We start from the raw sequence: 57,671 nt of genomic DNA, 5'->3' as shown, positions 1-57,671 counted from the left end.
TCTTAAGGAAATACATACCAAAGCATGAGCTCATTAACTAAAAAACTATCATTTCTAGATCGTTACCTAACGGTATGGATCTTTGTTGCTATGGCAGTCGGCATCGCCTTGGGTCATTTCATTCCCGGTACAGAAGATTTTATTAATTCTTTCCAAGTCGGCACAACCAATCTTCCAATTGCCATTGGCTTGATATTGATGATGTATCCACCGTTTGCCAAGGTTCGTTACGAAGATTTGCCTGATGTATTTAAGGATAAGCGCATCTTTGGTATCTCGATTTTGATGAATTGGATTATTGCGCCTACTTTAATGTTCTTTTTAGCAATTACTTTTGTTCCTGACCAGCCGGAATATATGGCTGGCCTGATTCTGATTGGTATTGCACCTTGCGTTGCGATGGTCATTATTTGGAATGATTTGGCCAAGGGTTCCGCTGAGTACGCTGCTGGCTTAGTGGCATTTAATGCAATATTTCAGGTGCTGTTTTTTAGTGTCTACGCTTATTTCTTTCTCACAGTGCTGCCGCCATACTTTGGTCTGGCCGGCTCTAATGTAAGTGTAGGTATGGGGCAGATTGCTGAGAGTGTATTTGTTTACTTGGGCATTCCTTGTATTGCTGGAATATTGACCAGGGTGGTAATGCTTAAATTCATGACTAAAGAACATTATCACGAGCAGTTCGTGCCACGTATTGGGAAGGTCACCTTAATTGCATTGCTCTTCACCATCATCGTCATGTTTAGCCTTAAGGGTGGGGTGATCTTGACTCTTCCTTTGGACGTCGTGACTATTGCTGTTCCCTTGTTGATTTTCTTTGTGGCGATGTTCCTCTTGACCTTTTTTATCACTGGCAAGATGGGAATTGATTACAAACGCTGCTGCACCTTATCGTTTACTGCCTCAAGTAATAACTTTGAGTTGGCTATCGCTGTAGCGATTGCAGTATTTGGAATTAACTCAGGAGCAGCATTTGCAGCAGTCATAGGTCCATTGGTGGAGGTGCCCATCATGATTGGCCTGGTTACAGTGGCATTGTGGTTTAAAGAAAGTTTTTTCAAAAAGGATGTGGCTTAAGTGTTTGAGTCTCCGCTTGAATTCCCATCTCTAGTTGAGGATCTCTTTCAGATTCCTGAGCTTGATAGATTGCAAATTCATACAGGCTCACATGCCCCGCGATTTTTGATGTTGTATGGTTCTCTGCGCGATAGGTCTTATAGTCGCCTATTAACCTACGAAGCAGCTAGATTGCTTACAGCTATGGGCGGCGAAGTAAAGATCTACGATCCAACTGGTCTGCCTTTAGTTGACAGTGTTCCCGATACCCACCCCAAGGTAAAAGAGTTGCGTGAATTGGCGTTATGGGCGGAAGGTATGGTTTGGACTTCCCCTGAGCGCCATGGCGCAATGACGGGGTTATTAAAGACTCAGATTGACTGGATTCCGCTTTCTGAAGGTGCTGTTAGGCCAACTCAGGGAAAAACATTGGCTGTGATGCAGGTATGTGGTGGCTCTCAGTCATTTAATGCCGTCAATCAAATGCGAATTCTCGGCAGATGGATGAGGATGATTACGATTCCCAATCAGTCTTCAGTTGCTAAAGCTTTTGCAGAGTTTGACGAGGATGGGCGCATGAAGCCATCCTCCTTCTATGATCGCGTAGTGGATGTAATGGAAGAGTTGTACAAGTTCACATTACTCACTCGTGGTATTAGTGAATACCTAACAGATCGCTATAGCGAGCGAAAAGAGACTGCAGAAGAGTTATCTAAACGCGTAAATCAACGATCAATTTAGTTGGTTAATTTATCAGGCGCGATAAGGCCTTACAAGAGTCTCTAAGCCAAACGCATCATTCGCATGCCTGAGTTCGTCAATAGAAGTTCTAAGCGCCTTAAGTTCCTTGCAAGACAGCTTGCGTAATTTTTTACGATCCATGCCATAGGTATCCACCAGGTAGCGTGCTCTAGATAGGCATATTTGTAGGCGAATCAGCCAATACAGGGCAAAAATTCCTGGTGCAAATAAGAGAAGCAAAATACTCATTTATAAACCCATAAAAAAGGCCGTCACACGGACGGCCTATTGAAGTTAATCCGATGATTAACCTTTGTGCTTATTTAACCAATAAAACAGGTTGCTTAGCTGCATTGCTTACCTTTTGGGCAACAGAGCCCATGATGGCGTCAACAATGCCGCTACGACCTTTTGATCCCATTACCACTAGATCAAATTTCTCTTTATTGGCCAAGGCAATAATTTCATTGGCAACATTGCCGCGCTTAATCACCATGCTGTGTTTTACAGCCGCTGTATCAAGTGCTTTCTGAGCTGCCTTGAGTTCTTTCTCGCTGACTTCGCGAAGATAGTCATCAATTACGCTGTTGGCCACAAATTGCTTGACATGACCCAGGCCGATATCGTCATGGACGCTGATCAGGGTTACTGTGCACTTGCTGCGCAAATCTTTAGCCAACTTTCCAACATACTTGGCCGCATTGAGCGAAGACTTGGAGCCGTCAACTGGTAATAAAATTTTCATTTGTCCCTCTATTTTTGTAGTTAATAAACTGCACCTGCATATGACTAATTTACTATGAAATTCACCATAAATCTACGAATAACCCACTAATCCATTGAGATATTGATTGTGGGCTTATTTCAGAAAAGCGTCATAGAAGGTTTTGATGATGAGAATGGTGACCAGAATGAAGAAGCCTTTACGGATAAAGGAGTTGCCATGCTTGATTGCAATCTTGGTGCCGATTTGACCGCCCACCAGATTGGCGCTGGCCATGAGTAAACCTAGCTTCCAGTCAAAGTAACCTAGATAGAAGAAGACACAGAGTGCGCCTAAATTTGAGGCAATATTGAGGCACTTGGCCGGCGCTGCAGATCGTAAGAAATCAAATCCCAATATGCGGGTATAGAAGAGTTTGTAAAAGGCGCCAGCTCCAGGCCCCAGAAAGCCATCATAAAAGCCAATCATTCCAGCACCAGCAGACGCAATCGCTTTTTGTTTGTGGTGTTGGTGTTTGGGTGCATGAACTAGACCAGCGCTAGATTTGATATTAAAGATGAGTAGTGCCAGCAGCAAAAATGGTAGGGCACCTCTGAGCCATTCAGTTGGTAATTGGGTAACAAGATATGCCCCTGCAACCGAAGCGAAAAAAGCAAACGATGAAGAGATGATGACTAGACCCCAAGGGCTCTTATTGGCTCGGCTGTACTGAATGGCTGAACCAATCGTGCCCACGATCGAACCAAACTTATTAACGGAGAGCAGGGTGGCTGGTGGAAAGCCTGGAAGGGCGGCAAAAAGGGCTGGCACCTGAATCATTCCACCACCACCAATAATGGAGTCAACCAACCCCGCAAATAAAGCGCAGGCCAGCAATAAGCCAAGGTCGAATGTGGAGAGTTCAAGCATGTTGTCTATTTATTTTCTAGTTCTTATGGGTGCTGCTGGCCTATTTTAGAGGGGTTTTTGTTAAGAGTTAGTGTGTTGACAAAGCGTACGTTTTTACGTACCATAGGCCCATTGGAGGAAGTGATGGATGCAATAACTGCAAGTGAGGCGCGGGCCGGTTTGTATCGACTGATTGATCAAGCTGCTGACTCGCATCAGCCGGTATTAATTTCTGGGAAGAGGGCGAATGCGGTCTTGGTTTCAGCTGAAGACTGGAGCGCTATTCAAGAAACTCTTTACCTAATGGCAGTTCCAGGTATGCGTGAATCTATAAAAGATGCCATGACAGAACCTTTGGCTAAATCTAAGCGGACGCTGAAGTGGTGAGTTGGGATTTAGCCTACTCCAAATATGCCCTCAAGGATGCAAAAAAAATATCAGCCGCAGGTTTAAGAGATAAAGCTCAAGCCTTATTGGATATTTTGGAGATAGACCCCTTGCAAAATCCACCCCCTTATGAAAAGCTGGTTGGTGATCTTGCTGAAGCCTACTCGAGGCGTATCAATATTCAACACCGATTAGTTTATGAGATCTTCAAGAAAGAGAAGACGGTGCGCATCTTGAGAATGTGGAGTCACTATGAGTGATTCACAAACTTGGATTCACTGCTTATGAGAGTCAATTCCGAAGGCGTCTCCTCATCTAAGGTGTATTTACCTGCCGGGCAAGAGCACGCTTGTCTGCTGGATTTCTTTATCGCCAATTTCCCGCATATTGATAGAAGTGAGTGGGAAGCTCGTTTTACAGATGGCCTGGTATTTAATCAAGAGGGTGAGGCGCTTGCCGCAGGCGATGCCTATCTTCCCAATACACATTTAATGTATTTCAGGCGCTTGGCCAGAGAGCCGGAAATTCCTTTTGAGGAAAGTATCTTATTCCAGGATGAACATATTCTGGTGGCAGATAAACCCCATTTTTTACCGGTGACACCAAGTGGTCTATACCTGCATCAGACTCTACTCAATCGCCTAAAGAAAAAAACGGGTATTCAAGAGTTGAGTCCCATGCATCGGATTGATCGCGATACAGCGGGTCTAGTACTCTTCTCTATAAATCCCAATCAAAGAGCTCAGTATCAAAATCTCTTTAGGGACCGCGCAGTCAAAAAAGTCTATGAAGCAATCGCACCATACTCAGAAGTGCTCATCCAGAAATTACCGATGACCTACCAAAGCAGGCTGGAAGAATCAGAACACTTTTTACAAATGCAAGAAGTGGATGGTGAGGTTAATGCCGACACATTGATTGAATTACTTGAAGTCAATAGGCCCTGGGCTAAGTACCGCCTCACTCCAGGTAGCGGCAAGAAGCACCAATTGCGTTGTCATCTCAATAGCCTGGGTATTCCCATTCAGCATGACCAGATCTATCCTATCCTGACACCTTATCAAGAGTATGATTTGGACTTTTCCAAACCCCTACAGCTCTTGGCTAAAGAGATTTATTTCAAAGACCCAGTAACGGGGCAGGAGAGATTCTTTACTTCTCAAAGAGTATTAGGTTGATATCCGTATGACTGTAAAAACACCCAAGCGCTTAGCTGTTGCCCCAATGATGGAGTGGACGGATCGTCACTGCCGCTCTTTTCATCGCACGCTTACTAAAGAAGCGGTTCTCTATACCGAGATGGTGACTACCGGCGCTCTTATTCATGGGGATGTGCCACGTCATTTGGATTATTCACAAGATCAGCACCCCGTCGTTCTTCAGTTGGGTGGATCGGAGCCATCTGATTTAGCGAAGGCTGCAGAGTTGGCGCAGCAATGGGGTTACGACGAGATTGACCTCAATTGCGGCTGTCCATCTGAGCGTGTTCAACGCGGTGCTTTCGGTGCCTGTTTAATGGCTGAGCCACAACTCGTTGCTGATTGCGTTAAAGCGATGAAAGCGGCTGTTGATACTCCGATCACCGTAAAGCATCGACTTGGTTTAGACACGATGGATGCCGCCAATTCTGATGCGGATTATCAATTTGCTCTTAACTTCATTCTTGCTGTGGCCGATGCGGGCGCAAGTCTGGTAACTATCCATGCACGCAATGCTGTCCTAAAGGGTTTATCTCCCAAAGAAAATCGTAGCAAACCACCACTTCGTTATGCAGTGGCTGCAAAGCTTCGTTTGGATGCGCAAAAGCAATTTCCTGATCTCAAGGTATTGCTCAATGGCGGTCTGGAAACTAATGAGCAAATTGCAGGCCATTGGGATGACTTTGATGGCTTTATGGTGGGTAGGGCAGCCTATCATTTCCCGGCATTGCTTTTGGGTTGGGATGACATGATCAATACGGACGGCGATGCTGCTGGATACCTCTTTAGTGAGACCGAGTGGCATCGTATTCAGATTGCATTGGTGAAGCAGGTCCAGGCTTGGTTTGATGAATGTCAGGCCAAAGGAAAGCCTTTTTATATCGGCGCATTCACCCGCCATATTCTGGGCTTGGCTCATGGGAGGGCGGGCTCGCGTTACTGGCGCCAGCGCCTTTCTGATCACCATGCCCTGGCTAAAGTTCAAAGCAAGGCTGCTATTTTGGATTTCTTTATCGATGCGAGCTTATGCCTTGGGGATTGGGCTGCCTTTGAGTTTGAAGGCGCCTAAATCAGTAATCTAGGCCATTTTTGACAGGGTTTTGGCTCAAAAGCTATAATCTAAGTCTTCAGTGGCGGACGTAGCTCAGTTGGTAGAGTCCCAGATTGTGATTCTGGTTGTCGCGGGTTCGAGCCCCGTCGTTCGCCCCACCGAATACTGCAGTATCCTAAGGCTCCCTTTGCGGAGCTTTTTTATTTTTCTCGATTTCATCTATGAAAAAATTCGATCTTTTATCTATTCTTTTTGGCTTACTACTTTCTGTGATTGCGCTGTATTTCATGTTACGGCCATCTACTGCGGTTAGCGCCCCCGCATCCACCATTCCTACTATAAAAGTCGGGACTGTATCTTGGGATCAAACCGAGATGACGATTGCCGATGTCAAATCTTTTGCTGATGCCACTGGTTTTGTAAGTCAGGCCGAGAAGAATGGCGGCGGACTTTCTTATGAAGCAGGCTTTGTGAAAAAACCCGGTTGGACATGGAAGACTCCTTATGGCGTTCCTGCAAAATCAAATGAGCCTGCAGTGCATCTAAATCAAGCTGAGGCGGCCTCTGTTTGCCGCTTTTATGTCAAACGTTTGCCTACCGAATCTGAGTGGACTTCAGCCGCTTTTCTGGAGCAAAGAGAAGCTCCTCCAACGGGCTTCACCAAAGGGCAGCGCTACCCATTTCCAGGCGGTAGTAATCCATCGGTATCGCATTGCTTAAGCGGTTGTGGTGACTACAAGGGTGTGGCGCCAGCGGGTGCATTAAACCGCGGTACTGGCCATGTGCCTGTCGGTACCACCAAGCCTGGAGTCAATGGATTGTTCGATATGGGTGGCAATGTTTGGGAATGGACTGCAACTGAGCGTAATGGCGGCTTCATTACTCGCGGTGCTTCTTGGTGGTACGGCCCAGAGAGGCAAAAAGAGACTGATGTGGAGTCTAAGCCTGCCGATATTGGCGTAGTTTATATAGGCTTTCGCTGCGTTAGTTGATCCCATGAAACAATAGGGGATGACCAATCCTGTAGTCGACCCATCCGCCATTGAAATCACTCCTGAATACCAGGACGTAATCGACGCTATCGAGCGTCACGACCCCTATATTTTTGTGAGCGGTAAGGCAGGTACTGGTAAGACAACCTTAATTGGTTACCTGCGTGAGAACATTCCTGGCAACGTAGTAGTAGTGGCGCCAACTGGTGTAGCTGCGTTACAAGTGAAGGGTGTCACTATTCATTCCTTCTTTCGCTTGCCGCCACGCTTGATCTTTCCAGAGGAGGATATCAAGCCCTTAAAAGATAAGCGCCTCTATAAAGATATTCGCCTACTCATTATTGATGAGATCTCGATGGTGCGTGCAGATGTAGTGGATGCGATGGACTTATTCCTTCGTGCCAATGGTCCGCACAAGAGTCAACCCTTTGGCGGTATTCAAGTCATGTTTGTGGGGGACTTGTTTCAGTTGCCTCCAGTAGTTTCTAATGCCGATATGCAGGTGCTCTCTGAGCGCGGTTATGAGGGCCCTTATTTCTTCTGCGCCATGGCCTTGCATCGCAAAGATGTCACAATGGTAGAGCTTTCAAAGATCTTCCGTCAGAAGGATGCGCACTTCGCAGGCCTTCTTAATCAAATCCGTATCAATCAAGATATTGATGAAGCACTCGACACCTTAAATGCCGTTTGTTATGAAACCAAAAAAGAGGCTGATGAGCAAACCATCACCTTAACTACGACTAACGCACGCGCAGATCAAATTAATGGCGCAGGCTTGCGAGCATTAACAACCGATGCCAAGGTCTATACCGGCAATAGCACAGGTAAGTTCAATGTGGATGATCGAAATCTGCCATCACCCAATCACCTCACGCTAAAAGTGGGTGCTAAGGTCATGTTTACCGCGACCGATAGTAACTTCCCTAAGCGTTGGGTCAATGGCACGATTGGAGTGGTGCGCGAGTTGCTACCCAATACCGTCAAAGTGATGGTGCAGAACGGGCCATACTCAAATACAGTTGAAGTGAAAGGTCATCAGTGGGAATCTTATCGCTATGACCATGACATGATGTCCGGAAAGATTTCACCAAACATCATCGGCACCTTTGTACAGATTCCGCTCATGCTAGCTTGGGCTGTCACCATTCATAAGAGTCAGGGCAAGACCCTCGATAAGATCAAAGTCGATTTATCTTCAGGAGCGTTTGCGTCAGGGCAGGTCTATGTAGCCCTCAGCCGCTGTACCTCTATTGAAGGTATCACTCTAGAGCGACCCATACAGCCCAAGGATGTGAGCTGTGATCAAGAGGTGAAGCGTTTTTATCTGAACTGTTTGCCTGGCTAACTGTTTTTAGAAGCCTGCTGCCATTCCATCGCGACGATGGTCACTACCGGCAATATAGGCATCCTGGGTTTCTTCGCCCAATAACGCAATAGCTTGTGCGCTTCCAAAGTCCAGGCTATTTGCTGGCATCACAGCAACTTCATGTCCCATCGCCTTTAAGCCCTCAACTACAGCGACTGGCATGGAAGCCTCAACAGTCAGTTTGCCCACATCATCAATTCTCCAGCGGGGTGCATCTGAGCAGGCTTGTGGATTGAGATACTCATCAACAAAACGCATCACAAACTGAATATGACCTTGTGGCTGCATATTGCCACCCATCACACCAAACGCCATAGCCGGCTGATTTCCCTTGGTTAAGAATGCCGGAATAATGGTGTGGAAAGGGCGCTTACCAGGCGCAACTTGATTGGGGTGACCATCAACCAGGCTAAAGCTCATGCCGCGGTTATGGAATGCAATACCGCCAGGGGCAACAACACCTGAACCAAAGCCTTTAAAGTTCGACTGAATGTAAGAAATCATCATGCCAGATTGATCTGCGGCACAAAGATAAACCGTACCACCAGCATGGGGATCCCCAGCACCATAGCTACCCGCTTGATTGTGATTAATCAGTGCGGCACGACTAGCCAAATAATCTCTATCCAGTAATGCGCTTGTTGGCACCCTCATGGTACTGGCATCAGATACATGAGCGTATGCATCTGCAAAGGCTATGCGCATCGCTTCTACTTGCAGATGAATGCGTTGTGCAGAATTGGCTGGATATTGTTTTACATTGGCTGCTTGCAAAATACCGAGCGCCATCTGAGCGACGATGCCCGAACCATTTGGTGGAATCTCGTGCAGGGTGTAGTCACCATAATCAAATGCCAAAGGCTCAACCCACTCAGTTTGATTATTCGCAAAGTCAGCCATGGTGAAGCAGCCGCCCGTACTTTGGGCAAAATCAACCATGCTCTGCGCTAATTTACCGGTGTAAAAAGATTCACCTTCGGTCTCTGCAATCTCGCGGAGTGTTTTAGCTTGAGCGGGGTAACGCCAAATTTGACCAGCAGTCGGTGCTTTGCCATCAATTAAAAATGACTCGCTAAAACCAGGTTGATTTTTCAGAATCGGAATTGCTTCGCGCCATTGACGCGCGATTACCGGTGAGACTGGAAAGCCATTCTCTGCATAGTCAATTGCGCGCTTAAAGAGTTGTGCAAAAGGTAGCTTGCCAAACTTGCGTGATAACTCAATCCACCCCGAAACCATTCCTGGCACTGTCACTGTATTCCAGCCAATGAGATCCATTGCCGCTTTGCCGGCAAAGTAGTCTGGCGTCCATGCAGCAGGTGCACGCCCAGAGGCATTCATGCCGTGGAGTTTCTTACCATCCCAAACGAGCGCAAATCCATCGCCACCCAAGCCATTCATGGTGGGCTCAACCACAGTCAGTGTGATCGCAGTGGCTAAGGCTGCATCAACTGCGTTGCCACCACTTTGCAAAGCCTCAATGCCGGCTTGTGTAGCTAAGGGTTGCGAACTAGCAACTGCATTCTTGGCGAGGACTGGGGCGCGACCGCCACCAAAAGGAGGGGAAATCAACATAATTTGAAATTCTCTTAATTAAATACGTGATACAAAATTGGAATAGCTACGGCACTAATCACGCCATTCATACCCATCGCAAGACTGGCGTAAGTTCCTGCCTCAGGATGAATACTAAATGCTCGCGAGGTGCCAATACCGTGTGCGCCAATGCCGATTGCAAAGCCACGCTGCCACCACGCCTTCATTCCCAGCGCATTCAGGATAAATGGCGCCAAAATAGCCCCCAGAATCCCGGTAGTCACTGCAAAGATAGCAGTCAAGGTTGGAGATACGCTAATACGCTCAGCAATACCCATGGCGATTGGTGCGGTGACGGATTTGGGATACATGGCGCCAGTAATGCTGGAGTCAGCCCCAAATAATTTGGCAATATTCACCGCGCTAATGATGGATATCAAGCCGCCTGCAAGTAAAGACGCTAGCAAAGGAAGTGACCTACCCTTAAGACTGCTGAGCCCTCTATATATTGGTATTGCCAAAGAGACTGTGGCTGATCCCAATAAGAAGTGAATAAATTGCGCCCCTTCAAAGTAGGTGGAATAGGGCATCTCAATAAATTGAATCATGCTCGCAACCAGAATGATGGCAATGGCTACTGGGTTAGCTAATGGATTCTGCTTGGTGGCTTTATAGATCAGGAGACCAATTTGATAGGCTGCCAAAGTAATGAAGAGGGCAAACAAGGGGCTACCTGATAGATAAACCCAGATCTCGACAATGGAGTGCTTTTCACTCATGACTCAGTACTTTCTGGCTTTGCACTCAGAAAGCGAACAACAATTGCCGTGGTAGCAATTGTCAAAATCACGCTAGCAACTAAGGCGCTCACAATAGCTAGCGCGTTGGCTTTGAGTTGAGGTAAAAATAGCACCACCCCAACTGCTGCTGGTACGAATAAGAGCCCAAGGTACTGGCTAAAGCCATCGGCTACCATCGCGAGATCGCTATTAATACCTTTGCGTAGCACCAGCCAAATGATCAGCAGTACCAAGCCAATAACAGGGCCAGGCAGGGTGGGCAGGGCGAACTTGGATACAAGCTCCCCCAGACTTTGGAATAAAAGAATTTGAACAAGGCCGGAGATCATAGATAAGGCCTCAGAGATTTAACTCAATCAGAGAAGACTACTGAAGTCGCGCCGTTAATCAAAACGCGGTCATGCAGGTAGTAGCGAAGAGCACGTGAAAGTACGGTGCGCTCTAAATCTCGACCTTTGCGAACCAAGTCTTCAGGTGTATCGCCATGGGTGACACGAGTCACGTCTTGTTCAATGATTGGACCTTCATCCAAATCGCTGGTGACAAAGTGCGCTGTAGCTCCAATCAACTTAATACCGCGGGCATGAGCCTGATGGTAAGGCTTGGCACCTTTAAAGCTTGGTAAGAATGAGTGATGAACGTTGATGCAGCGCCCCGATAACTGGGTGGATAAGTCATCCGACAGAATTTGCATGTAGCGCGCCAAAATAACCATGTCTACTTTTGAATTGGCAACAATCTCTAAAAGTTTTGCCTCTTGAGCTGGTTTGGTTTCTGGTGTTACGGGGAGGTGATAAAACGGAATGTCCGCAAAATCAATGCTGGAGTACACCTCACGTGGATGATTGGACACGATTCCGCAAATGATCATTGGAAGTTCGCCAATGCGCCAGCGATAGAGAAGATCTACCAAGCAATGATCTAGCTTAGACGCCATGATCAATACGCGTTTCAAATCCTTCACCGCACGCAAGTCCCAAGTGAGATCAAACCGTTTGGCGATCTCTACAAAACCTGCCTTCAGGGTTTTGCTGTCAGCGCTGCAGCTAAAGCTGACGCGCATAAAGAAGCGCTTAGAGGCTTTGTCATCGAATTGCTGAGCTTCTTCAATATCACCACCCAATTCAAAGATATAGGTTGAGACGGCAGCAACAATGCCTGGTCGATTGGGGCAGGTTAGTGTGAGGTAGTAATTTTCTGTAGTCATGGCTTCAATAGAGGTAAAGATTGCTGAATAAGCGTAATTTTAGACTGCTTATTTGGAAGTGGGCGGGCTATCTGCTGGCCCAAAGTAGGGTTCACTCATATCTTTGATTGTGGGGATGGGGATATCCGAGCAAATAGGCTTTGACCCCAAAGCATTCAGGAAGTTGCAGTCTTGCTTAGTTGCTGCTGAGGCAGCGTGTTCTAAAGGGGATTTTCCGGTGGTTACGGTAGAAATCGCACTCACTGCAGTCGAAGGATTAGCGACTGCAACCGATGCAGCAGCGGTCCCTGCAGAGCTGGCTGCAGTAGTGGCTGAACCGCCTAAAGCCAATAGTGGTGCTGCACAGCCACTCAAATTCAGGCAGATGAGCGCGCCTCCCAGAATGGTGCTGACATAAAAGCAAAAAGCAGACCAGCCCGAAGGGTTTGGTCTGCTTTGGCAGGCATTCAAAGCGATATATTTATTTGCGTTGGCAGACAACGTTGAATACTCCAGCCGTCCAGGATTCATTTACGATAGGCTCAAATTGGCTTTTGGGGGTTTTATTGTCAGAAACAACCTTGCCAGTGCCCTTGTTGCCTGCAAATTCTTTGTACTCAATTGGGCGATAGCTAATTGTTGGGCAGTTGTATTCATTGATGCCAATGATTGAGCTGACAGGTTGTTTAGTTTTTGGATTCATGCCAGGCTTCTTCAGATCGAGCATTGACAAAATTTGTACGTTCTCGCCTGATGCGCTAACCGTATCAAGGTCAACGTAGACCACCATTAATTCATTCGATCCCAATTCTTTCCACTCAGCGAAGCTGCTCGAAAAAGGTAATAAGGAGAGCGCAGTAAAGATAGTGAGTGCGTGTAATTTTTTCATGATTGATGGCGTTGTCGTTAATTGGGTTAAGCCCACACTGGGCCTCTAAGTCTTATTCTAAACTCTCCCGCCTATTTTTCCTTAATATTCAAATCCAGTTGCCGGGTAATCTTTTGAGGTTTCATTTGCAAGGGCAGGTATTCATTCCGAGCCCAAAGGGAGCTCATGTTTCGGTAGAGCTTGTTCTGTACCCAGCCAGATTGCCCGGTTTGGTAGATAAAGAGGGATTGCTCTAAATCGGAGAGATCGTAGAGCGTCCTAAGGCTAGGTGCTTGTTTGGTTTCAAAAGGATTATCAGCCCTGAGCAGTTCAAGTCTACCCACATTGACGCTAAAACTATCTCCAGGAAACGGCTGTGTCAAATTGAAGAGGCTACCCAGCAATGGCACCTTGCTTAAAGGGCGATGCTCTGAAACCGCAATATGGGCATTGCCCCAAGCCCAATTCTTGGGATTGCTACCAAATTGCGCACTCAGTTGCTCTAGTGCTTTATTTAATGCTGCATTTGAAGCATCGGCACAGCTCTCGATCTGTTCAGTTTGAGGATCGTTGCACCAGGGGCTATTTGGATCTTGTAATTGCAATATCAGTGGATGCCTAAAGTTACGTGCCCCATAATTTTCTGTAAATAAATACCCTAAACGCGAAAAAAGTTTTCTTGAAAGCTGATCAGCCCAGGCATTAAATATGAGGGCACCAGTGCTATCGATTTTCATGTCCCCGTCAAAGTTTCTGCTGAGCTCAATAGCTTGTTGCGCCAATGGATGCGTTGATTGGGCTGACTTAAATAACTCCAGTAATGGTGTGGCACCCAAAGAGAGGGTATCTGCTTGCATCGATTTCATGGAGGCGAGATCATGTGTTGATTTACCTTTAATCAACTCCACAATTCGATCGTAGCGGGTTGGCAGATCCCAATCGCCGGTCAGTGGATTTGGATCGTTGTTAGCCAGTACTTTCTGGTTGGCTGTAGCGATCCAGTGGGAGTCTGGATTGCTGCTGCTGGGTAATTGATCAAAGGGGACGTATCCACCCCAGTCATATTGCTTTTCCCAGCCCAGAGCTGGCGCTACCCCATACAAACCATGGTGTAAGGTGCGCTTGGGTGCAACACCAGCAGCCTGAAACGAAATGTTGCCATCCACATCTGCCATCACAACGTTTTGCATAGGCGCATAATTTTTGCGTAGCGCTTGCTTGAACGTATCCAAGTCTTTAGCGTGATTCATTTCTAGCAAGCCAGCAACGGATTGATTTTCAAGGTCTAGCGCAGTCCAGCGTAAAGCCAGAGCAAAGCGATCGGTATCAATGGCTCGCTTGGCGCGTGCATACGATTCAGAAATCACTGGACCATGCCGAGTCTCTTTGACCAAAAAGCGTAGAGGAGGCTCGCCTTTGATGTCGATAATTTCTTGGCGAACTTTGAAGGGGAGTGGGCCCTCTGGTCCTCGATAGATGCCAGGATTTTTCGGATCGAGTTGCTCGATATACAAATCCTGAACATCGGGACCGGTATTTGTAAAGCTCCAAGCAAACTTATCAGTTCTTCCAAGTACCACTGCCGGAATACCGGGCAGGGTTGCGCCAATCACGTTGAGGCCCGGAGCCTCGAGATGAGCCATATACCAAATCGCTGGCGCTGATAAGCCGAGATGCGGGTCGTTGGCCAGCAAGGGCTTGCCAGATGCAGTCAGTTTGCCGCTAAGAGCCCAGTTATTGGATCCAATGCCATCTTTTCCGCCTGGCACTTCATTGATAGCTAATTCAGTTGCGGGTAGCTTCTTCGACTTTTGATCGCGTGCGAGTGGGTTCGGATTAAAAACGTTGATGTCCCGATACATTTTGGCAAAGTCAACATTGCTCACCGGGTCGCCTGGCGTATATGCTGGCATTACTTCCCATACTTGTTTCGTAGTTAAGAATTGTGAGAGCTCAAGGCGTTGCAATTCTTTATGCCAGTTACCACCCAGATCTAGTGCCATCATCAGCATCCACGCTACGCTATCGGTAGGTGACCAATGGCCTGGTTTGGAGCCGGTTAAAAAATATTCCATCGGAAGTGCCCATCCTAGGTGGGCATTTCCAGCATTCACTCCATCCGCATAGGATTGCAGTAATCGCTTGGTAGCGATGGGGTAGCGATCAAACTGTTTTTCAGCGGCATGCTTAATGCCTAGCGTACGAATAAAGCGATCGATTGCTAAGGTTTCTTTTCCAAGAATTTCGGAGAGTCGCCCGCTAGATAGGCGGCGATTAATTTCCATTTGCCAAGAGCGTTCGCTGGCATGTAAATAGCCCAAAGCAAAGAGCGCGTCAGTAGAGGTCTTGGCCTGAATATGGGGGATATCACTTTCATCAAAGGTAATTGCAACTGAGTCCCCGAGGGTTTTAATGATCCGCTTACCAGAGGGGTTGGTTTGGGCTGAGAGCAAATAGAATAGGCTCACTCCAGCAAGCAAGACCAATGCCCCGGATCCCAGCCAAAAGACGGCCTTAAATAGGGTTTTAAGACCTGGACTTGGTGTCGATATTTTCATGGGAATAGTTTAGTGGGTTTGCTCTAGCCTCAGCCTAAGCTTGATGAAAGCAGGCTTCCCATCACCGATAGGTCTCGCATGCTAAAATTTTGCTTGTCTTGATTTATTTAGTACGGCTTTATTGCTCGTGCGAGCCCGAGTGGTGAAATCGGTAGACACAGCAGATTTAAAATCTGCCGACTCAAAAAAGTCGTGCCGGTTCGATTCCGGCCTCGGGCACCAATCGATTGATTTCAGGCATCCTTGAAATACCTCCATATTCTTTTCTTGTTTTCATATTCCGCCCTCTGTTTGGCGGCAGAGCCTCTCGTTTTTACTTGTACCCGTTCAGAAAAGAATTACACCGAGACCTACGAGCTCAAGGTGAGTCCTGGCTCAAAAAATCAGAAGGCAAAAGTATTTGTTGATGATCGGGATTTAGATCAGTCAGATGAGTTGGGTCGGCAAGTAATTAAAAATGTCCTTGTCACTGAACCCACGGTACTCATTTCGATGGAAGCGCACTTTCCACCAGAGAGTTTTGATGGTGTTCAGTATGGGGCTGGTTCAGTAATTACAGCAATCACAATTCATCGCGCCACTGGTCAGCTTAGAAAAGCGGAGACCATTCGGGGTGGAATTCTCTCGGCAACCCTCGGTGAGGGTACGAAGACTTACCAAGAGCAGTGTGCAGTCGCTACAAAACCTTAGTTAGGTTCAGTCACAAATCCAAGCTTCGTTAAGCCAGCCCTGCGTGAAGCTGCCAATACTTGAGCAACATATTCATACTTCACAGACTTATCTGCGCGCAAATTGATTTCCGGCTGCGGCTCTTTTTGAGCGGCTTTTTCTGCATAGCCATCAAATGTCTTTAAATCAATCGGCGTGCTATTCCAGAATATTTGCCCCTGAGCATCAATCGAGAGCTGCACCGATTCTGGCTTTACTTCATTACGTACGCTATTTGCTTTTGGGAGCTCAACCTTCACTGCCTGCTGAATCACCGGCAGCGTGATGATGAAAATAATTAACAGCACCAACATGACGTCCACCATCGGAGTCATGTTGATTTCGGCCATGATGCCGCTTTCTTCTTGATCGTTCTGAAGATTAAAAGACATGATTATTCTCCGGACTTCACGCGGGCACCGGTTACAAAGTAAGCGAGGAGATCATTGCCAAAGCGATTGAGATCAGCGACCAATAATTTGTTGGCACGATTAATCGCATTGAAGCCAAGCACGGCTGGAATCGCTACTGCCAAACCTAGGGCAGTCATGATGAGCGCCTCACCAATCGGGCCGGCAACTTGATCAATCTGCGCACTACCTGAGCTGCTGATTGCGATCAAAGCGTGATAGATGCCCCACACAGTTCCAAATAGGCCAATAAACGGTGCAGTTGCGCCGGTTGAGCCCAGGAAGGTAAGACCCTTTTGAAGTTGCGCAGCAACACCATCAATGCTGTTCTTGAGGCTTCTGGCCATCCATTCAGAGTAATTCAATGTTTGCAGGAGTTCGCGATGATTGGTTGATTGGCTTTGGTGGTGGGTAGAGGCACCGCTCGCAGCCTTAGCAATCTGATAGTAAGGATTGCTTGCGTGGCTAGTGAAAGCACTTAAACCCTGGTCGTATGAAGTGGCACGCCAAAATTGATCGAGCTCAGGTTTCAGTTTGCGCAGATTGCGCAAATCCCAAAAGCGGGATAGCAAGATTACCCAAGTCACAATTGAGCAAATCAAAAGTGCGATTGCCACAAAGCGGGTGATTGCATCGCCCTCGAGCCATAAATTCGCTAAGCCAAATGGTGTGTTCATAATGTTAATTCTTTAAATTAAATTTGATTAAAAGGTTGGTAGAAATTCTTTGGGGCGAACCATTTACTAGAAATGGTTTAAAGCGATAGCGACGACCAATTTCAGTTGCTGCTCGATCTAACCTTGGAAAAGAGCTAGAACGTAATAAAGCAACATCCTCAACACTTCCTGTTTCATCAATAATCAATCGAACCACTACTTCACCTTGCTCTCCCGATCTCTTGGAGAAGGAGGGGTAGTAGGCATCTGCATCTGGCTGATAGACGACGACCAGTTTACCAATGTCAGTCTGAATCGGTGTGCCACTAGATCCCGAAGAGGTGGCAGGCGCAACCGTTGCATTTGGAGCCTGTGAGTCACTTTTGGATTGCTGAGGCGTTGGCGGGGTAGCGGCCTGTTGCTGTGCTTGTGGTGGGCTTGGTGCTTGAGTGGATTTCTCTTCCACTGTTTTCTTCTTCTGCTCTTGCTTTGGCTTAGGTGGAGGTGCAGCTGGAGCAGCTTGTGGCTGTTTAGCAGCTTCAGGACTCACGAGGTTAGCCATCACGCGCGAATCATCAAGGTTGCTGTCATGGTCTGGCTTCATGCCATTCTGAAAGCCAATCAAAAAGAGTAGATGCAGGCCAATAACAATGCCCAGGATGATGCGTTCAGTTTTATTGAACGGCAGACGGGCATTTAATTGACTGAAGAAGGTGCTCATTTGAACGTGCTTACCAATTGAGATTCAATGCTGTGCTCATCCAAATCAGATTGCATGAGTTCTTGGGCCATTTGATGCAAGAGCGATGCATCTTTGCTGCTCATTAATTTAATAGAGCCACATGTGCCAGCAGATAACTCTTTTCCTTGCGCCTCTAGCTTGCGTTTAAGCTGACGCACTACAGCATCACTGGTATCAATCAAATTGATTGAATCCCCGAGTAACTTGCGAATAGCTTTGCGTAAGAAAGGGTAGTGAGTACATCCCAAAACTAGAGTGTCCGCTCCTGCATCTTGAATAGGTTCAAGATGCTCAGCCAATAGCTCCAAAGTTTCTTCGCCATTGGCTTGTCCCGCTTCAATTAGGGGGACTAGACCGGCGCCAGCTTGCTTAATAAATTGACAGTTGGGAAGGGTGGCTAGCAAAGCGCTAAATTTATCGCTCTTTAGTGTGGCTTCGGTAGCGAGAACACCGACTACGCCATTGGTGGACTGCATGGCTGCAGGCTTGATGCCTGGCTCAACACCGATGATGGGGATGCTGCTGAGTTCATCACGAATATCGGCAATGGCTTCAGCAGTTGCGGTATTGCATGCAACTAGAATCGCATCGCATCCTTGAGCTGCTAAATATTGACACAGCTCCATACTGCGTGAAGCAATCCACTCGCTGGATTTTTCTCCATAAGGCGCATTGATGGAGTCGGCTAAATAAATATAGTCATGCTCGGGAAGCTGGCGCAGAGCCTCATCCAAAATGGATAAGCCTCCAACGCCAGAATCAAAAACCCCGATGAGTGCCAAGTAAAGGTCGCTTAACTATGTATTAGTTGTCTTACGCAATCTTGACTGGAATGCCAGCAATCTTCGCTTGCCATTCTTTTGGCCCAGTTTCATGCATAGAGATACCAGCAGAGCTCACAGCTACGGTTACTGGCATATCTTTGACATCGAATTCATAAATAGCTTCCATGCCCAGATCAGCAAATCCAACTACCTTTGCCGTCTGAATTGCTTTAGAGACTAAGTACGCGGCACCACCAACAGCCATGAGGTAAGCAGACTTATGTTTCTTAATTGCTTCAATGGCAATGGGGCCACGTTCTGCTTTACCAATCATGGAGATCAAGCCAGTCTTGGCCAACATCATCTCAGTGAACTTATCCATACGTGTCGATGTAGTTGGGCCTGCTGGACCAACCGCTTCATCACCCACTGGATCCACTGGACCAACGTAATAGATCACGCGATTTTTAAAGCTCACTGGCAATTCTTCGCCTTTGGCAAGCATGTCCTGAATGCGCTTATGTGCAGCGTCACGCCCAGTCAAAATTTTGCCATTCAGGAGTAGTGTTTCGCCTTCTTTCCAGCCGGCTACTTCTTCGGCTGTCAAGGTGTCCAAGTTCACGCGCTTGGATTTTTTAGTGTCTGGAGTCCAAGTCACATCTGGCCAATCGGATAAAGAAGGCTTTTCTAATATCGCTGGGCCATCGCCATGTAAGTGGAAATGTACGTGACGGGTCGCGGCACAGTTTGGAATCATCGCCACTGGCAATGAGGCGGCGTGCGTTGGGTATTCCATGATCTTGATATCTAGAACTGTAGCCAAGCCACCGAGGCCTTGTGCGCCAATACCGAGTTGATTCACCTTCTCGTATAGCTCTAAGCGAAGCTCTTCAGCGCGAGTTTTTGCACCGCGTGCGATCAGCTCTTGAATATCCACAGGGCCCATCAAGGACTCTTTTGCCATCAACATGGCTTTTTCTGGAGTGCCGCCAATGCCAATACCGAGGATGCCAGGAGGGCACCAGCCAGCACCCATTGTTGGAACAGTCTTGAGAACCCAGTCCACGATGGAGTCGGAAGGGTTGAGCATGACCATCTTGGCTTTGTTTTCAGAGCCACCACCTTTAGCTGCACAAATCACCTCTACATCGTCACCCGGAACGATTTCGTAGTGAACAACAGCAGGGGTGTTATCACCCGTGTTTTTACGTTTACCCGCGGGGTCGGTCAGAACTGATGCGCGCAATGGGTTGTCTGGGTTCATATAAGCCCGACGAACCCCTTCATTCACCATCTCGGTCACACTCATCGTGGCATCGCCCCATTGGACATTCATACCAATTTTGAGGAAAACGACAGCAATACCCGTGTCCTGGCACATAGGGCGGTGGCCTTCAGCGCACATGCGGCTATTGGTCAAAATCTGAGCAATCGCATCTTTAGCTGCGGCACCCTGTTCAAGCTCGTAAGCCTTACCCATGGCCGAGATGAAGTCCTTGGGATGGTAGTAAGAAATGAACTGAAATGCGTCTGCAACGCTTTGAATAAGGTCGTTTTGTTTGATATTTGTCATGGTTTTGGGCTTAATTTTGTAAGGTTTCTTCTATTTTAAGGGTTTGCCATAGAGCAAATCTAGCGTGTTTTCACTTATCTTATTAGCTCTTGGGGATGTATTGCCCTAACTCTGCGCTATTTTCGCGGAAAAAGACGACTGATTATTGAATAGAAGGGCTGTGAAGCATGGAACCATTGATGCAAGAAAACCGCGTATTTAACCCGCCTGCAGACTTTGTTAAATCTGCTGCCATTCCTGGAATGGAAGCTTACAACAAGTTGTGTGCGGAAGCTGATAAGGATTATGACGGTTTTTGGGGTCGCCTTGCAAAAGAAAATATTTTCTGGAAAAAGCCTTTTACTAAAGTTCTGGATGAGTCCAAAGCGCCTTTCTACAAATGGTTTGAAGATGGCACAACGAACGCCTCTTACAACTGTTTAGATCGTCAAGTTGAAAATGGTCTTGGCAAAAAGACTGCAATTATTTTTGAAGCCGATGATGGTTCAGTTACCAACGTAACTTACCAAGACTTGCTCGAGCGCGTTTGCAAAATGGCAAATGCACTTCGCAAAATGGGCATTAAGTCCGGTGACAGCGTCATTATTTACATGGCGATGACTATCGAAGGCATTGTTGCTATGCAAGCCTGCGCCCGTATTGGCGCAATTCACTCAGTAGTATTCGGTGGATTTTCTGCTCAAGCTTTGCGTGACCGCATCATTGACGTAGGTGCGGTTGCAGTGATTACCGCTGACGGCCAATTCCGCGGCGGCAAATCTCTGCCATTGAAAGCGATTTGCGATGAGGCTCTTTCTACTGGTGAATGCGCTAAGGTTAAGCATGTCATCGTAAATAGGCGCACTGGCAGTGATGTCACCATGACAGCAGGTCGCGATGTTTGGATGCAAGAGATTGTTGCTAACGAAGCTACTACTTGCGAGCCAGAGTGGGTTAGCGCTGAGCATCCATTATTTATTCTCTACACATCAGGTTCAACAGGTAAGCCAAAGGGTGTACAGCACTCCACTGGTGGTTACCTCTTGTGGGCGATTCTCACAATGAAGTGGACTTTTGACATTAAGCCAAATGATGTGTTCTGGTGTACAGCCGACATCGGTTGGGTAACGGGCCACTCATATATTACTTATGGCCCACTCGCAGTTGGCGCTACTGAGATCGTATTTGAAGGTGTTCCGACTTATCCGAATGCCGGTCGTTTCTGGGACATGATCCAAAAGCACAAAGCGACTATTTTCTACACAGCACCAACAGCAATTCGTTCATTGATCAAAGCATCAAGTAATGATCCAGCAGTGCATCCAAAGAGCTATGACTTATCTTCATTGCGTCTCTTGGGTTCAGTAGGTGAGCCGATTAATCCAGAAGCTTGGATGTGGTACTACGAGAATGTCGGTGGCTCACGTTGCCCAATCGCAGATACCTTCTGGCAAACAGAAACTGGTGGTCATATGATTTCACCATTGCCAGGTGCAACACCAATGATTCCAGGTTCATGCACATTGCCATTGCCAGGTATTCAGGCAGCGATTGTGGATGAAGCTGGTGTAGACGTTCCAAACGGTCAAGGCGGTATCTTGGTTGTAAAACGTCCGTGGCCTTCGATGATTCGCACAATCTGGAACGACCCAGATCGTTTCGTGAAGTCTTACTTCCCAGAAGAGTTGGGCGGCACTTTGTATTTGGCAGGTGACGGCGCAATCCGCAATAAAGACACTGGTTACTTCACAATCACTGGCCGTATTGATGACGTGTTGAACGTTTCTGGTCACCGCATGGGTACGATGGAAATCGAATCTTGCTTAGTTGCTAACCCATTGGTTGCTGAGGCTGCAGTAGTTGGTCGCCCTGACGATATGACTGGTGAAGCAATTTGCGTATTCGTAGTTCTGAAGGGCGGACGCCCAACAGGTGACGAAGCCAAGAAGATTGCGACTGAGTTACGTAACTGGGTTGGTAAAGAGATCGGTCCGATCGCTAAGCCTAAGGACGTTCGTTTCGGTGATAACTTGCCTAAGACCCGTTCCGGCAAGATCATGCGCCGCTTATTGCGTGTGATTGCTAAAGGTGAAGAAGTGACTCAAGATACATCCACTCTTGAAAATCCAGCAATCTTGGATCAACTCAAAGAGTCTGTCTAATTCGCGAATGATGCTTTTAGAGGTAACCCTTCCGGCAAACGTATAATCAAAGGCTGTACGGAAGGGTGGATGAGCGGTTTAAGTCACACGCCTGGAAAGCGTGCGTAGGTTAATAGCCTACCGCGGGTTCGAATCCCGCCTCTTCCGCCAGTAGTTTGAAACCACCTTCGGGTGGTTTTTTCTTTGGTTTTTCCGGATTTTGACCCTAAATCCAGGCTAGCTTCCTCATTATTTATATCCTCAACCCCCTGTTTTTAATCAAATAAAGGGGTTTTTGATCTTTTTGTTGCGTTGCCGCAAATAAATCTTGCAGTGCAACAAAAACTTTTTTACAATGGTGCATCGCAATAAAATTTAAACAAATTACAAAGTTAGGAAAACACCATGTTCCAGAATCAATTAAACGACCAACTCTCACAAGCTCAAGCTAAAGCTGTTGAAAACGCTAAGTACTTGGCTCAAGTTGCTGTTGAAAGCGCTAAAGAATTAGCTGAAATCAACCAAGCTGCTGCTAAAGATGCTTTAGTTGCTGCTCAAGATACAAGCGCACAATTGTTGGCAATTAAAGATGCACAACAGTTGGCAAAATTGGCTCAACCAGAAACTGCCCAAGAAGCTGCTAAGTACGCTGCTGCTTACCAAGCTAAGGTAAACAAGGTTGTACGTAACGGCAATAAAGAAGTTGCTCAAGTAGTTGAGGCTTCTATTGATGACGCACGTGCTGATATGGTTAAGTTTGTTAAAGAAGCTACTAAGACAGCCCCTGCTGGTTCTGAAGCATTTGTATCTGCATTCAAAACTGCATTCGAAACTTCACTCCAACAGTTTGACCAAGTTCGCGCTTCAGCAACTGACGCTTTCGCAAACTTTGAGAAAAGTATCGACGCTGCATTGGCTAACGTTCAAGGCCAATACGCTGTAGCTAAGCCAGCTGCAAAAAGCCGTAAAGCTGCTTAATTCGTTTTAAGCGCTTTACATGAGAAACCGCCTTCGGGCGGTTTTTTCTTTTGGAATCTGGTGTTGTCAGGGTATGGTTATTAGCTCTTAAGCTAATACTCTTATTTTGATCAATATGACAAAATTACTCAAATAAATCTAAGACTTGTAGGAATTTGGTCAGATTCTAATTAATCAAAAAATCAATGCGAGGGTCTTCTGTGGCCGAAAGTAATCAGCAAGGCTGCCTATTTGTAGGCGAAGGGGTTGTTCTAAAGGGAAACTTTGAGGTTCCTGATATTGCTTCTATTTCTGGAACGATCGAGGGCGAGCTTACTGCCAAACAGGTGATTGTTGAATCTACTGGCACCATTCGTGGAAAAGTAACCGGTGAAATGGTTGATATTCGCGGTGAAGTTGTTGAGTATCTCGCCTCCACTCAGTCTTTGATTATTCGCTCTACAGGTAAGGTTAGTGGCGCGATTCATTACTCAGAAATTGAGATTGAAAAGGGTGGTCACATTTATGGTGACTTGCATATCGCCGGATCTTCCCGCAGTTAATCTCAAAGAAGCTTATGTTTTCTAAAAAACCACCAGTCGAGCCTGTAGACGAAGTTGCTTTGGATCAGTCAATAGAGATTTCTGAGCAAGGCGAGGGCGATGCTGACTTCAGCTCTGAGCAAGCAGTCATTGCAACACCGCGAGTTCCTAGCAAGCCTTCCATCATCAGTGAAGGCTTTGAATTTGTAGGCACCATTACCTCTGAAGGTACATTGAATATCGCCGGCGTGGTTAAAGGCAAGATCACTGCTAAATCTGTTTTGGTAGATGTAGAAGGTCTAGTAGAGGGCGAGCTTAACGCCGATCTATTAATGGTTAAAGGTAAAGTGACTGGCGATGTGAAGTGCCAAGATTTAAATGTTGGCCCTAGAGCGCTCGTAGATGGCACCATTGCCTATCAAAATATCCACATTCAACGTGGCGGCAAGGTTGCCGGAAAATTCACTAAGAACTAATTTCGTTCTTAACCCCGATGTTTTTTAAGAAAAAGTATGTAGACGAGTTGCTGCATCCAACTATCGAAGATTTCGATACGATAGTGGGCGCTAGTACCGTTATTCATGGCCGCATTGTGACGGATACCGGTTTGCGTATCGACGGCACCGTCATTGGTGATATTGAGGCGCAGGCCAATGGAAAAATCTCGGTAGCTTTAGGCAAGACCGGCAAGGTCGAAGGTGATATACACGCGTATCGAGTGCTCATTGCTGGTTACGTTGAGGGCAATATTTATGCCTCTGAGCGGGTAGAGCTGCATGCTGGAGCAAAGGTCAATGGCGACGTGACCTATGGTCAGCTTGGCATTGAATCAGGAGCTTCTATTAGCGGTCTCATGATCTCAAAAGCTGGTGAGGACCCTGTTGGTCATTACGACCCTAGCATGTTGGTTCGCAGCGATCTTCCGCTTACCAAAAATAAATAATTGCTTATTGATTGGTTGGCGCTTGGTAGCGGCCGGCTAGAGCTTGAATGGGATTAATCAGCGAATCATTCAGTCTCACTTCGTAATGCAGGTGAGGGCCAGTAGTGCGGCCAGTGGTGCCAACTTCGGCAATCATTTGACCGCGAGTGACGGCTTGACCTTGCTGCACATAAACCTTTCTGGCATGCGCATACTTAGTAACAAATCCATCGATATGCTTAATCTCCACAAAGAGGCCGTAGGCGTAATCATTTCCTGCGCGCATGACAGTGCCACTACCAGCAGCTAAGATCGGTGTGCCTGGGGGCGCGGAAAAATCAATACCGGGATGCTGTGCAAGTCGCTTGGTAATTGGGTCTACGCGAGGACCATAGTTGCTCGAGAGGCCAGTAAGGCCGGTAATTGGAGTTCCTGTTGGGAGTTGGCTGAGCCAGCGATATTGGCGATCCCAATTTTGCTCTAGCCTTTCTACTGCTTTCACTAGACTCTTCCCGCTATCAACCGAAGTGTCTAGGTCTTTAATGAGTGAGCCCTTAGATTTTGGGTTGAACTGAATGGGTAGGTGTGGCCCGCCTTTGCCGCCTTCATCATTGAGTCTAGACCGAATCGGGACAGGGGTTGCTAGCTCGGTGAAACGGTCTTTGATTGTTTGCAGTTTGCCAATTTGATCACTGACTTTGCTAAGTTGGCTTTGTAAAGTTTCCAGTCGTTCTCGGTAAGCGGATTCAATTTCTTCTTTTTCTTGTAGGGTAATTACGCCACCCATTTCCCGTGCGAGATCTGGTTTAAATTGCACTGCAATTCTGAATCCAAAAAAATGGATACCTACACCAATCAAAATAAAAGCGAAGCAGGTAACCGCCGCGATCTTGAATAGACCAAGTCCGGTGATGTTAATTCGTTTGATTTGTGAGGTCGATCCTGAGATCCAGATAATCTGCATATAACGCTTGGTTTAAATCTATTAAGGCAAGCCATTATTTTAATAGTTTTGAGTTAGCCCAAGGGGTTATTCGATGCGCTGGTATACACCCTTAAGCTAATAGCCTGTAGATGAATACCAATTCTAGATAGGCTAGACTGATGTTTGTGGCTGCATTTGGGCAGTCACAGTATTTCCGTCAACCTTCAGTCGCTAGAGAGTGGGTATATATGATTTTTGCAATTCTTTTAATGGATCGCCCTGGTACTGCTGAGTTACGCATACAGGTCCGACCAGAACATCGCGCATATTTAGGCAAGCTCGCAGATAAGATGGCTTTTGCTGGCCCGCTCACATCAGAAGATGGCAAGACAACAGTTGGCAGTTTGTTGGTTATGGATTTTCCAAGCAAGGCAGCTGTGGAAGTCTGGTTAGCGGATGAGCCATTCACGAAGGCGGGCGTCTATGAGAAACCAGTCATCCATGCATTCAATAATGGATGGCAGCAAAAAGTAGGATTTCCGCCAGTAGCGTAAATCCAGTTTCGTATTTTTATTCCAGATTCAAATAACTGCACGCATGATTGCCCCCAAATTCTCCACTCTACGAATCTACTTACTCCGAATGGTTGGGGGCTTTTTTGCGCTTGCTTTTTTATTCTGGGGTGGATGTCATCTTTGGGTGCCGGGCGCTATCAAGAATGCAGTTGAGACTTACGGCAAAAAGATTGGCTACGAAATTACCTACCAAGATCTCAGTATTTCTCCGTTAAGGTTGAGAATTGAGATTGATGGTCTCCGATTGCTTGATAGTCATCAGGGTAGGTTGCTCACACTCAAGAAATCCGTAGTGATGCTGAAATGGTCTCGCCTTATGATTGGTGAGGTGGGGTTCGATGAGATTCTTTTTGATGAACCCAGTGTGTTGCTAGAAAAGCATGAAGCCAAAAGTAAAGCAGCCCTATGGAATTGGCAAGAATTGATTGCTGCGATTACGCGCAATTTACCGCCGCCCGATCCGGCTGAACCCAAAAAGAATGTCAAAATTTCTGTAGATGATTTTAAGATCTCGAATGCTGCTGTAGAGATTTCAGATCCCAGCAAACAACTGCATGAGCAACTGAAGTCACTTTCTATCGAGTTATTTGACATTGCAAACTACGATAAAGAAGGTGATGTGAATGGTGTACGTGGTCAGTACGGAGTAAACCTAGGCGCACTGCGTTTTACCATCCCAGGGATGAGTCAAAAGATCGCCTTTAAGCGTTTTGCTATTAAAGGTACGTTAGATAATCCTGCGCCTGATGCAATCGGAGCCCTGATTAACTTCGAGATTGATGATGGACGCATTCACTCCCGTTGGGACTTGAAGTCGGATAAATCTATTGCCGGGAGAGTTGAGATCGACAAGATTTCAATTGCGCCCTTTATTGGATTACTTCCTGCTAATAAAGAGTTGCAGGCTCAGGGCGGGGTAATACAGTCCGCTGTTGATATCGGCTTCAATGGTGATGAGCTGACTGTATCTGGGGATTTGCATTTGCTAGATCTGGATTTGCTGGAGCAAGGGCAGAAACAATCGCTCGTGAGTTGGAAGTCTGGAGATGTAAATCAATTTAACTATCGGAGCTCACAGCGCGCTGGATCTAGTTTGAGTATTCAGGAGTTATCAGTGAATCAGCCGGTTCTCCGATTTGAGATTGATGAAAAGGGCTTCTCTAATTTTAGGCGCTTATTTTCTAAGCCAAGCGCAGAGACTGCTGATGCAGAGAAGCTAGCTCAGGTAGCAAAAGAAAAATCATCTTTTGCTCTCGACATCAAGACATTGCGATTGCGTGAAGCTGAGATGCAATTTTCTGACTTGGCTATGAAACCCAATTTCAAGGTCAATCTCAGAAAACTGAATGCCAGCTTTGCAAATATCAGCAATCTCCCAGGTCATTCATCTGCTATGACGCTAGATGGTGTGTTGGCCGATTCTGGATCGCTACGAGGCAGGGGTCAGATTGCATTTGACGACCCACGGCGCAATAACGACGTCACACTCAATTTTAAGAATGTGCCGCTGAATGCATTTAATCCTGCTGTCATGACGTTTGCTGGTTACCAAATTGCTAGCGGTCGGGTCAATTTGAATTTGCATTACAGCGCCAAGAATGGCGAACTGAAGGGAAGTAATCAAATCGTCATTAAGAAGATTGAACTTGGCGAAGAAGTGGCGGATTTTCAGGGAAAAAAATTACCACTGGGTTTAGCAATCGCACTGTTAGAAGATTCTGACGATACGATTGACGTGACCATCAATATTGCTGGCAATGTGGATTCACCAGAGTTCAGTGCAAGTGGTTTGGTATGGCAGGCAATTAGTAATGTGCTTACCAATGTTGCTACTGCACCATTTAGAGCCTTAGGCGCACTCTTGGGAATGGGCGCTAATGAAGGTGTGAATGCGGTGCTGGGTGAGGCGGTGTACTTGCCGCCAGATCAAGACCGTTTGGAAAAGTTTGGGGATTTTCTCGCCAAGAAACCGCATGCCACCCTGGAGCTCGCTGGCACTTATGATCCCAACGCAGACAAACTTGCTTTTGCTCGCGCCACCGCAGATATGGCTATTCTGAAAGCGGCTGGAATGAATATCTCTCCTAATGAGCCCATCCCTGCGCCTGATTTCTCGGATACCAAGGTCCAAGCTGGCTTGAAGTCAGCCTACGCACAATCCGTTGGCCGAATCAAATTGGGTCAACGTTTGATTACTTTGCCGGATGGAGCGGAACGCAATGAACAGTTGCACGCAGAGCTGATTGCTAGCATCCCTGTGACGGAAGACGATCTGAGGGGTTTGGCCCAAAATCGGGCTAAGCTGGCGCAAAGCTTGATGGTGAAAAGTAACCCGGGGCTAAACGATCGAATTAGCCTGGGGGAGGTCAAGGCTGTTAGCGCAGGGAAGGAGGGCGTCCCCCTCGAAGTGGAAGTCAGAATCAAGTAGACTTGAGGTATGAATTCAACTAAATTGCGCTCCCTAACTATCCTTGCATCGATTGCTGCGATTGCCCTGACTGGCTGTGGCTCTATCGAGTCAGCCGCCCAAGATGATTGCACTTCCATTGGCTGGCAAATTGGTAGCAAAGGCTATAACGACTGCTTTAAGGCGCGTGTCTATGAGCGTAAGTTGGATTACTCCCTGCCGCCTGGCGACAGACCATCCCCATCAGTTATTTAACCTAGGGTTTACCCTTAATAAATTCACTTGAGCTCCGTCAAGGACTTGAGTGTAGAAATAACCCAAAATCAATCGAGATTTTGGGAATTTCCTATATATAGTGCGGCACTTGGTTGCTCACAAATTCAGGTGTTCTCAAGCAAAGCTTTAAGCATATAAAAACAGCATCATTATTGCGACTAGACATTAGAGACTAATACTATGAATCACCCAAAACCCTCTGGAGAAATCAAGGCTGTTGCAGTCGCAACTGCGGATGATTTAAGGGAAACCATTCGTCGCAAAAGCAAGCTCAAGGGACGTCAAGCAGACGATGCGTCTCTAGCAGAAGTTCGTCAGCTGATTGGCGCTGCACCGCATCGCCGTGATTTGCTGATTGAGAATTTACATAAGCTCAATGATGAGTACCGTGCTTTGCATGATCGTCATTTAGTTGCCCTCGCAAAAGAAATGAATTTGCCGATGGCTGAAGTCTATGAAGTAGCCACTTTCTATCACCACTTTGAAGTGGTGCGTGGTAATGACCCGGTTGCAGATATCACTGTCCGCGTATGTGACGGTATTGCTTGCGAATTAGCGGGTGCACAAAACCTATTAGCAAAGTTGCCAGCCATCTTAGGTAACCCCAATGTCAAAGTAGTAGCTGCACCTTGTGTAGGGCGCTGCGAGCAAGCTCCAGTTGCTGTAGTGCATCAGTACCCCGTGTTGTTTGCGACTACCGATAAAGTAGCTGCTGCTGTCAAAAACAATCTGACAACTCAGCCAATGGCTAAAGATAGCGCGAACTTTGATCCAGCTGCTTTGGCGGAGAAGGGCGTTTCCCCTCGGGGCGAGAATCAAGCGGTTTCACCAGATTATGTTGGCTATGAGTCGTATCGCGCACAAGGTGGTTACGCATTAGCAAAAGAAATTGCAGAGGGTAAGAAAGACGCTGAGAGCATCATCAAGGCTATGGAAAACTCAGGCCTTCGTGGTCTCGGCGGCGCAGGCTTCCCAGCGGGTCGTAAGTGGCGCATTGTGAAGGATCAAGCTGCTCCTAAGTTGATGGCCGTGAACATTGACGAAGGTGAGCCAGGAACATTTAAAGACCGCACTTATTTAGAGCGTGATCCACATCGTTTCTTAGAGGGCTTGCTGATTGCGGCCAATGTTGTTGGCATTGATGCTTGCTACATTTATTTGCGTGATGAGTATCACGGTTGCCGTGAATTGCTCGAAGCAGAGTTAGCCAAGCTCAAAGCCAATCCTCCATTCAAATTACCTTTGATTGAGTTGCGTCGTGGTGCTGGTGCTTACATTTGCGGTGAAGAATCTGCCATGATTGAAAGTATTGAAGGTAAGCGCGGCGAACCCCGTATGCGCCCTCCATACATTGCGCAAGTGGGATTGTTTGGTCGTCCAACGCTGGAGCACAACTTTGAAACTCTTTACTGGGTGCGCGATATTGTTCAGCGCGGTCCAGAATGGTTTAGTTCTTTTGGTCGCCATGATCGCAAAGGCTTGCGTAGTTATAGCGTCAGCGGCCGAGTTAAGAATCCTGGCGTGAAGTTGGCTCCTGCTGGCATTACTATTCAAGAATTAATTGATGAGTATTGTGGTGGCATGCAAGATGGCCATAAGTTCTATGGTTACTTGCCTGGTGGCGCTTCTGGCGGTATCTTGCCTGCGACCATGAATGACATCCCGCTCGACTTTGATACTTTGCAGCCTTACGGTTGCTTCATTGGTTCTGCTGCAGTCATGGTGTTTGGCGATAAAGATAAGGCACGTGACATGGCGCTCAATGTCATGCACTTCTTTGAGCATGAGAGTTGCGGTCAATGTACGCCATGCCGTGTGGGCACCAGCAAAGCTGCCAAGCTGATGCAATCCAAGTCTTGGGATAAAGAAACTCTAGAGGACTTGGCAACGGTGATGGTCGATGCTTCCATCTGCGGTCTAGGTCAAGCTGCACCCAATCCAATTCGCTGTATTGCTAAATATTTCCCAGAAGAAGTTGCTTAATCGGCAACCAATAACCAAGGGAAAAACGAGACAAATATGAACGCACCAGTAAATCCTAAAGAACTTGAATTGCAAACCGTTGAGTTCAAGCTAGACGGTCAAACCATCGTTTCTTACGAAGGTGAGACGATTCTCAAAGCCGCTAAACGACATGGCATTGATATTCCGCATCTGTGTTTCAAGGATGGCTATCGTCCTGACGGTAATTGCCGTGCCTGCGTTGTTGAGATTAATGGTGAGCGCACTTTGGCGCCAAGTTGCTGCCGAAGCGCGACTCCTGGCATGGATGTCAAGGCCAATAGCGAACGCGCATTAAAGAGTCAAAAGCTTGTGCTGGAGATGTTGTTATCAGACATGCCGGACGAGGGCTTTAAGTGGGTAGGAGACAGTAAGGAAGAAGAGCAAAAAAATCAACATGGCGAATTAAGCACCTGGGCAGCACGCATGGATGTGACAGTTCGACCAGAGCTCAAAGCATTACGCCGTGACAAAGTCAGCAATGACGTGTCTCATCCAGCGATGGCGGTGAACTTAGATGCCTGTATTCAATGTAATCGTTGTGTACGCGCTTGCCGTGAGGAGCAGGTCAACGATGTGATCGGCTACGCAATGCGTGGCGCTCATAGCGAAATCGTTTTCGACCTCAATGATCCGATGGGCGATAGTACTTGTGTTGCTTGTGGTGAGTGCGTGCAGGCTTGCCCAACAGGCGCATTAATGCCTAAGGGATTAATCGGTTCACAAACTGTAGATCGCAAAGTGGATTCAGTATGTCCTTTCTGCGGTGTCGGTTGTCAAATTACTTACAACGTTAAAGACGAGAAGATTGTGAGCGTTGAGGGTCGTGATGGCCCAGCTAACCACAACCGCCTTTGCGTTAAAGGTCGCTTTGGTATGGACTACATCCATAATCCACAGCGCTTAACCAAGCCACTGATTCGTAAGGCGGGCGTAGCTAAAGACGAAGCTTTGCTCGAAGGTAAACAAGACTGGTCCAATATCTTCCGCGAAGCAACTTGGGAAGAGGCTTTGGAAGTTGCTGGTGGTGGCTTGAAGAAGCTCAAAGATCAATACGGTAATAAGGTCTTAGCTGGTTTTGGCTCTGCTAAAGGTAGCAATGAAGAGGCTTATCTGTTCCAAAAGCTGGTACGTACAGGTTTCGGTAGTAACAACGTCGACCATTGCACACGTCTTTGCCATGCATCATCCGTTGCTGCGCTATTGGAGGGCGTTGGCTCAGGCGCGGTAAGTAACCAAGTTAACGATGTAGAGCATTCCAGCTTGATTCTGTTGATTGGATCCAATCCAACGGCTAACCATCCTGTTGCGGCTACTTGGTTTAAGAATGCAGCTAAGCGTGGCGCAAAGATTGTTTTATGTGACCCACGTAAAACCGATATCAGCAAGCATGCTTGGCGCACGATGCAGTTCAAGCCGGATACTGATGTGGCCATGCTCAATGCCATGATCTTCACGATTATTGAAGAAGGTCTGGTTGATAAAGACTTCATCAAGAACCGCTCTAATAATTTCGAAGCGCTTAAAGAAAATATCAAGGGCTATAGTCCTGAAGCAATGGCACCAATCTGCGGCATTCCAGCAGAGACTTTGCGTGAAGTTGCTAGAGAATTTGCCACTACGAAGTCAGCAATGATTTTGTGGGGTATGGGCGTGAGTCAGCACGTTCACGGCACGGATAATGCCCGTTGCTTAATTGCCTTGGTCAGTATTACCGGTCAAATTGGTAAGCCGGGATCTGGCTTACATCCGCTACGTGGACAAAACAACGTTCAGGGCGCTAGTGATGCCGGCTTGATTCCGATGATGTTCCCGAACTACCAACGTGTTGACAATCCAGAGGCACATGCGTGGTTTGAGAAATTCTGGGATACCCCATTGGATAAGAAGCCTGGCTACACCGTAGTGGAGATCATGCATAAGATCACCGCGCCGGACAGTGATCCAGATAAGATTCGCGGTATGTATGTTGAGGGTGAGAACCCTGCGATGAGTGACCCTGATTTGAACCATGCACGTCATGCTTTGGCTTCATTGGATCTCTTGGTTGTTCAGGATATCTTCATGACTGAGACAGCCTTGTTGGCGGATGTGGTCTTGCCTGCAAGCGCATGGCCGGAGAAGGTTGGTACTGCAAGCAACACGGATCGTATGGTGCAGATGGGTAAAAAGGCCATTAACCCACCAGGCGATGCAAAACCCGATTTGTGGATCATTCAGCAAATTGCCAAACGCATGGGTCTGAATTGGAATTACCAAGGCCCAGATGATGGTGTTGCAGAAGTCTATGACGAAATGCGTCAAGCAATGCATGCAGCCATTAACGGTATTACTTGGGAGCGTTTAGAGAAAGAATCTAGCGTGACATACCCATGCTTATCTGCTGAAGATCCAGGTCGTCCAATTGTGTTTGATGACAACTTTGCGACACCAGATGGCAAGGTTAAATTGGTGCCCGCTGACATCATTCCTGCAAATGAGCGCCCAGATGCGGAGTATCCATTTGTGTTGATTACAGGTCGCCAGCTAGAGCATTGGCATACCGGCAGTATGACGCGTCGTGCCACCGTGTTGGATGCAATTGAGCCAATGGCTACTGTCTCTATGCATGGCGAAGACATGACTCAGTTAGGCGTTTCTGCTGGCGATGTGATTACTGTTCAATCTCGTCGTGGCGAAGTGGGTATTCATGTGCGTAGAGATGACGGCACACCGCGTGGCGTGATCTTTATTCCGTTTGCTTACTACGAGGCTGCGGCTAACTTAATCACCAACTCTGCCTTAGATCCTTTTGGTAAGATTCCGGAATTTAAGTACTGCGCAGTCAAGCTCGCTAAAGGCGGCCATGCTGCCCCTGTGATGGGCTACGGTACCAATGACCCTAAGAGGCAGAAAGTTACATCGGTTTCGTAAAGGATGGCGCTTCAACCAAACCCCACCCTTAAGGTGGGGTTTTTATTTTGAGGTTTGACCATCTGTACAAGTGTAGATACAATGTAGATACATTTGAAACAAAGAGGGCATCTATGCAAACTATTATTAAAAAGTGGGGCAACAGTCCTGCGTTGCGTCTAAATACTGCTGTCATGAAGTCTGCCCACTTGAATATTGATCAGATTGTTTCGGTTAAGGTGCAGAGAGGTCGAATCGTTATTGAGCCGATTGTTCAGAAGGAATACCAGCTCGATGAATTGCTTGCTGGGATAACTACGAAAAATATTCATCATGAGGATGATTTTGGTGAGCCCGTAGGTAAAGAATTGCTCTGATGGCTAAGACTTATATTCCAAATGCAGGGGATATTGTTTGGTTAGAGTTTGATCCTCAAGCTGGGCATGAGCAAGCGGGGCGACGTCCCGCCGTAGTTTTAACGCCAGAGGCGTATAACAAAAAAACAAATTTGATGATTTGTTGCCCCTTGACTACAAAAATTAAGGGCTATCCATTTGAAGTTCTGGTGGAAATTGATGGCATTCAATCCGCGATTCTTTCTGATCAGGTTAAATCTCTGGACTGGAAAACTCGAAAAGCAAAATATAAGGGTGCAGTCAGTACATTTGCTCTTGCTGAGGTGCGAAGTAAGGCTAAAGCGCTTCTGTCAATAACGTAAATATGTCGCAATTAATTCATTTAAATTTAAGTGGGCATATGCTGACATTGCTTCGCAAGGAGGGCAATCAGCATGCTATTGATCGGCAAGTCAATTTTTGGGTAAGACTGGGTAAGGCATGTATAGACAACCCAGAATTACCAACTAGCTTTGTGGCTGAGTGTTTGGCATCGCTTAGCGAGGTTAAAGATAAGGGATTTATACCTTTTGTCCCTCGAACGACTGATTAATCGAATCAAAAATACCAAGAATCCTATTGCCCTTTAGAATTAACCTTCTATGGCCAGTTCAAAACCCTCAACACCTCAAGCTGATACCAAAGCAGAGCTTCCCGTTCTCATCATTGGTGCAGGCTTAGCTGGTCTAACCGTAGCGCTCCATATGGCCGAATCCCAGCCGGTGATTCTCATGGCCAAGCGTGGCCTTGGTGAGGCAGCAACAGCGTGGGCACAAGGTGGCATTGTGGGGGTGGTGGACAAAGAGCATGACAGTATTGATTCTCATGTGGCTGACACCTTAGATGCAGGCGCAGGCCTCGTGGTGGAGTCAACCGCCCGTTATATTGCCGAAGAAAGTGCTGAAGCTATTCGTTGGTTGGTTGAGCAAGGTGTACCGTTTACCACTGATGAGTCAGGACCAATGGGTTTGCATTTAACACGTGAGGGTGGCCATAGTCACCGTCGCATTGCGCATGCTGCTGATGCCACTGGTAAAGCCATCCATGAGGTTCTTTTGGATAAAGCTAGGGCACATAAAAATATTCAGATCTTGGAGCACTGGATTGCTTTAGATCTGATTACCAATCGCCACTTAGATGCGAAGACGCAGCGTACCAAGCCCAATCGTTGCTATGGTGTATATGCCTTAGATATTAAGAACAATCGCGTAGAAACAATTGAAGCTAAGTCAGTGGTATTGGCCACTGGTGGTGTTGGTAAGGTCTATCGCTACACCAGCAACCCCGATACTGCTACTGGGGATGGCATTGCTATGGCTTGGCGTGCAGGTTGCCGTGTCGGTAATATGGAATTTATTCAATTTCATCCGACATGCTTGTATCACCCCAGTGATCGCACTTTCCTCATTACCGAAGCAATGCGGGGCGAGGGTGGCTTACTCAAGCTGCCAAACGGCACTCGTTTTATGCCTGAGCATGATGAGCGTAATGAGTTGGCTCCCCGAGACATTGTTGCTCGAGCCATCGACTTTGAGATGAAGAAGCACGGCTTAGATTACGTGCATCTAGATGCCACCCATCTGGGTGAAGCATTCATTAAAGAGCATTTCCCGATGATTTTCGCGCGTTGCATGACTCTGGGTCTAGATATCACTAAAGAACCCATACCAGTCGTGCCTGCAGCGCATTACACCTGTGGTGGTGTGGTGACAGATCTCAAAGGAAAAACAGACTTACCAGGCTTATATGCCGTAGGTGAGGCGACTTATACAGGGCTTCATGGCGCGAATCGATTAGCAAGCAACTCCTTATTAGAGTGTGTGGTGATTGGCAAGGCAGCTGCAGTAGATATCTCCTCACTAAAAACACCAGTAATGCCAAAACTTCCGCTATGGGATGAGAGTCAAGTAGAAGATGCTGATGAGCAGGTGGTGATTGCCCATAACTGGGATGAGCTGCGTTCATTAATGTGGAATTACGTTGGTATTGTGAGAACCAATCGACGCTTAGAGCGTGCCCTGCATCGGATTAAGCTCCTTAGATATGAGGTGCAAGAGTATTACGCCAACTTTAAAGTAACTCGTGACTTAATCGAGTTACGCAATCTGCTGGAGTGTGCAGAGTTGATTGTCAGGTCAGCCCTGATGCGCAGAGAGAGCAGGGGCTTGCATTACAGCCGTGATTACCCAGGAACTTGGGCGGTTTCTTATCCGACAATTCTGACGCCTCAGGCTGAAGGCACATCAGAAAATCCTGAGACCTAAAAAATTACAGATCGCCTTTCAATACAGCATCTTTAATATATTTGTTTAGACGAGTTTGCCAGCCTTTACCGCTTGCTCGTAGTTTTTCGAGCACATCGAAGTCCATTCTGAGACTCAACATTTCTTTGGTATTTTTAATGGGCGGCCTGCCAACGCCTCTTTTGATTAGGGTGTCACCAACATAGACGTGCGCATCCTTAAACCATTGCTCATCTAACTCTGGCGCATCATCTGGATCAACCCATTCTTCCTGCGTACTTTTTAATTTCACGTTCATTTGCTCTCCTCAAGCTGATGATTCTTCTTTTGATGCCTCTGTAAGTCCATACGACAACAACTGCTAGGTTATCTAGGTAGCCGAAGCTGAACACCCTAACTTCACCATAATTTTTTCTGTAATCAATTTGATTCAAGTGTGAAGCCTCAAAGATCTCGTTGGCTCTAGCCATATCAAGGCCACGCGTAAATAAAGTGATTTCTCGTTTTGCATCGTCAAATTCAAGCACTAAGTCGCCCTATTAATGTATATACAAAAATAATTAATGTCAATACATAAATTGGTGACTCAAAGGCTGAAATCCCAATGAATGTATGGGATCAGTCTAGAAAAGAAAAACCCCGCGAAATATCAGCAGGGTCTTATATGGATGTCAGTCTTGAGCTGACATGGATGCGCTAATTGCCTACAAAATCCTCATCGAGAAATCTACCGCCTTAATATCTTTAGTCAGTTTTCCAAGAGAAATGCGATCAACGCCAGTAGCAGCAATCGCACGCATTTGATCTAAGTCGATTCCACCAGATGCCTCAAGTAGCGCGCGACCCTTAGTAAAGGCAACGGCTTCCTTCATCTGTTCGGTGGTGAAGTTATCAATCAGAATACTTTTGGCACCAGCATTTAAAGCTTCTTCTAATTCAGAAAAATTCTCCACTTCCACCTGAATATCTACTCCCGAGTTAAGAGCTTGCGCAGCTTTAATGGCGGCAGCAACACCGCCAGCTGCGGCAATGTGATTCTCTTTAATGAGGATGCCATGCCATAAAGCAAGGCGTTGATTTTGGCCGCCGCCAACTAATACGGCGTACTTTTGGGCGCGACGTAAACCAGGAATTGTTTTGCGGGTATCGAGCACCGCACAGCCTTTAGGGTTGGGGCTCACCCCCTGAATTGCATCCACATGCTGACGCGCAATACTGGCAGTCCAAGAGAGGGTTTGCAGGAAGTTAATACAAGGACGCTCTGCAGAAAGGAGGGCGCGTGAATCCGCTTCAATATCGCAGACTTTGGTATCAGGCTTCATCAAATCACCCTCTAAGTAATACCAGGTGACTTTAGCTGTAGGGTCTAATTTTTTGAGGGTGCCTTCAAACCAATCTACTCCACAGAGCACAGCTTCTTGGCGAACAATGAGCTGAGCATGAACCAGCTTGCTGGGAACCAGCATTGCAGTCCAGTCACCCGTGCCAATATCTTCCATCAAAGCATCAGCAATATTGCGTTGACGTGCTTGCTCTAAGGTCTCGTTGTACTCAAACATGAATGAATCGATCTAAATGAAGAGAAAAATCAAAAGGTAAAAATAAACAATTAAGCCGCGCCAATATTCTTAACAAAGCCATGCTGGGCTTTGGCTAAGAGGTCTGGGTGATTTGTAGTGAAGTCGAGCATGCGCTCAATGCAGCCTAGCGCTTCAACACGAATAGGCTCATCAATGAAGATTTCACCGGAAGCGTTCTCCAGGCAATCCAAAATTCCTTGCAAGCCATTCATAGCCATCCAAGGGCAGTGGGCGCAGCTCTTGCAGGTTGCACTATTGCCAGCGGTAGGGGCTTCAATGAGTTTCTTATTGGGCGCTAATTGGCGCATGCGGTGCAAGATGCCGTTATCGGTCGCCACAATATATTCAGTTGCAGAGCCTTCTACTACGGCCTTAATCATGGCAGAGGTAGAGCCCACAACGTCTGCAAGGTCGACCACCGCTTGGGGAGATTCTGGGTGAACCAAAACCATGGCATTGGGATGTGCGGCCATCAACATTTCTAATTCAACGGCTTTAAATTCATCATGAACGATGCAGGCACCATTCCAGAGCAACATATCTGCACCAGTTTGCTCCTGAATATAGCGACCTAAATGACGATCAGGCGCCCAGAGAATTTTCTTGCCCTCAACTTTGAGTTGGTGAACGATCGCTAAAGCGCAAGAGCTCGTTACCATCCAATCAGCTTGTGCTTTAACGGCTGCACTGGTATTGGCATACACCACTACAGTACGATCCGGATGCAAAGCTCTAAATGCAGCAAAGTCCTTAGCATCGCAACCTAAATCAAGTGAGCAGGTTGCCTCGAGATCCGGCATGAAGACACGTTTTTCAGGGCTCAAGATTTTGGCAGACTCGCCCATAAAGCGGACGCCAGCAACAATCAGATTCTTGGCTGAATGATTCTTACCAAAGCGCGCCATCTCTAGAGAGTCAGCGACAAAGCCACCAGTTGATAAAGCCAAATCTTGAATATCGCCATCAACATAGTAGTGGGCAACCAAGGCAGCATCTTTCTCAACCAGTAATTGCTTAATACGATCAATTACAGCTGATTTCTGATCTCCATGGAGTGGAGGTGGCGTCTTAGCCCAGGCTTGGGCCGTGCAGGTCGCGCCAGCAGCATTTTGCTGGGGGTAATCGTAGGCAATAGGTGAATTCATAAGTAATTTTAGCTTGCCAATGGGGCTAACGGGATTCTTCCTGAGGTTAGTGAAATAAGGTTAAAAGCACCCAAATTTCAACCAATCCCTGTGTGCTAGCTTCAGGGTTGGGTTCGATCGACTATAAGTAGTGACACTTTCATTTGAGATCTAAAAAGTGAACTTAGTTTTGCAATACTTTCTCGATGGAAAGTTTGTGCTCATGGCAATAACGAGTGAGCTCACCCAGTGTGTTTAATTGCAATTTATTTTTCAAACTAGCGCGATGCATTTTGACAGTTCTGAGGGTAATGCCTAGCTTTTCTGCAACCTCACTCTGCCTTTCGCCAGCGCCCAGCAAAAGTAAAACTTCAGCTTCTCTTTGGCTAATTGGGACGTCAATGCATGTTTTAGCAGGCTGAATTGCCAGGGATGTCGATTGAAGACTCTGAGATTGCTCAAACAGTTTTTCGATAGCAGAGCTGATCTGTGGCCCAGCAAATGGCTTCAGAATGAAATTCACTGCACCGCCTTGCCAAGCATCAATAATGTCGGCTTGCTGCGCATTACCACTCATAAAAATAATTGGACATTGAATATTCATGAGCTTCAGATTTGCTTGAAGTTCTACCCCATTCATGCCTGGCATCTGGAAGTCTAGAAGTAGGCAAGTTGGTAAATCATCCTCGAATTCAAAGTCATTAATGGCATTTAAAAATGCTTCTGCAGAATCAAATCCGCTGACATCATATTCCTCGGAAAGCCAATTAGATAGGCCTTCGCGGACTGATAACTCATCTTCAACAATGATGATGCGGGCTTTACTCATGATCTATTTATTCGTGATTACTGTGTACTGGTAGCGTTATTTTAAATATAGCCCCACCAGCTGGAGCATTTATTGCAGTGATATCGCCATGATGACTTTCCATGATCTCTTTGCAGAGCCATAGGCCAATTCCAAGACCACCTTCTTTGGTTGTTTTATAAAGCTCAAAGATGGATGGTAGTAGTGCCTCGTTGATACCTGCACCACTATCTTTAATTTCAATAGTGACAAGCTCATTGGCAACAAATAAATCAATCGAGATGGATTTCTCAGTAATTTGATCGGAGTTGAGAGCGTCAATAGCATTATTCAGAACATTGATGATGACTTGTTGTAGCTGAATAGTATCTGCATGCACCGTCGGATTATCCCGATAACTCTTACGAAGAGTAATCTTTTTAGCTTCAAGGCTGGGGCTCACAATTTCCAGAATTTCTTCAATCATTCCCTCAAGCTTGGTGGGAGCGTATTCGATAGTTCTAGAACTAAATAAGCGTCTTAAATTTTTGACCAGCTCTGCTAGTTTGCTTGACTGATGGGAGATCTCATCAAGAGACTTCACCATTTCCGGGTCCTTGCCAGCTCGCGTCAGTGCTCGACGAGCTGTGTCAGCGCGAAGTGCAATCGCGGTGAGGGGTTGACTCAATTGATGAGAGAGTGAGCCTGCAAGTGCGCTAATACCAATTATTCGATTAGATGAAATTAGCCCAGACAGAAGTCGATCTTTTTCTTCAATAATCTTCAAAAGCGGCTCATTCAGGCGGTTTTGAGAGTGGGTTGCGGGGTCGACCCAAGTGATCCTGAGGCCTATGTAAGACATATATCTAAAGGCTCCCATGACTATGTAGATGGAAAAGATAATGACAGCAAGATTGCTCGGCTCAAATCGCAAGGTGACGGGTAAAGGTGCAAAGGATGCAAAAATTCGTACTATCCCATAGCAGACCATACCCAACTCAAACCAAGTAAATATCCTAATGAATTGATTGCTTGCCAATGGTTTTGGAATACTAAATTTACAAATGTAAAAGGTGATGGAAAATAGTGTGGTGTAAAAAACTGACATCACGAGAACAATCGTATGTAAACCCGCTTGATCTCTGATGAGTTCTAGGTAAGCTGCAATGAGCGCCATGAGTAGGAAGGCGGCTAAACTCCATTTTTTATCAACCCTCTTAGATAGCGAAAGTATGCTGAACATGATCCCAACTTCAGCTGATAAGCTGGTGAAGTTAGACAGCCCCATGATGAGTGGGGTGTTGCTAATATATTGAATATTTGTAAGAAATAGAATGACGCAAGTGCTAGCCATGAAAAAGTCAGAAATTAAAAAATAGACAACTGACTCATCCATTCTTTTTCTGAATGCGGCATACAAAAGACCGCTTGATACGATAGTAAAAACAGCGTAAACAAGCGCTAGTGTTGCAAAAGAATTCATGGCTGGATACTTAAAGTTGGCAAGGCTGTCATTTTCTACTTATTTCTCTTGTCCGACTACTTGAAGGCCGGACTTGAAAAATTGCTTAAAAATGCGATTTTAGGGCAAAAAAAGCGGGTTTTTGGGTCAAAACCTGTACCAAAGTACATTATAAAAAACGCGGTATTTTTCTAAAATCGCGTGTATGTGCACGCGCGTTTATATAAATCCAGGTCAAAAGGCCTCAACAGGGCCCTCATCCTCCGTTTTAGGGGGTATGAGGTTTTTACTGCTGATTGGGGTTCTGCTGAATTCCGGCAGCCTTTTTGCTCAGACTTCTGCTGGCCAATTATTGCAGCAAAACCGTGAACTGGAGCCTAGTGTATCCGTTCTGCCGGAGGCGACCCGTAATGTGTCACCCATGGAGTTGAAGCCCAGCACGCCACCTCCAGGTCAAGTCACCTTTGTGGTGAAGCAATTTGAATTCACCGGAAACACCAAGATTCCTACGGCTGAGCTCGATCGTTTATCGGCTGGGCTAGTCAATACGCCAATCACTTTTGATGACCTGACTTTGCTAACCAATGCCATCACTCAGTATTACCGTGAGCGTGGTTGGCTGGTAAGGGCGGTCGTGCCCAAGCAGGACATTACCGCTGGTGTAGTGCGTATTCAGCTGATTGAAGCAAAGTTAGGCGGCATCTCCATCGATAACCGCTCTAAGCGTGTAAGCAACGCACGCGTTGAAGAATGGATTTACGCGCGCATTCCAAGGTCAGCCGATTTATCGCTTGATCAATTGGATTTTGCGTTACTCACTTTGAATGACTTGCCGGATATTTCGGTTACCAGCAGTTTGCAGAGTGGGTCAAAGCCAGGCGATACGATTTTAGTTTTGACTGTAGAAGACAAGCCGCTGTTTAACGGACAGGTGAGTGTTGATAACTACGGTGATGCCAATAGCGGCAAGATCCGTACTTCAGTTTTAGCCAGTGCTAACGGCCCATTGGGCATTGGCGATCAGTTGTCTGCCTATGGCATGTATTCCGAGGGCAATAGCTATGGACGCTTAAGCTTTACTGCTCCGGTTGGTAGTAGTGGTTTGCGCATGGGCGTCAATGGCAGCACCATGGCTTATCGCGTTCTGAATCAAAGCTTCCAAAGTTTGTATGCCAATGGTATTGCGAATACCGGTGGTGTTGAAGCGAGTATGCCGCTCATTCGATCACGTCCGAAAAATTTAGTCACCACCTTCAATTGGAACTACAGTGACTTTAAGAACTGGACTATTGCAGGTGTCAATCAAGATCAAACCTACACAACGAGCGTGGCTCAAATTGGTCTGAACGGTAATCTCTTGGATGATATTTTGGGTGGTGGTATTAACACCGGTCTCTTGAATGTGTCGGGTGGAGATATTTCACGCAACATCAACGGACCTTACAGCACCTACTATGGCGTGGCCGGAAGTTTTGCAAAAGCCCGTTATGGATTTACACGCTTGCAATCCGTGACAGAGGAAGTCATGGCATACGTGTCTATTTCTGGTCAGGTAGCTAGCAAGAACATGGATAGCTCTGAGCAACTCTACTTGGGCGGCCCAATGAATGTGCGTGCCTATGGCTCTGGTCAGGGTTCAGCCACTCAGGGCAATCTCACTACGTTTGAACTGCGCCGCAACTTGCCGTATCAAACTCAAGTTGCTGGCTTCTACGACATCGGTAACGTACAAGCCTGGAAATTTAACAATCCGGCTGTCAGCCAATACAGCAACAACTATGTTCTGCAAGGTGCTGGCCTGAGCTTGTCATGGCTTGGTCCATACAACCTCAGCGTTAAAGGTGTATTTGCAATGCGCACTGGCGGCCTCTCTCCAAGCGTGACTCAATACCTCACTCAAAACGGGGGTCTTAGCTCAAGCCGATTCTGGGTAACAGCGACCTTGCCATTATGAAAACCAAAGCCAAGACCATCACCACTAAAGCGCGCGGTGCAGTGAAACCTGCAGCGAAGGCCGTGAAGAAGCCAGTGGCTAAAGCTACAAGGAAACCTGTAGCGAAGTCAGCTGCGAAAAAGAAACCTGTTGCTAAGCCAATACCTAAGCCTGTAACTAAAAAATTAGCAGCAAATAAAAAAGCAACACCGAAACCCACTTTGAAGACTTCAAAAAAGACAATGACAAAAACAACACCTAAAGCAGCATCAAAAACTACATCAAAAGAAGCATTGAAGCCTACAGTGAAAACAGTATTAGGTGAGCCGACAGTTTCAACAGCGCCATTACAGGCCATTAATGAAGGAGCGCAAATGACACAATCAAACCAAGCTACAGAAGATGCTGGCGCAAGTCAGCCGATTACAGGTCGCGGTGTATTTGCGGTTCGTACTCTCGGTGCAGCAGTTTCTGTTGAAGCTGCATTCTTGGCAGAAGACGGCAATGTATTGCGCTTACCAGCAGTGTTTCCAAATCGTCAGTATGCGATTGAACAAATCGATGAGTTACGCGAGTTAGTCAATCGTCATTTCGATGATCTAGACAAAGCTAGCGCTTAATCATCAACGTCAACATATTGCATAGCGAATAAATAATTTCGGCGAATGAATAGTTCACTCAACCGCATGTTCAAGGTGATCTGGAGTAAAGCCCAGGGCGCATGGGTAGCCGTGAGTGAAATCGTCCGTGCACATGGTAAAGAGCAATCGCTGACTCGTATTACCCGTAAATTTGCTGTTGCTACCGTGATGTCGGGTGGGGCTGCAATTGCTGCGCCGCCGGCACCAAATCAATTGCCAACTGGCGGACAAATTGCCGCTGGTGTGGCATCCATGATGACCAATGGCAATACGATGACGGTGACGCAGTCATCGAATCGTGCCTCGATTAATTGGAATACCTTTGACATTGGTTCACAAGCGACTGTGAACTTTGTGCAACCAAGCGCCAATGCAGTTGCACTCAATCGCGTTAACTCTCCAAACCCAAGCCAGATTTTCGGTAACCTTAATGCCAACGGTCAGGTGTACTTGCTGAACTCTGCTGGTGTGTACTTTGCACCAGGCGCACAAGTGAACGTCGGTGGCATTGTTGCTACCACTCACAGCATGAGTGATGCCGCCTTCATGGCAGGCAGTACCACATTTAATCGCAATGGCAGTACTGGCCAAGTTGTTAACGAAGGTACGATTCAAACGAGCTTGAATGGCTACATCGCCATGCTTGCTCCTGAGGTACGTAACGCAGGTTTGCTAGTAGCGCAATCTGGAACCATTGCATTAGCTGGTGGCGAAGCAATCACTCTGAACTTCGGCCCTGCCAGTAAATTAGAAAGTATTACGGTTACTGATAGCCAAATTAATGTGCTCGTAGAAAACCGTCATGCAATTAAAGCGCCTAATGGTTTAGTGATTCTTTCTGCTCGCGCAGTCAATCAACTCGCTGCTACTGTGATTAACAGCGGCACGATTGAAGCGAAGGGCGTCAGTCAGCAGGGCGGTCGTATTATTCTGGAAGGCAGCACTGTCACTAACACTGGCACGCTAGACGTCAGCAGTGACACAGCTCAAGCTGGCACGATCACCATTAACGGCAAAACTGTTTCTATCTCTGGAAGAGTGATCGCCACTAGTCCAGTACAAGGTGGCTCAGTAAAAGTTCAAGCAACACAAACACTGAACGTCAATGCCAATATTGATGCCAGCAGCGCACAACGTGGCGGACAAGTTCAGATAGCGGGTGCACAAGTTGCAGTTGCAGATGGAACGATCAATACCGATGGTGATACGCAGGGTGGTGAAGTGCAAGTAGTTGCTACGAACGCACAAAGCACCAACCCATTTAGCGATCCATTCAACCCTCCATCATTGCCGCTAACAGCAGCATTGACTGGTTTCACCAGCATCAACTCACGTAGTAGAAGAGGTCAGGGCGGTAACGCCACCATCTTGGGTGACTCGATCACACTCGATGGCAACACTTCAATTAATGTGAGCGGCGCAACAGGCGGCGGTAATGTTCTGGTTGGTGGTGATTGGCAAGGAAGTAACGGCGTATATCAAGCAACAACAGTATTGATGACCCAAAATGTCAGCATTGACGCAAGTGCCACAGAGAGTGGTAATGGCGGTAAGGTAGTGCTGTGGTCTGATATCTACAACACAAATTCCTTAACGCAAGTGAACGGCACGATTCTTGCGGCAGGTGCGGGCACTGGCCTTGGTGGTAATGTTGAAACATCAGGCTACTTACTGGGTGTTAGTGAAACTGCAAAGGTAGTCACTGGCACTGGCGGTAATTGGTTGCTTGACCCTGCTGATGTAACCATAGGCACCAGCGATAATAGTTACACAAACCTCTCAAGTACCTATACGCCTAATAGCGGTGTGCATACAGTCACTATTAGTAACGCTACATTGGCCGCTGCCTTAAATAACGGAAATGTTACGGTAACTACAATCAACAGCGGCACTGCCGGGGGTTATGGCGGAGCAATAACTTTAGCAAATCCCCTTAGCTGGACAGGATCAGGTAATTTAACATTGCTTGCTAATGGCATTATTTATCTTAATTCCAATATTACAGCCTCAGGTAATGGTGCCGGATTCACAGCCAAAGCAAACGTGGCTGTCTACACTGGAAACGGCACTAGCTTTCAAACCAATAACGGTAGCATTGTGCTTTGGTCAAATGCCAATGGGGTTGCTGCCCCATCAGTTCATGCTGCTATTCAAATTGGCGATAACACCACCTTCAATACAAGCGGTAGTGCAAATCAATTAACTGGTGGGGGGAGCATCACTATGGGCGGTGGCACCGGAACAGGTGTCGCTCCTACAGGTGCAGCATCAACTGGAGCCGGAATTGGTGTTGCACTTGGTTATTGGGGGTCATCTTCCACTAATGTCACCATGACTACTGGTGGTGGTAACGTTTCTATCATTGGCTGTACATCGGCAGCTGGATATGTGGGGCTAGCCTGGACAAAGAATGGTTCGATTAACGCAGGCTCTGGTTCAATTTTATTGAGTGGCACCTCAACAAATACCGGCGGCTCTCACGGTGTGGAGATTACCGCATTTGGTGGCTTGGTTAATTTAACGGGTGGCGGTGGTGTTAACGTTACCGGTACAAGCGCCGGAACTGGAAATGGTTATTGGGGATTGTTTTACCGCGGCAATGTCACAGTCAATGGGACTGGAGATATTTATTTTGCTGGCAATACCCCCTCTGGCAGCACGGCTGGAGCGCTTGGATTTTACGGTAACGCATTTGCGACTAGCGGAAACATCACATTTAAAGGTATTGGTAACTTCCTTCAGGTACAGGCTACTGTTGGTCAACTAGCTGGCTCCAATGTTACCTCCAGCTCAAGCAATATTACATATGAAGCTGATAGGTTTTCGGGAATGTCCACCATTGCAAATAGCAGCGGTCTACTAACGATTAAATCAAATTCAAGCAGTTTCTCTGAGACATTTGATTTAACTAATGCGTGGACATTAGGCTCAAGCTTGGGTGGTTTAACTATTGGCAAAACTACTGAGAACAAAGCGGTATTAATTTCTAATACGGTTAATATTGCTGGTCCGATCAATATTGTTGGCAGTCTTGTTGTTGCCTATGCGAACATAACAACAACCGGAAATGGCTCGGGAATTTTATTTAAATCGCTTGGGAACGTACTTGTTGATGCGAACAAGAAGTTGCAAACCAATAATGGCAGCATTACCTTGTGGGCAGACTCAAATGGCGATGGTGGTTTCATTGGTATTCGTGAGGGCGTGGTATTAAATAGTGCAAATGGCAGTACATCGCAGTCAACTGGTGGTGGCGCCATTACCTTGGCGGGTGGTAACGGGACTAATGCATCCGATGGCTATGCATTTGCTCCAAGCACAGAAGGCGCCTGGGGCGATCACGTGCCGGGTGGCGTGCAAATTGGTGCTTGGAATCCAACAGCCACTTACACCAACGACTTCAGATTTTATAGTGGTGGCGGTAATATTCTTATTCAAGGTAAGGCTGCAACTGGCGCCCCAGGTGTTGCTTGGTATGGCGGCCATACATCATCAGTTACTCAATTAATTGATGCAGGTTCTGGCACGATCACAATTAATGGTCGTGGTGAGGGTTCGGGTCACGGTATTGAATTTGGATATTACGGTGCAAACTTAACGCCAACCCTGAGATCAAGCAGTAATGCAACTACAGCGATCTCTATCAGTGGTACGGCCACTAACGGTAGCGCATCTTATGCTGGCTTTCAAGGTAATGTTGACGCTATTGCGAATGGTACCGGTGGCATTAGTCTGAATGGTACTAGTGCTTGCGGTTCATATGCTGCGCTCTCATCAGGCCGCCTATATCTTCACGCTGCAAGTGGAGATATTTCTGTTAACGGTTATGGAGGAGCGGGCCTAAGTATTGGTGGCGATTTCGGAAAAGGCAATCTGTTAGCAAGCTCCAGCAATATTACCTTTACTAGTGACAAGCTGAGTTTTTCAACTTCGACGATCAATACGACTGGTAACTTCAGCATCCTCTCCAATGGTTCTGCCTTTGCAACAGGCCTCTCGTTATCCAACATAGTTTTGAATGCTACGGTTGGCGGGCTAACGGTTGGAAAAATAACAAATACTCAAGATGTAGCCATTCCGGATGCGTTTAATATTTCTGGCCCCATGTCTTTTTATGGAAACAATATTAGCGTTAACGGTAGCTTAACCACGACGGGCGCAACTGGCAATATTTTACTTAAAGCACGTAGCAATATTTTCCAAAGAGCTGATATCAGAACCAACGGTAGCAGCATTGTTTACTGGTCAGATAGCGAGGCTGATAATTATGGCGGTATTTATGTATACGGCTCAAACAGTTCATCCTTACGTAACATCAGCACCAATGGCGGTGGTATTTGGATGGGCGGGGGAAATGGCACAGCTAGTTGGACGCCCTACGTAGGAGCGACAGCCCTTACTGTTGGCAATAGCACGGCCAGTTTTAATGTTGGCAATGATACTGCGCTACGGCTTAATTATGCCAATATCAGCACTGGAAACGGAAGTGTATACGTTGCTGCCACATCCAATCAAACCTCAGGAAGTAGCGGCACTAACTACGGTATAGACATTGTAAGCACAACCATCTCGACAGCTGCTGGCGATATTCAGATTGCCGGAAATCTCAAAGGCAAATACACAAACGGTATGGCGTTACATATCGATGCAGCCTCTACTTTGCAAACTAGTACCGGCAATATCACCCTCACCGGAAATACAAGCGACATCACAAATAGTTCTAGTGGCTGGCGTACTGGTCTTGGTATTGATGGTGGCTTGGTCAAAACTGTTAGTGGAAATATTAGCCTCACCGGAAATGCTAATACGGCATACAGTGCAACAGATTCAGCCGCGCTTTACTTTGTAGGTGGTTCAAGAGTAGTTTCGCAAACTGGTTCAATTAATATTTACGGCAACAACAACGCAAGCGGATACTATGATGACGGTATTCGTATCCAAAATAACAATATCACCATTGGTTATGATGGCACCAATGCCTATAGTGGCGATATTCTGATTCAGAGTGATCGACTCTCTCAGAGAACTTCAACCGCTGGCACCATTAACGTTCGAACAAGTGGTAACTTAAGTATTTTAAGCAACGGATCCAGCTTCAATCGCTTATGGGTTGAAGATAGTAGTCCGGGTTCTGCTATGAACTTTGGCAGTATTTGGAATTTCGGCACAACGCTGAGCAGCTTTACTTTAGGTAAAACTACAAACACCTACAACATCGCTTTAGCGAACAATCTAACAACCGCTGGAAATATTTCCGTTTACGGTGGGAACATTACCCTTAGCGGTAGCTTAAGAAGTACGGGCGCTAACTCGAAAGTATTAATCAAATCTCTCGGAACTATTTCATCTGGCGCTGATAACCTGACATTCCAGACGAACAATGGTTCTATGGTGTTCTGGAGTAATGCTAATAGCACCTCTGGTGGCGGCATTTCTATGACTAATGCCAACCTGACTTTCAATACGGCCAATGGATCTACAAGCCAGGCAACTGGCGGAGGTGATCTCATATTTGGCGGTGGCCCAGCGGTAGATGCAAATGGCAATCCAACTGGTAATGTGACCAGCTCTAGTCATGCAATTGCATTTAATCCAGGCAGCTCCGGTAATACGATCACGAAGATGTATACCGGCGGCGGAAATATAACGCTTAATGCTAAGAGTACCGGTGGATATGGTGTGATGTTTAATCGTGCTACCTTAATTAATGCGGGTAATGGCTCATTAAATATTCAAACAAATGCCACCGGATACGGTATTGAGATGAATGCCTATGGTGGCGCCACTAGCGGAACAAGCATTACCGCGCAAGGCATCACTATTAATGGTAGTTCCAGTGGGTCGGCTGCTGTATACGTTAACAACAACTTTGTGAATTTCAATTCAACTGGATCAGGCGATATCAGCATTACTGGTGTTTCTGCGCCTGCCGCTGGTCACTACGGGGTTGTTTTCGGAGGTTTATCCACAGATATATCGAACATAACCTCCGCCTCTGGCAACATTACATTAAATGGCACGGGAAACTCTACTGCCTTGGCATATTACTCGGGCAACATTAAATCGACGGCTGGTGGGTCAATCTCACTTATCGGCAATTCACCTGCATGGGCAGGTTTCTATCAGCCTTACACTGTTAATATTTCCACAACCACAGGCAATATTGCAATTAGTGCGAATGGATCAGGTGCCTACCATGGCGTTCATCTTGGTGGCGGCAATATTACAGCTACGAGCGGCAATATTTCTATTGTCGGTAGGCAGAATGGCACGAAGCAGGGTGTTTATATTGCTGGTGCAACCAATATTTCAACTACAGCCGGTGGTTCACTAACATTAAATGGCACAGCAGCATCTGATTCAGGTGTCAATTTTGCTGCCGTAACGACTATCACTACAGCTGGTGCTGGAGCTGCCAATATATATGGCACATCAACTTCTTCTTACGGCATCTATAACAGTGCGGCGCTTAATGTCACCACAAATGGTGCTGGTGCTGTCAATATGTGCGGTACTTCTAGTTCTTCTTACGGCATCTTTACTGACGCTGCAGTAAATGTCAACAGCTCGTTGGGGGCTGGCGCAATTAATGTTTGTGCAACATCGAGTACAAGCCTTGCAGCATATATTCATGCTAACTTCAATCTGATTTCTAGTGCTGGCGATATCACCATGAGTGGTGTTACGAATTCAACCAGCAATCAAGGTGTCTACATCTACTCAGGAAATATCACTTCCACGACAGGAAATATTAGCCTGACTGGTAGAACTAATACGGGTTATTCAGGCTTTGACTATGCGCGGGACACTAATAGTAGCGCTAATTCTATTTCTTCTACTACCGGTAATATCACGATTACAGGATCATCCAATGGCAGTGCTACTGGATTTGGCGTTGATCTTTACGGTAGTGTAGCCAGTACCACCGGTAATATTGTGATTACAGGTAATGGTGGTTCTAGTTACTACGGTCTCTACTTATATAAAAACGTCACCTCAACTTCAGGAAATATCACCTTAACAAGTAGGGGTTCAGGCACTTACGGTTTGCTGAGTGATGCTACGAACATCAGCAGTGCAGGCAACATCAGCCTGTTCTCTGAGGCGAGGTTGCGCGTTAATTCGAATATTTATTCCTATGGCGCTGGCAATGCATTGATCATTAAATCCAATAGCTCAATCCATAACGCTAGAACACAAACTATTCAGACTAATAATGGCAGTCTAGTTCTATGGGCGAATGCTAACGGTAGCACCACAGCAGGGCGCGTGCAATTCGATGATGAAGTGATTACGTTAAACACTGCAAATGGTAGTACTTCACAAACCTCTGGCGGCGGAAATATCATCATTGGTGGCGGTACTGCTACTGATGCTAATGGAAATCCAACGGGTGCAGTTGGTGCTAACGGGGATTGGGCTATTACCTTTGGTGGCGGCACTAGCGGCTATGGTCAGCTCTATTCTGGTGGTGGAAACATTAGCATTAAGGGTAATACCTCTAGTGGCAATGCTATTTTGATTGGCCGCACCACCACCATGAATGCCGGTAACGGCGGTATTAATATTGTCGGGTGTGGGACAGCGGCTGGTATCTATTTAAATGTCTGGAATGGCGCCTACAATATCACTGCTGGCGGGGATATCACTCTGAGTGGTACATCTTCTGGCTCTGGTACTTATGACGTTGATTATGCTGGTATTCGTTCTATTTTCGACAGTACCACGCAAGGCGGCACAATACGCTCTACTGGTGGCAATGTTACGTTGACCGGTACGGGATTACAGGCAGGCCTCTACTTTAATTCGAATAACAATATTATTTCTGATGTCGGTAATGTCACGCTAACCGGCACTGCAAATTCTGGTAATCGCGCTATTGTGATGTACGGAAATGTTTTGGCTGGTGGTAGCAATATTAATATCAGTACTACAAATAACAATAAGATTTATTTGGCAGGTACTGTAGGCCAGCTGGCTGGTAGCAACATTACTTCAACCAACGCCAATATTACGATTAGTGGTTCCCAGCTATTTGATGGTCAAACCGCCATTCTGAATACTCAAACGGGTAACATCACCTTGAGAATGAATACGGCGAGCTGGGCCGGTTTAACTATTGGTACTAATGGCAGCATTGCAGTGTTGCCATTGTCAGATTCAGCAGGATTTGGACAAGATTTTTATAATTCGTGGTTTGGGATTAATCCAACAATTAATGGAACCTCCTACACCCCTACACAATTTACTATCGGTAATTCTTTTAATACCTATTCAGTTTATTGGAATGCCGCGAGAACCGTCGGTGGGCCGGTTTCCCTTTATGGCGCTAATGTCGAGGTTAGTGCCAACTTAATTACCAATAACGCAACAACGGGTAACGTTGGTATTTACGGCAACTTAAGCGGCGCAGGCAATATTACTGTTGCCACAGGCCGTGCTATCACCGTCAATCAAAGCGGTGCCTCCACATACAGCGGCTGTATTAGTGGCACGACTGCACAGTTAATAAAAGCCGGTGCCGGAACCCTCAATCTCACAGGTAACAATACTTACTCTGGCGCTACTTCCATTAATGCTGGAACACTGATTATTGGTGGTACAGGATTGTTAGGTGGTGGATCATATGCAGCCAATATTATTAATGCTGGGAATTTCACCTACAACGGAAGCAATGCACAAACTTTGTCTGGTGTCATTAGTGGAACTGGTAATTTAACGCAGAATGGAAGCGGTACTCTAACGCTCACTGGCGAAGACACTTATACCGGCAATACAACAATTAACTCAGGCACCTTGCAGATTGGTAATGGCTCTACCTCTGGCTCAATCACTACAGCAAATCTGGTTAATAACGGCACGCTGACGTTTAATCGCAGTGACTCGATTTCTCAAGCTATGAACATTAGCGGTACTGGTGGCTTGACTAAAGTAGGTGCTAATACATTAACGCTCACCGGCACAAATACTTATTCTGGCGCTACAACGATTAGTTGCGGAACCCTTGCAGTTAGTGGAACCTTGGGAGCTTCAAATTCCTATAGCGGTAATCTGGCTATTGCATCAGGCACAACCTTTATTTGGAATGGTAGTGCAGCAGAAACCCTATCCTGCATAACTGGGGCTGGTACATTTAATGCCTCGGGTAGTAGCGGCACCTTGACAATTAATGGTACACAGCCATTCACGGGTACTTATAACTTTGCGCAATCCGTGAACGTTACCGGCGGTACTAATGCCGGAACCTCAGGTTTAGGTAATGCTGCCGCTATCAATATTAATGATGGCGGTACCGTTAACTTAACCGGGGATAACAACTCATTTATTGGCAGCACAACTTCCACTACTTCAACGCTATTAACCATTAATAGTGGTGGATTATTAACTTCGTCCAATAATGGATCATTCCACTTGGGCCGCATTAATTTAAATGGCGGTACCTTAGCTGGTAATTCCGCTGCTCAATGGGGTGTATACAACCTTGATCAACGAATTAATGTCACTGCGAACTCCTCGATCAGTGCTACTAATGTAACTCTTGGAATGACTGGTGGCGTAGTCTTTAACATCGGTAGCGGAAATACATTAAATGTCACGGGTACGATCGTTAAGGCTACTTCAGCTACTGACACCGGCATTATTTTGTCGGGCGGCGGAACACTTTTATTTAGCGGCGCAAATACTTATGCCGGCGGTACAAACGTAACAGCAGGTACCTTGCAAGTGGGTAATGGCGGTACAACCGGAACTCTTGGTGTTGGAAACCTTGCTGTTAACAATGCAACTCTAGCGTTTAACTATAGCGCTGGTAGTTACACAGTTGGAAATGCAACAAGTAACGCTTACATTACTTTAAATAACGCCACGGTGAATGTGGCTGGCGGCAATGTGACATTGGCGGGCACTTCGACCACTGCTGGTACTAGCGTATCCGCACGGAAGGTGGCTGTTGATCTTTTAGGCACCAATAATTTCACTGCCAATGGAGGCGCCTCATTTAATCTGCTTGGTAACTCCACTGCAGCATGGACAAATTCCATCGTTGTTGAGGATGGTGCCGTTCTCAACGCAAATGGAGCAATTACGCTGACAGCTAACGGCTCTACTGGCACTGTCGGTCATTGGGCGCTTGGCCTATTTGGCAATAGCACGATGAACGCATTGTCAGGCAGCACCTTGCAGGTCAACGTTAATCAGGCAGTGGGCGATTGGGGTATCGCACAGTACGGAACCAATGCGACATTGTCTGCAACAGGTAACGCCACGTTTAATGTCAGCTCGCTAGGCCTTGGTTGGGGAGGTCAGAGTTCCTCTGGTAATACCGCTCCTAGATTAAATGCTGCAAACGGCACAGTCACTATTAATTTAGCTGGCTCACCTTCAAATGGTGGCTTCTATATGAATGGCGCAGGTGTGATGAATGCAAGCGCTACTGGCAACATCATCATTAACGGCAGTAGCACTGCCAACATTGCTCTAGTTGCAGCATCCTCTTTCACAACGGGTGCTGGAAATCTAACAATCAATGCCCCTATATCTCTCGTTGCTAATACGCTTACTTTGACTGGTGGTAGCGGTAATGTCACCCTGGGCGGCATTGTTTCTGGAACCGGTGCGATCATTCAGAACACTACCGGCGTAACAACGCTCAGCGCTGTTAATACATACTCTGGCACAACGACGATTAATTCGGGTGCCTTAAATATTAGTGGTTCTGGTTCCTTGGGTTCTGGTACTTACGCCGGCGCTATTGTCAATAACGGCAGCTTGATTTACAACTCGTCAGCAGCGCAAACCTTGTCAGGAAATATTTCTGGTACGGGTACGCTTACGCAGAATGGCAGCGGCAATTTGACATTGACTGGTACCAATAACAGCTTCGCCACTAATCTGGTGGTTAATGCCGGCAACCTCATTATTGGTGGTGCAGGGCGCTTAGGTAATGGTAGTTATGCAGCCAACATTACTAACAACGGTGCGCTTTATTTCAACAGCTCAGCGAATCAAACGCTTTCAGGAATTATCAGTGGTTCGGGTGGTTTAACGTTGCAAGGAGCTGGTAACTTAACGTTAAGCGGATCTAATTCTTATTTAGGCGTAACTACATTAAACGCGGGCAGCTTGTTAGTTTCAGCGGATGGAAACCTGGGCGGCGCTCCCGGATCGGCAACGCCTGGAAGTATCGTCATGAATGGCGGAGCCCTGCGTACTACTGCTAGCTTCACACTGAATGCCAATCGTGGCATTACATTAGGTTCTAGCAATGGCACCTTCACCATTGATCCAAGCGTAACGCTCAACTATGCTGGTGTGATTGCCGGTACTGGCAATATGACGAAGTCAGGCTCTGGCACTTTAGTGATGTCAGGTAGTAATAGCTACTCTGGCTCAACTAATGTCACTGCAGGTACATTACAAATTGGTGCAGGCGGAACTTTAGGCAGCGTCAATGCAAGCTCTAATATCAATATTAGTACTGGCACAACCCTAGCATTTAACCGTAGTGACAATATCACTGTTGCAAACAATATTTCTGGTGCAGGAGCATTACTCAAGTCTGCAGCAAACACCTTAACTCTGACAGGGTTGCAAACTTATACCGGCAGCACCAATGTAACTTCTGGTGCAATCGTATTTACTAATAACGCAACACCTACAACAAGTGGCTTTACAGGCGCTGGTGCAGTCACTATCCAGCCAGTTGGTAGCGCGTTTACGAATGCTTTCAGTACTACTAACTACACTTACGCCACGACTTTAACGGGCTTAACCATCGGCAATGCTACAAGCGTAGCGAATAAAGATATAACGGTTAACGGTACCGCTATTAATATCAGCGGACCGATTAACTTGTATGGCGGCAACATTACGCTCAATACAAACCTCACAACTACAGCAGCAGGCACGGGTAATATCACCTTAGCAGCCGCTGGAACGATTCTGACGAATACTTCTAGTCTTGCAATTACGACTAATGGCAGCTCTATTTTGTTCGCAGCAGATACAGATAATTCTGGTGCTGGTGCGATTTCACTGGATCGCGTGAGCCTGACCACTAGCGGTGGTGATATCACATTAGGTGGCGGTGCGATTGATGGTAGCGGTTATGCGGTTGGTGCCAATATTGCTCTATTGAATGGTATGACCCCTAACTATCGCGGTGTCTGGCTACATAGCTCATCAATCAATGCGGGCGGCGGAAATATCTCTATACGCGGTAAGGGTGCATCACCTACTGCAGCTGGCTTTTTTGGAATTGGTGTGGATATCGTTTCTTTTGCCTATATGGGTGGAACAGGTGATGTCGTTCAAACTTCAGGTAATGGTTCTATTAGTATCGTAGGTATTGGCGGCGCCAATAACGATGCAAACTCCCATCCTGCAGGTATCAATATTTACTCCGATAGTGGCGTACATCGAATCAGCACTGTTAATGGAAGCATTACATTCAATGGAACTGCAGGTACTGGCACCGCTAGAACCTTTGGTGGTATTCAGGTCGATGGTGGTATAGCCAATATCACCTCAACCAGGGGTGATGTTGAATTCATTGGTATTGCGAATGCAAGTGGTAATGGCATTGTTAATGCTGGAACATTGAATCTTGGTGGTGATGGCACTACTAATTCAAGTGGAAACGTCACGCTCACTGCCGACGTCATTGGTGCGAACGGTACATACAATTTAAGAAACACCGGCAATGTAACGATTCAGTCCAATGGCTCTAGCTTTGGTTCAGCTTTTGATTGGAACTCTCGTTTTGCACTCACGGGCAATAAAGCTGGCTTAACCATTGGTAAAACGACAAACACTCAAAACGTAACTGTATCGACAGATACGAGTGTTGCTGGTCCTATCAATATTTATGGTGGCAATATTGCCATTAACTCAGGACTCACTACCAGCAATACAACAACCGGTAACATCGGCTTGGTTGGTAATGTCAGTGGTGCAGCAAATCTTGCTTTAGCTTCAGGTCGAACATTGACCGTTAATCAAAGTGGGGCGTCCACCTATAGCGGTTGCATTAGCGGCACTACTGCCCAATTCATTAAAGCAGGTGCGGGCGCTTTGACTCTGTCCGGCACCAACACTTATAGCGGTAGTACCAACATCACAGCTGGTGCGCTAATTGTTACTGGCAGTCTTTCCGACAGCACAGTGGTCAATGTCTCTAGTGGCGCATCTTATAACGTTTCATCAAACGATACGATTGCTGCTTTTGCAGGTTGCGGCACGATTAATCTTGCTTCAGCAAAATTCCTGACTGCCTTTGGTGACAATAGTTCGACCACTTTTGCTGGTGTGATTGCAGGTGCTGGCGGATTAATTAAGGCTGGCTCCGGTAACTTAACGTTAAGCAATACGAATACTTACACCGGTAACACTACTATTTCTGCTGGTGCTTTATTGATTGGCGGCAGCGGTACTCTGGGCTCAGGTTCATACGCTGGAAATATTAGCAATAACGGTAGCTTTATCTATACCTCATCAGCCAATCAGACATTATCTGGAGTGATGAGTGGAACTGGTTCATTAACACACAACGCCTCTAGCACTCTCACCCTCTCAGGCGCTAACACCTTCACTGGCGGCGCCAATATCTCCGCCGGTAAGGTGATTGCTGGTAACTCTAATCCAAGCTCATCTTTTGATGACAGCCTTGCGGTATACGTTAATGATG

Annotated in this window: 49 protein-coding genes and 3 tRNA genes (1 of these 52 running past the window's edge); 30 read left to right on the top strand and 22 right to left on the bottom strand. The window is 46.6% G+C overall.

Translation table 11 applies throughout. The features are described 5' to 3' along the window. The 3 genes in view from ICN16_RS06375 to arsH are tightly spaced (each overlapping or abutting the next) and all read left to right on the top strand, a layout consistent with a single transcriptional unit that may run on beyond the window. A protein-coding gene (locus ICN16_RS06375) for an arsenate reductase ArsC (RefSeq protein ID WP_216135792.1) crosses the window boundary here: on the top strand, positions 1-28 show its final stretch. It extends 452 nt beyond the left edge of the window; 28 of the gene's 480 nt are visible here — the last part of the coding sequence; its start codon lies off the left edge, out of view; its stop codon occupies positions 26-28. Continuing rightward, positions 25-1,077, top strand: coding sequence for an ACR3 family arsenite efflux transporter (gene arsB, locus ICN16_RS06370; RefSeq protein ID WP_216135790.1), 1,053 nt, complete (start codon positions 25-27; stop codon positions 1,075-1,077). The genes ICN16_RS06375 and arsB overlap by 4 nt, the downstream gene beginning before the upstream one ends. Then, a complete protein-coding gene (gene arsH / locus ICN16_RS06365) occupies positions 1,078-1,797 on the top strand; it encodes an arsenical resistance protein ArsH (protein ID WP_216135788.1) in 720 nt (239 codons plus the stop codon). It begins immediately after the preceding gene. A 12-nt stretch (positions 1,798-1,809) separates the two neighbouring features. Here arsH and ICN16_RS06360 read toward each other — a convergent pair whose 3' ends face one another. From ICN16_RS06360 to ICN16_RS06350, 3 genes are all read right to left on the bottom strand, one after another. Continuing rightward, positions 1,810-2,046: a hypothetical protein gene (locus tag ICN16_RS06360; RefSeq protein WP_216135787.1), complete on the bottom strand. Its 237-nt coding sequence runs from the start codon at positions 2,044-2,046 to the stop codon at positions 1,810-1,812. Positions 2,047-2,116: 70 nt separating this feature from the next. Next, complete coding sequence (locus tag ICN16_RS06355) at positions 2,117-2,542, bottom strand: universal stress protein (RefSeq protein WP_216135786.1); 426 nt, start codon at positions 2,540-2,542, stop codon at positions 2,117-2,119. Between the two features lie 114 nt (positions 2,543-2,656). Then, entirely contained in the window at positions 2,657-3,430 is a 774-nt protein-coding gene (locus ICN16_RS06350) for a TSUP family transporter (protein ID WP_216135785.1), read from the bottom strand. A gap of 123 nt (positions 3,431-3,553) precedes the next feature. Here ICN16_RS06350 and ICN16_RS06345 point away from each other — a divergent pair, with 123 nt between their 5' ends. From ICN16_RS06345 to ICN16_RS09905, 7 genes are all read left to right on the top strand, one after another. After that, a complete protein-coding gene (locus ICN16_RS06345; RefSeq protein WP_216135784.1) occupies positions 3,554-3,796 on the top strand; it encodes a type II toxin-antitoxin system Phd/YefM family antitoxin in 243 nt (80 codons plus the stop codon). Next, positions 3,793-4,056: a Txe/YoeB family addiction module toxin gene (locus ICN16_RS06340; protein ID WP_216135782.1), complete on the top strand. Its 264-nt coding sequence runs from the start codon at positions 3,793-3,795 to the stop codon at positions 4,054-4,056. Before ICN16_RS06345 ends, ICN16_RS06340 begins: the two co-directional genes overlap by 4 nt. A 24-nt stretch (positions 4,057-4,080) precedes the next feature. Further along, complete coding sequence (locus ICN16_RS06335) at positions 4,081-4,974, top strand: pseudouridine synthase (protein WP_216135780.1); 894 nt, start codon at positions 4,081-4,083, stop codon at positions 4,972-4,974. A 7-nt stretch (positions 4,975-4,981) separates the two neighbouring features. Beyond that, positions 4,982-6,064, top strand: a complete 1,083-nt coding sequence (gene dusA, locus ICN16_RS06330) for a tRNA dihydrouridine(20/20a) synthase DusA (protein ID WP_216861903.1) — start codon at positions 4,982-4,984, stop codon at positions 6,062-6,064. Positions 6,065-6,128: 64 nt separating this feature from the next. After that, a tRNA-His gene (locus ICN16_RS06325) sits at positions 6,129-6,204 on the top strand. A 63-nt stretch (positions 6,205-6,267) separates the two neighbouring features. Then, positions 6,268-7,038: an SUMF1/EgtB/PvdO family nonheme iron enzyme gene (locus ICN16_RS06320; RefSeq protein ID WP_216135779.1), complete on the top strand. Its 771-nt coding sequence runs from the start codon at positions 6,268-6,270 to the stop codon at positions 7,036-7,038. 19 nt (positions 7,039-7,057) lie between these two features. Then, positions 7,058-8,383 (top strand): ATP-dependent RecD-like DNA helicase, encoded by a 1,326-nt coding sequence (locus ICN16_RS09905; RefSeq protein ID WP_216135776.1) that lies wholly within the window; start codon positions 7,058-7,060, stop codon positions 8,381-8,383. A gap of 6 nt (positions 8,384-8,389) precedes the next feature. Here ICN16_RS09905 and ICN16_RS06310 read toward each other — a convergent pair whose 3' ends face one another. The 7 genes from ICN16_RS06310 to ICN16_RS06280 form a co-directional block, all read right to left on the bottom strand. Continuing rightward, positions 8,390-9,979 carry a gamma-glutamyltransferase family protein gene (locus ICN16_RS06310; protein WP_216135773.1) on the bottom strand — a complete coding sequence of 530 codons (1,590 nt, stop codon included), beginning with the start codon at positions 9,977-9,979 and terminating at the stop codon, positions 8,390-8,392. Between the two features lie 14 nt (positions 9,980-9,993). After that, the gene (locus ICN16_RS06305) at positions 9,994-10,719 is read right to left on the bottom strand and encodes an LrgB family protein (RefSeq protein WP_216135770.1); all 726 of its coding nucleotides are present in this window, start codon (positions 10,717-10,719) and stop codon (positions 9,994-9,996) included. Then, on the bottom strand, positions 10,716-11,069 hold the full coding sequence (locus tag ICN16_RS06300) for a CidA/LrgA family protein (protein WP_216135768.1): 354 nt from the start codon (positions 11,067-11,069) through the stop codon (positions 10,716-10,718). The genes ICN16_RS06305 and ICN16_RS06300 overlap by 4 nt, the downstream gene beginning before the upstream one ends. A 23-nt stretch (positions 11,070-11,092) precedes the next feature. Beyond that, complete coding sequence (purU, locus tag ICN16_RS06295; protein WP_216135766.1) at positions 11,093-11,947, bottom strand: formyltetrahydrofolate deformylase; 855 nt, start codon at positions 11,945-11,947, stop codon at positions 11,093-11,095. A 48-nt stretch (positions 11,948-11,995) separates the two neighbouring features. Beyond that, positions 11,996-12,457 (bottom strand): hypothetical protein, encoded by a 462-nt coding sequence (locus ICN16_RS06290; protein ID WP_216135764.1) that lies wholly within the window; start codon positions 12,455-12,457, stop codon positions 11,996-11,998. Beyond that, entirely contained in the window at positions 12,408-12,815 is a 408-nt protein-coding gene (locus tag ICN16_RS06285) for a surface-adhesin E family protein (RefSeq protein ID WP_216135762.1), read from the bottom strand. The genes ICN16_RS06290 and ICN16_RS06285 overlap by 50 nt, the downstream gene beginning before the upstream one ends. A 71-nt stretch (positions 12,816-12,886) precedes the next feature. Beyond that, on the bottom strand, positions 12,887-15,352 hold the full coding sequence (locus ICN16_RS06280) for a penicillin acylase family protein (protein ID WP_216135760.1): 2,466 nt from the start codon (positions 15,350-15,352) through the stop codon (positions 12,887-12,889). A 133-nt stretch (positions 15,353-15,485) separates the two neighbouring features. Here ICN16_RS06280 and ICN16_RS06275 point away from each other — a divergent pair. Further along, positions 15,486-15,574 (top strand) — tRNA-Leu (locus ICN16_RS06275). A 45-nt stretch (positions 15,575-15,619) separates the two neighbouring features. Continuing rightward, complete coding sequence (locus ICN16_RS06270; protein ID WP_255533667.1) at positions 15,620-16,042, top strand: hypothetical protein; 423 nt, start codon at positions 15,620-15,622, stop codon at positions 16,040-16,042. On the opposite strand, the gene ICN16_RS06265 is transcribed toward ICN16_RS06270, so the two are convergent. From ICN16_RS06265 to ICN16_RS06245, 5 genes are read right to left on the bottom strand one after another with little or no spacing between them, the layout of a single operon-like run. Next, complete coding sequence (locus tag ICN16_RS06265) at positions 16,039-16,452, bottom strand: biopolymer transporter ExbD (RefSeq protein ID WP_215326769.1); 414 nt, start codon at positions 16,450-16,452, stop codon at positions 16,039-16,041. The two genes, ICN16_RS06270 and ICN16_RS06265, sit on opposite strands and share 4 nt — an antisense overlap. A 2-nt stretch (positions 16,453-16,454) precedes the next feature. After that, entirely contained in the window at positions 16,455-17,147 is a 693-nt protein-coding gene (locus tag ICN16_RS06260) for a MotA/TolQ/ExbB proton channel family protein (protein ID WP_216135759.1), read from the bottom strand. A 4-nt stretch (positions 17,148-17,151) separates the two neighbouring features. Beyond that, positions 17,152-17,847 carry an energy transducer TonB gene (locus tag ICN16_RS06255; protein WP_216135756.1) on the bottom strand — a complete coding sequence of 232 codons (696 nt, stop codon included), beginning with the start codon at positions 17,845-17,847 and terminating at the stop codon, positions 17,152-17,154. Further along, the gene (murI, locus tag ICN16_RS06250; RefSeq protein WP_216135754.1) at positions 17,844-18,650 is read right to left on the bottom strand and encodes a glutamate racemase; all 807 of its coding nucleotides are present in this window, start codon (positions 18,648-18,650) and stop codon (positions 17,844-17,846) included. The genes ICN16_RS06255 and murI overlap by 4 nt, the downstream gene beginning before the upstream one ends. A gap of 31 nt (positions 18,651-18,681) precedes the next feature. Continuing rightward, complete coding sequence (locus ICN16_RS06245; protein ID WP_216135751.1) at positions 18,682-20,205, bottom strand: fumarate hydratase; 1,524 nt, start codon at positions 20,203-20,205, stop codon at positions 18,682-18,684. A 167-nt stretch (positions 20,206-20,372) separates the two neighbouring features. On the opposite strand from ICN16_RS06245, the gene acs reads away from it, so the two are divergent. The 6 genes from acs (at position 20,373) to ICN16_RS06215 (ending at position 24,767) form a co-directional block, all read left to right on the top strand. Then, positions 20,373-22,346 carry an acetate--CoA ligase gene (gene acs / locus ICN16_RS06240; protein WP_216135748.1) on the top strand — a complete coding sequence of 658 codons (1,974 nt, stop codon included), beginning with the start codon at positions 20,373-20,375 and terminating at the stop codon, positions 22,344-22,346. Positions 22,347-22,405: 59 nt separating this feature from the next. Continuing rightward, positions 22,406-22,496: transfer RNA gene (locus ICN16_RS06235), tRNA-Ser, on the top strand. Positions 22,497-22,730: 234 nt separating this feature from the next. Next, the gene (locus tag ICN16_RS06230) at positions 22,731-23,303 is read left to right on the top strand and encodes a phasin family protein (protein ID WP_216135747.1); all 573 of its coding nucleotides are present in this window, start codon (positions 22,731-22,733) and stop codon (positions 23,301-23,303) included. A 185-nt stretch (positions 23,304-23,488) separates the two neighbouring features. Beyond that, positions 23,489-23,845 carry a polymer-forming cytoskeletal protein gene (locus tag ICN16_RS06225; RefSeq protein ID WP_216135746.1) on the top strand — a complete coding sequence of 119 codons (357 nt, stop codon included), beginning with the start codon at positions 23,489-23,491 and terminating at the stop codon, positions 23,843-23,845. A gap of 14 nt (positions 23,846-23,859) precedes the next feature. Continuing rightward, positions 23,860-24,300: a polymer-forming cytoskeletal protein gene (locus ICN16_RS06220; protein ID WP_216135745.1), complete on the top strand. Its 441-nt coding sequence runs from the start codon at positions 23,860-23,862 to the stop codon at positions 24,298-24,300. A 17-nt stretch (positions 24,301-24,317) separates the two neighbouring features. Then, positions 24,318-24,767, top strand: coding sequence for a polymer-forming cytoskeletal protein (locus ICN16_RS06215; RefSeq protein ID WP_216135744.1), 450 nt, complete (start codon positions 24,318-24,320; stop codon positions 24,765-24,767). A 4-nt stretch (positions 24,768-24,771) separates the two neighbouring features. Here the strand turns inward: ICN16_RS06215 and ICN16_RS06210 are convergent, their stop codons facing one another. Beyond that, positions 24,772-25,710, bottom strand: a complete 939-nt coding sequence (locus tag ICN16_RS06210; RefSeq protein WP_216135743.1) for a M23 family metallopeptidase — start codon at positions 25,708-25,710, stop codon at positions 24,772-24,774. A gap of 140 nt (positions 25,711-25,850) precedes the next feature. On the opposite strand from ICN16_RS06210, the gene ICN16_RS06205 reads away from it, so the two are divergent. The 9 genes from ICN16_RS06205 (at position 25,851) to nadB (ending at position 36,481) form a co-directional block, all read left to right on the top strand. Beyond that, complete coding sequence (locus tag ICN16_RS06205; RefSeq protein ID WP_370625616.1) at positions 25,851-26,225, top strand: YciI family protein; 375 nt, start codon at positions 25,851-25,853, stop codon at positions 26,223-26,225. A gap of 43 nt (positions 26,226-26,268) precedes the next feature. Next, positions 26,269-28,674: a DUF748 domain-containing protein gene (locus ICN16_RS06200; protein ID WP_216135742.1), complete on the top strand. Its 2,406-nt coding sequence runs from the start codon at positions 26,269-26,271 to the stop codon at positions 28,672-28,674. A 9-nt stretch (positions 28,675-28,683) separates the two neighbouring features. Next, a complete protein-coding gene (locus ICN16_RS06195; RefSeq protein WP_216135739.1) occupies positions 28,684-28,908 on the top strand; it encodes a hypothetical protein in 225 nt (74 codons plus the stop codon). Between the two features lie 201 nt (positions 28,909-29,109). Then, positions 29,110-30,912 carry an NAD(P)H-dependent oxidoreductase subunit E gene (locus ICN16_RS06190; protein ID WP_216135737.1) on the top strand — a complete coding sequence of 601 codons (1,803 nt, stop codon included), beginning with the start codon at positions 29,110-29,112 and terminating at the stop codon, positions 30,910-30,912. 36 nt (positions 30,913-30,948) lie between these two features. Then, positions 30,949-33,843, top strand: coding sequence for a formate dehydrogenase subunit alpha (fdhF, locus tag ICN16_RS06185; protein ID WP_216135735.1), 2,895 nt, complete (start codon positions 30,949-30,951; stop codon positions 33,841-33,843). A 113-nt stretch (positions 33,844-33,956) separates the two neighbouring features. Next, on the top strand, positions 33,957-34,199 hold the full coding sequence (locus ICN16_RS06180; RefSeq protein ID WP_216135733.1) for a PbsX family transcriptional regulator: 243 nt from the start codon (positions 33,957-33,959) through the stop codon (positions 34,197-34,199). Continuing rightward, positions 34,199-34,540 (top strand): endoribonuclease MazF, encoded by a 342-nt coding sequence (gene mazF / locus ICN16_RS06175; RefSeq protein WP_215377490.1) that lies wholly within the window; start codon positions 34,199-34,201, stop codon positions 34,538-34,540. The genes ICN16_RS06180 and mazF overlap by 1 nt, the downstream gene beginning before the upstream one ends. A gap of 2 nt (positions 34,541-34,542) precedes the next feature. Continuing rightward, entirely contained in the window at positions 34,543-34,770 is a 228-nt protein-coding gene (locus tag ICN16_RS09930; protein ID WP_216135732.1) for a hypothetical protein, read from the top strand. 49 nt (positions 34,771-34,819) lie between these two features. Next, complete coding sequence (gene nadB, locus ICN16_RS06165) at positions 34,820-36,481, top strand: L-aspartate oxidase (RefSeq protein WP_216135730.1); 1,662 nt, start codon at positions 34,820-34,822, stop codon at positions 36,479-36,481. 4 nt (positions 36,482-36,485) lie between these two features. Here nadB and ICN16_RS06160 read toward each other — a convergent pair whose 3' ends face one another. From ICN16_RS06160 to ICN16_RS06135, 6 genes are all read right to left on the bottom strand, one after another. Continuing rightward, the gene (locus ICN16_RS06160; RefSeq protein WP_215387596.1) at positions 36,486-36,758 is read right to left on the bottom strand and encodes a BrnA antitoxin family protein; all 273 of its coding nucleotides are present in this window, start codon (positions 36,756-36,758) and stop codon (positions 36,486-36,488) included. Further along, a complete protein-coding gene (locus tag ICN16_RS06155; protein WP_216135729.1) occupies positions 36,718-36,987 on the bottom strand; it encodes a BrnT family toxin in 270 nt (89 codons plus the stop codon). The genes ICN16_RS06160 and ICN16_RS06155 overlap by 41 nt, the downstream gene beginning before the upstream one ends. Positions 36,988-37,164: 177 nt before the next feature. Beyond that, positions 37,165-38,019, bottom strand: a complete 855-nt coding sequence (gene nadC, locus ICN16_RS06150; protein WP_216135728.1) for a carboxylating nicotinate-nucleotide diphosphorylase — start codon at positions 38,017-38,019, stop codon at positions 37,165-37,167. A 50-nt stretch (positions 38,020-38,069) separates the two neighbouring features. Then, positions 38,070-39,185, bottom strand: coding sequence for a quinolinate synthase NadA (nadA, locus tag ICN16_RS06145; protein WP_216135726.1), 1,116 nt, complete (start codon positions 39,183-39,185; stop codon positions 38,070-38,072). Between the two features lie 163 nt (positions 39,186-39,348). Then, entirely contained in the window at positions 39,349-39,993 is a 645-nt protein-coding gene (locus ICN16_RS06140; RefSeq protein WP_216135724.1) for a response regulator transcription factor, read from the bottom strand. 7 nt (positions 39,994-40,000) lie between these two features. Then, a complete protein-coding gene (locus tag ICN16_RS06135) occupies positions 40,001-41,434 on the bottom strand; it encodes a sensor histidine kinase (protein ID WP_216135722.1) in 1,434 nt (477 codons plus the stop codon). 256 nt (positions 41,435-41,690) lie between these two features. Here ICN16_RS06135 and ICN16_RS06130 point away from each other — a divergent pair, with 256 nt between their 5' ends. The 3 genes from ICN16_RS06130 to ICN16_RS06120 all read left to right on the top strand — a co-directional run. Continuing rightward, positions 41,691-43,367: a ShlB/FhaC/HecB family hemolysin secretion/activation protein gene (locus ICN16_RS06130; RefSeq protein WP_216135720.1), complete on the top strand. Its 1,677-nt coding sequence runs from the start codon at positions 41,691-41,693 to the stop codon at positions 43,365-43,367. Continuing rightward, on the top strand, positions 43,364-43,966 hold the full coding sequence (locus ICN16_RS06125; RefSeq protein ID WP_216135717.1) for a hypothetical protein: 603 nt from the start codon (positions 43,364-43,366) through the stop codon (positions 43,964-43,966). Before ICN16_RS06130 ends, ICN16_RS06125 begins: the two co-directional genes overlap by 4 nt. A 45-nt stretch (positions 43,967-44,011) precedes the next feature. Beyond that, positions 44,012-57,671 (top strand): autotransporter-associated beta strand repeat-containing protein (locus tag ICN16_RS06120; protein ID WP_216135713.1); only part of this gene is annotated, 13,660 nt, incomplete at its 3' end.

Source organism: Polynucleobacter sp. es-MAR-4 (assembly GCF_018882055.1).
In the GTDB taxonomy this organism is placed as follows: Bacteria; Pseudomonadota; Gammaproteobacteria; order Burkholderiales; family Burkholderiaceae; genus Polynucleobacter.
Note: the sequence above shows the minus strand (reverse complement) of the source record. Positions and strands in the feature narration are given on the sequence as shown.

Coding starts and splice junctions, on each gene's coding strand:
- nadC (WP_216135728.1), bottom strand. CDS start 38,019: ATGTTTGAGTACAACGAGACCTTAGAGCAAGCACGTCAACGCAATATT.
- ICN16_RS06195 (WP_216135739.1), top strand. CDS start 28,684: ATGAATTCAACTAAATTGCGCTCCCTAACTATCCTTGCATCGATTGCT.
- nadA (WP_216135726.1), bottom strand. CDS start 39,185: ATGAATTCACCTATTGCCTACGATTACCCCCAGCAAAATGCTGCTGGC.
- ICN16_RS06140 (WP_216135724.1), bottom strand. CDS start 39,993: ATGAGTAAAGCCCGCATCATCATTGTTGAAGATGAGTTATCAGTCCGC.
- ICN16_RS06135 (WP_216135722.1), bottom strand. CDS start 41,434: ATGAATTCTTTTGCAACACTAGCGCTTGTTTACGCTGTTTTTACTATC.
- ICN16_RS06360 (WP_216135787.1), bottom strand. CDS start 2,046: ATGAGTATTTTGCTTCTCTTATTTGCACCAGGAATTTTTGCCCTGTAT.
- nadB (WP_216135730.1), top strand. CDS start 34,820: ATGGCCAGTTCAAAACCCTCAACACCTCAAGCTGATACCAAAGCAGAG.
- ICN16_RS06355 (WP_216135786.1), bottom strand. CDS start 2,542: ATGAAAATTTTATTACCAGTTGACGGCTCCAAGTCTTCGCTCAATGCG.
- ICN16_RS06205 (WP_370625616.1), top strand. CDS start 25,851: ATGTTTGTGGCTGCATTTGGGCAGTCACAGTATTTCCGTCAACCTTCA.
- acs (WP_216135748.1), top strand. CDS start 20,373: ATGGAACCATTGATGCAAGAAAACCGCGTATTTAACCCGCCTGCAGAC.
- ICN16_RS06160 (WP_215387596.1), bottom strand. CDS start 36,758: ATGAACGTGAAATTAAAAAGTACGCAGGAAGAATGGGTTGATCCAGAT.
- ICN16_RS06345 (WP_216135784.1), top strand. CDS start 3,554: ATGGATGCAATAACTGCAAGTGAGGCGCGGGCCGGTTTGTATCGACTG.
- ICN16_RS06230 (WP_216135747.1), top strand. CDS start 22,731: ATGTTCCAGAATCAATTAAACGACCAACTCTCACAAGCTCAAGCTAAA.
- ICN16_RS06225 (WP_216135746.1), top strand. CDS start 23,489: ATGCGAGGGTCTTCTGTGGCCGAAAGTAATCAGCAAGGCTGCCTATTT.
- ICN16_RS09905 (WP_216135776.1), top strand. CDS start 7,058: ATGACCAATCCTGTAGTCGACCCATCCGCCATTGAAATCACTCCTGAA.
- ICN16_RS06265 (WP_215326769.1), bottom strand. CDS start 16,452: ATGTCTTTTAATCTTCAGAACGATCAAGAAGAAAGCGGCATCATGGCC.
- purU (WP_216135766.1), bottom strand. CDS start 11,947: ATGACTACAGAAAATTACTACCTCACACTAACCTGCCCCAATCGACCA.
- ICN16_RS09930 (WP_216135732.1), top strand. CDS start 34,543: ATGTCGCAATTAATTCATTTAAATTTAAGTGGGCATATGCTGACATTG.
- ICN16_RS06285 (WP_216135762.1), bottom strand. CDS start 12,815: ATGAAAAAATTACACGCACTCACTATCTTTACTGCGCTCTCCTTATTA.
- ICN16_RS06290 (WP_216135764.1), bottom strand. CDS start 12,457: ATGAATCCTGGACGGCTGGAGTATTCAACGTTGTCTGCCAACGCAAAT.
- ICN16_RS06300 (WP_216135768.1), bottom strand. CDS start 11,069: ATGATCTCCGGCCTTGTTCAAATTCTTTTATTCCAAAGTCTGGGGGAG.
- ICN16_RS06305 (WP_216135770.1), bottom strand. CDS start 10,719: ATGAGTGAAAAGCACTCCATTGTCGAGATCTGGGTTTATCTATCAGGT.
- mazF (WP_215377490.1), top strand. CDS start 34,199: ATGGCTAAGACTTATATTCCAAATGCAGGGGATATTGTTTGGTTAGAG.
- ICN16_RS06220 (WP_216135745.1), top strand. CDS start 23,860: ATGTTTTCTAAAAAACCACCAGTCGAGCCTGTAGACGAAGTTGCTTTG.
- ICN16_RS06180 (WP_216135733.1), top strand. CDS start 33,957: ATGCAAACTATTATTAAAAAGTGGGGCAACAGTCCTGCGTTGCGTCTA.
- fdhF (WP_216135735.1), top strand. CDS start 30,949: ATGAACGCACCAGTAAATCCTAAAGAACTTGAATTGCAAACCGTTGAG.
- ICN16_RS06190 (WP_216135737.1), top strand. CDS start 29,110: ATGAATCACCCAAAACCCTCTGGAGAAATCAAGGCTGTTGCAGTCGCA.
- ICN16_RS06255 (WP_216135756.1), bottom strand. CDS start 17,847: ATGAGCACCTTCTTCAGTCAATTAAATGCCCGTCTGCCGTTCAATAAA.
- ICN16_RS06245 (WP_216135751.1), bottom strand. CDS start 20,205: ATGACAAATATCAAACAAAACGACCTTATTCAAAGCGTTGCAGACGCA.
- ICN16_RS06210 (WP_216135743.1), bottom strand. CDS start 25,710: ATGCAGATTATCTGGATCTCAGGATCGACCTCACAAATCAAACGAATT.
- ICN16_RS06125 (WP_216135717.1), top strand. CDS start 43,364: ATGAAAACCAAAGCCAAGACCATCACCACTAAAGCGCGCGGTGCAGTG.
- ICN16_RS06260 (WP_216135759.1), bottom strand. CDS start 17,147: ATGAACACACCATTTGGCTTAGCGAATTTATGGCTCGAGGGCGATGCA.
- ICN16_RS06130 (WP_216135720.1), top strand. CDS start 41,691: ATGAGGTTTTTACTGCTGATTGGGGTTCTGCTGAATTCCGGCAGCCTT.
- ICN16_RS06335 (WP_216135780.1), top strand. CDS start 4,081: ATGAGAGTCAATTCCGAAGGCGTCTCCTCATCTAAGGTGTATTTACCT.
- arsB (WP_216135790.1), top strand. CDS start 25: ATGAGCTCATTAACTAAAAAACTATCATTTCTAGATCGTTACCTAACG.
- ICN16_RS06310 (WP_216135773.1), bottom strand. CDS start 9,979: ATGTTGATTTCCCCTCCTTTTGGTGGCGGTCGCGCCCCAGTCCTCGCC.
- ICN16_RS06280 (WP_216135760.1), bottom strand. CDS start 15,352: ATGAAAATATCGACACCAAGTCCAGGTCTTAAAACCCTATTTAAGGCC.
- ICN16_RS06200 (WP_216135742.1), top strand. CDS start 26,269: ATGATTGCCCCCAAATTCTCCACTCTACGAATCTACTTACTCCGAATG.
- ICN16_RS06215 (WP_216135744.1), top strand. CDS start 24,318: ATGTTTTTTAAGAAAAAGTATGTAGACGAGTTGCTGCATCCAACTATC.
- ICN16_RS06320 (WP_216135779.1), top strand. CDS start 6,268: ATGAAAAAATTCGATCTTTTATCTATTCTTTTTGGCTTACTACTTTCT.
- dusA (WP_216861903.1), top strand. CDS start 4,982: ATGACTGTAAAAACACCCAAGCGCTTAGCTGTTGCCCCAATGATGGAG.
- ICN16_RS06350 (WP_216135785.1), bottom strand. CDS start 3,430: ATGCTTGAACTCTCCACATTCGACCTTGGCTTATTGCTGGCCTGCGCT.